This is a genomic window from Streptomyces sp. NPDC059443, from assembly GCF_042750105.1.
Lineage (GTDB): Bacteria > Actinomycetota > Actinomycetes > Streptomycetales > Streptomycetaceae > Streptomyces.
Map to the genome: position 1 here is coordinate 1 of NZ_JBHYVM010000020.1, position 57,671 is coordinate 57,671.

Annotated in this window: 31 protein-coding genes and 4 pseudogenes (1 of these 35 running past the window's edge); 10 read left to right on the plus strand and 25 right to left on the minus strand. The window is 72.7% G+C overall.

Annotation, left to right across the window (positions count from 1 at the left end):
• Positions 1-1,311 precede the first annotated feature (1,311 nt).
• Positions 1,312-2,079, minus strand: a pseudogene (locus tag ACFXDJ_RS20080) (transposase).
• A 29-nt stretch (positions 2,080-2,108) separates the two neighbouring features.
• On the minus strand, positions 2,109-2,594 hold the full coding sequence (locus ACFXDJ_RS20085) for a hypothetical protein (protein ID WP_384656657.1): 486 nt from the start codon (positions 2,592-2,594) through the stop codon (positions 2,109-2,111).
• A 158-nt stretch (positions 2,595-2,752) separates the two neighbouring features.
• Here ACFXDJ_RS20085 and ACFXDJ_RS20090 point away from each other — a divergent pair, with 158 nt between their 5' ends.
• Positions 2,753-3,058: a hypothetical protein gene (locus ACFXDJ_RS20090; RefSeq protein ID WP_384849832.1), complete on the plus strand. Its 306-nt coding sequence runs from the start codon at positions 2,753-2,755 to the stop codon at positions 3,056-3,058.
• A gap of 263 nt (positions 3,059-3,321) precedes the next feature.
• Here ACFXDJ_RS20090 and ACFXDJ_RS20095 read toward each other — a convergent pair.
• Positions 3,322-3,423: pseudogene (locus ACFXDJ_RS20095) on the minus strand (hypothetical protein); the annotation flags it as partial.
• Positions 3,424-3,502: 79 nt separating this feature from the next.
• Positions 3,503-3,703: pseudogene (locus ACFXDJ_RS20100) on the minus strand (transposase); the annotation flags it as partial.
• A gap of 308 nt (positions 3,704-4,011) precedes the next feature.
• Here ACFXDJ_RS20100 and ACFXDJ_RS20105 point away from each other — a divergent pair.
• Both ACFXDJ_RS20105 and ACFXDJ_RS20110 read left to right on the plus strand, forming a co-directional pair.
• The gene (locus tag ACFXDJ_RS20105) at positions 4,012-4,416 is read left to right on the plus strand and encodes a type II toxin-antitoxin system PemK/MazF family toxin (RefSeq protein WP_384656655.1); all 405 of its coding nucleotides are present in this window, start codon (positions 4,012-4,014) and stop codon (positions 4,414-4,416) included.
• Between the two features lie 434 nt (positions 4,417-4,850).
• Entirely contained in the window at positions 4,851-5,240 is a 390-nt protein-coding gene (locus ACFXDJ_RS20110; protein WP_384656652.1) for a hypothetical protein, read from the plus strand.
• Positions 5,241-5,774: 534 nt separating this feature from the next.
• On the opposite strand, the gene ACFXDJ_RS20115 is transcribed toward ACFXDJ_RS20110, so the two are convergent.
• The gene (locus ACFXDJ_RS20115; RefSeq protein ID WP_384656649.1) at positions 5,775-6,266 is read right to left on the minus strand and encodes a hypothetical protein; all 492 of its coding nucleotides are present in this window, start codon (positions 6,264-6,266) and stop codon (positions 5,775-5,777) included.
• 159 nt (positions 6,267-6,425) lie between these two features.
• On the opposite strand from ACFXDJ_RS20115, the gene ACFXDJ_RS20120 reads away from it, so the two are divergent.
• A complete protein-coding gene (locus ACFXDJ_RS20120; RefSeq protein WP_384656647.1) occupies positions 6,426-7,043 on the plus strand; it encodes a winged helix-turn-helix domain-containing protein in 618 nt (205 codons plus the stop codon).
• Between the two features lie 54 nt (positions 7,044-7,097).
• The gene (locus ACFXDJ_RS20125) at positions 7,098-8,402 is read left to right on the plus strand and encodes an MFS transporter (RefSeq protein ID WP_384656644.1); all 1,305 of its coding nucleotides are present in this window, start codon (positions 7,098-7,100) and stop codon (positions 8,400-8,402) included.
• A 53-nt stretch (positions 8,403-8,455) separates the two neighbouring features.
• Here the strand turns inward: ACFXDJ_RS20125 and ACFXDJ_RS20130 are convergent, their stop codons facing one another.
• The 6 genes from ACFXDJ_RS20130 to ACFXDJ_RS20155 all read right to left on the minus strand — a co-directional run bounded on the left by ACFXDJ_RS20130 (position 8,456) and on the right by ACFXDJ_RS20155 (position 12,861).
• Positions 8,456-8,782, minus strand: coding sequence for a hypothetical protein (locus ACFXDJ_RS20130; protein WP_384656641.1), 327 nt, complete (start codon positions 8,780-8,782; stop codon positions 8,456-8,458).
• A 33-nt stretch (positions 8,783-8,815) separates the two neighbouring features.
• Positions 8,816-9,007: a hypothetical protein gene (locus ACFXDJ_RS20135; RefSeq protein WP_384849834.1), complete on the minus strand. Its 192-nt coding sequence runs from the start codon at positions 9,005-9,007 to the stop codon at positions 8,816-8,818.
• A gap of 205 nt (positions 9,008-9,212) precedes the next feature.
• Positions 9,213-9,713, minus strand: coding sequence for a tetratricopeptide repeat protein (locus tag ACFXDJ_RS20140; RefSeq protein WP_384656636.1), 501 nt, complete (start codon positions 9,711-9,713; stop codon positions 9,213-9,215).
• Positions 9,697-11,070: an MFS transporter gene (locus ACFXDJ_RS20145; protein ID WP_384656634.1), complete on the minus strand. Its 1,374-nt coding sequence runs from the start codon at positions 11,068-11,070 to the stop codon at positions 9,697-9,699. The genes ACFXDJ_RS20140 and ACFXDJ_RS20145 overlap by 17 nt, the downstream gene beginning before the upstream one ends.
• An 88-nt stretch (positions 11,071-11,158) precedes the next feature.
• Positions 11,159-12,442 (minus strand): hypothetical protein, encoded by a 1,284-nt coding sequence (locus ACFXDJ_RS20150; protein ID WP_384656631.1) that lies wholly within the window; start codon positions 12,440-12,442, stop codon positions 11,159-11,161.
• A 92-nt stretch (positions 12,443-12,534) separates the two neighbouring features.
• Complete coding sequence (locus ACFXDJ_RS20155; RefSeq protein WP_384656629.1) at positions 12,535-12,861, minus strand: hypothetical protein; 327 nt, start codon at positions 12,859-12,861, stop codon at positions 12,535-12,537.
• Between the two features lie 311 nt (positions 12,862-13,172).
• Between ACFXDJ_RS20155 and ACFXDJ_RS20160 the strand changes: the two genes are divergently transcribed.
• Both ACFXDJ_RS20160 and ACFXDJ_RS20165 read left to right on the plus strand, forming a co-directional pair.
• Positions 13,173-14,162 carry a LuxR C-terminal-related transcriptional regulator gene (locus ACFXDJ_RS20160; RefSeq protein WP_384656626.1) on the plus strand — a complete coding sequence of 330 codons (990 nt, stop codon included), beginning with the start codon at positions 13,173-13,175 and terminating at the stop codon, positions 14,160-14,162.
• A 119-nt stretch (positions 14,163-14,281) separates the two neighbouring features.
• Positions 14,282-16,102 carry a BTAD domain-containing putative transcriptional regulator gene (locus tag ACFXDJ_RS20165; protein WP_384656623.1) on the plus strand — a complete coding sequence of 607 codons (1,821 nt, stop codon included), beginning with the start codon at positions 14,282-14,284 and terminating at the stop codon, positions 16,100-16,102.
• A 53-nt stretch (positions 16,103-16,155) separates the two neighbouring features.
• Here the strand turns inward: ACFXDJ_RS20165 and ACFXDJ_RS20170 are convergent, their stop codons facing one another.
• Positions 16,156-17,355, minus strand: coding sequence for an RNA-guided endonuclease InsQ/TnpB family protein (locus ACFXDJ_RS20170; protein ID WP_384656621.1), 1,200 nt, complete (start codon positions 17,353-17,355; stop codon positions 16,156-16,158).
• 50 nt (positions 17,356-17,405) lie between these two features.
• Between ACFXDJ_RS20170 and tnpA the strand changes: the two genes are divergently transcribed.
• The 3 genes from tnpA to ACFXDJ_RS20185 all read left to right on the plus strand — a co-directional run bounded on the left by tnpA (position 17,406) and on the right by ACFXDJ_RS20185 (position 20,599).
• Positions 17,406-17,834: an IS200/IS605 family transposase gene (tnpA, locus tag ACFXDJ_RS20175; protein WP_384656618.1), complete on the plus strand. Its 429-nt coding sequence runs from the start codon at positions 17,406-17,408 to the stop codon at positions 17,832-17,834.
• Between the two features lie 141 nt (positions 17,835-17,975).
• Positions 17,976-18,713: an ABC transporter ATP-binding protein gene (locus ACFXDJ_RS20180; RefSeq protein ID WP_384656615.1), complete on the plus strand. Its 738-nt coding sequence runs from the start codon at positions 17,976-17,978 to the stop codon at positions 18,711-18,713.
• Positions 18,707-20,599, plus strand: coding sequence for an FtsX-like permease family protein (locus ACFXDJ_RS20185; protein ID WP_384849838.1), 1,893 nt, complete (start codon positions 18,707-18,709; stop codon positions 20,597-20,599). Before ACFXDJ_RS20180 ends, ACFXDJ_RS20185 begins: the two co-directional genes overlap by 7 nt.
• 423 nt (positions 20,600-21,022) lie before the next feature.
• Here ACFXDJ_RS20185 and ACFXDJ_RS20190 read toward each other — a convergent pair.
• The 13 genes and pseudogenes from ACFXDJ_RS20190 to ACFXDJ_RS20250 form a co-directional block, all read right to left on the minus strand.
• Positions 21,023-21,958, minus strand: a pseudogene (locus ACFXDJ_RS20190) (hydroxyacid dehydrogenase); the annotation flags it as partial.
• A 70-nt stretch (positions 21,959-22,028) separates the two neighbouring features.
• Positions 22,029-22,430 (minus strand): hypothetical protein, encoded by a 402-nt coding sequence (locus ACFXDJ_RS20195; protein ID WP_384650576.1) that lies wholly within the window; start codon positions 22,428-22,430, stop codon positions 22,029-22,031.
• Complete coding sequence (locus tag ACFXDJ_RS20200) at positions 22,430-28,435, minus strand: amino acid adenylation domain-containing protein (protein WP_384650574.1); 6,006 nt, start codon at positions 28,433-28,435, stop codon at positions 22,430-22,432. The genes ACFXDJ_RS20195 and ACFXDJ_RS20200 overlap by 1 nt, the downstream gene beginning before the upstream one ends.
• Positions 28,428-29,207 carry a thioesterase II family protein gene (locus ACFXDJ_RS20205; protein WP_384650572.1) on the minus strand — a complete coding sequence of 260 codons (780 nt, stop codon included), beginning with the start codon at positions 29,205-29,207 and terminating at the stop codon, positions 28,428-28,430. The genes ACFXDJ_RS20200 and ACFXDJ_RS20205 overlap by 8 nt, the downstream gene beginning before the upstream one ends.
• A 4-nt stretch (positions 29,208-29,211) precedes the next feature.
• Positions 29,212-30,207, minus strand: coding sequence for a TauD/TfdA family dioxygenase (locus ACFXDJ_RS20210; RefSeq protein ID WP_384650570.1), 996 nt, complete (start codon positions 30,205-30,207; stop codon positions 29,212-29,214).
• Entirely contained in the window at positions 30,204-31,547 is a 1,344-nt protein-coding gene (locus tag ACFXDJ_RS20215) for an MFS transporter (RefSeq protein WP_384650568.1), read from the minus strand. Before ACFXDJ_RS20215 ends, ACFXDJ_RS20210 begins: the two co-directional genes overlap by 4 nt.
• Positions 31,544-32,530 carry an ornithine carbamoyltransferase gene (locus ACFXDJ_RS20220; protein WP_384650566.1) on the minus strand — a complete coding sequence of 329 codons (987 nt, stop codon included), beginning with the start codon at positions 32,528-32,530 and terminating at the stop codon, positions 31,544-31,546. Before ACFXDJ_RS20220 ends, ACFXDJ_RS20215 begins: the two co-directional genes overlap by 4 nt.
• Before the next feature lie 34 nt (positions 32,531-32,564).
• On the minus strand, positions 32,565-49,829 hold the full coding sequence (locus ACFXDJ_RS20225) for an amino acid adenylation domain-containing protein (RefSeq protein ID WP_384650565.1): 17,265 nt from the start codon (positions 49,827-49,829) through the stop codon (positions 32,565-32,567).
• The gene (locus tag ACFXDJ_RS20230) at positions 49,826-54,817 is read right to left on the minus strand and encodes an amino acid adenylation domain-containing protein (protein WP_384650562.1); all 4,992 of its coding nucleotides are present in this window, start codon (positions 54,815-54,817) and stop codon (positions 49,826-49,828) included. The genes ACFXDJ_RS20225 and ACFXDJ_RS20230 overlap by 4 nt, the downstream gene beginning before the upstream one ends.
• A gap of 207 nt (positions 54,818-55,024) precedes the next feature.
• The gene (locus tag ACFXDJ_RS20235) at positions 55,025-55,243 is read right to left on the minus strand and encodes an MbtH family protein (RefSeq protein WP_384650578.1); all 219 of its coding nucleotides are present in this window, start codon (positions 55,241-55,243) and stop codon (positions 55,025-55,027) included.
• A gap of 57 nt (positions 55,244-55,300) precedes the next feature.
• Positions 55,301-56,311 carry a 2,3-diaminopropionate biosynthesis protein SbnA gene (gene sbnA, locus ACFXDJ_RS20240; protein WP_384650560.1) on the minus strand — a complete coding sequence of 337 codons (1,011 nt, stop codon included), beginning with the start codon at positions 56,309-56,311 and terminating at the stop codon, positions 55,301-55,303.
• Complete coding sequence (gene sbnB, locus ACFXDJ_RS20245) at positions 56,308-57,318, minus strand: 2,3-diaminopropionate biosynthesis protein SbnB (protein WP_384650558.1); 1,011 nt, start codon at positions 57,316-57,318, stop codon at positions 56,308-56,310. The genes sbnA and sbnB overlap by 4 nt, the downstream gene beginning before the upstream one ends.
• On the minus strand, positions 57,312-57,671 hold the 3' end of the coding sequence (locus tag ACFXDJ_RS20250) for a pyridoxal-phosphate dependent enzyme (RefSeq protein WP_384650556.1). It continues 516 nt past the right edge of the window; only the last 360 of its 876 coding nucleotides appear in the window; its start codon lies beyond the right edge, outside the window; it ends in the stop codon at positions 57,312-57,314. Before ACFXDJ_RS20250 ends, sbnB begins: the two co-directional genes overlap by 7 nt.

Here is a 57,671-nt window from a genome sequence, read left to right on the forward strand (position 1 = left end):
GAGCGCTGCGCGCTCAGGACTGAACGGCCTCGCTGCGCTCGGCCGGGGCCCTTCGGGCCCGGCTCTCCGCTGCGCTCCGAGCCATAGCCTGCCCTTCGGGCAGGGGCCCTCCGCTTCGCTCCGGGTTCTGAGCACTGCGTGCTCAGACGGGTTCCCAAGCGCTGCGCGCTTGGGAATGGAGAACCCGGCGCTTGGCACTGAGAAGGCAGACCCCGGCCCTTCGCTTCGAGGTTTTGAATATTGAGTGCTCAGACGGGTTCCCAAGCACTACGTGCTTGGGAACGGAACTCCAGCGCTACGAGCTGGAGACCGCCTTCAGCGGTAAACCCTCCCCTTCGCTCCGAGTACCCGAGCGCTACCCGCTCAGAACTGAATATGCTCGGAGGACTCGACCAAGGGAACCGCCACGCTGTGCTCGGCGAGGCTACTTCGCAGCCGGACGCCGGCGCTCTGGGGTAGCTCTTTGCTGCGAGAGCTTCAGACTGCTACTCCAGGTACCCAAGAACTACAGGCTTGGGAGAAACCCACTGCATAGCCGTGTTCATGAGATAGGCCAGTACTTCTAGGCTCGTTCGGAAAGTGGTTGGCGGTCGCAGGATGACCGGGATGTTCACCCGTTTCGACAACACCTAATTTTGAATAGCGTTGTCGGTTACGCAAGGACACCGGTTTAGTAAGAACCTGCGACCGCAAAGGCACGCGACGTTGGGTTACGAGTAAACCTGCCACCAACGGTCCGCCTCAGCGCGAGCTACTTCAGAGTCGTACTGACTAGCGTCGAAGTGGAGCTCAGGTGGTGGGTAGGGCATGATCCTGTGGCCCTCCCATGGGACTTCCCAATCTGACCACTGAACGATCTCCCCAAACCGCTGCACGACCACGGTAAGGAAGCCACAGCAGCCACCGGTGCACTCGCGTTCGCCCAGCTCCAGGCGGCGAGCTTCGCTGGTCGCCCGAAGGGGACTGGAGTCGTCGGCCGGCAGTACATCCGTTGCATACGGTCCGCGGCCACCTTCGCCGACCACTCCTTTAACCAGGTCCTCGCCGTTAACCCAGAACCGGACTTGGACAGCAAATCGGAGTCCTGGCGGCAGTGCGGGCAGGGGCCCTCCGCTTCGCTCCGGGTTCTGAGCACTGCGTGCTCAGACAGGTACCCAAGCGCTACGCGCTTGGGAGAGGAACTCCAGCGCTTCGCGCCAGAGACCGCCTTCGGCGGTAAACCCTCCCCTTCGCTCCGGGTACCCGAGGGCTGTCCCGTAAATGATCTAGGGGCCGACGTGGACGCGGCCGTTCGCTGTGTGACCCGCTCTTCTATCCGGCGAGGTTGAGGTTGTGCAGGCGAGCGATGCCGAGCATGGCGTGGTGGACGCCGTCGCCTTTGAGGCGGCAGTCGCAGAGGATCTTCCAGGTCTTCATGCGGGCGAAGACGTGCTCGACGCGAGCCCGGACCTACTTGTGGGACTTATTGTGGGCCTGTTTCCACTCGGACAGCTCTTCGCCTTTGCGGCGACGGTGAGGCATGACGAGCCCCGTACCTGGATAGCCACCGTCGGCGATCGACATCGTCCTGCCGACAGCGGCCTCGGCGCCGGATTCACCCCATGCCTTGCAGTCATTGCGGTTGCCCGGCAGGGGCTCGCCGACCACCACGACGCGCTGGGTGTCGGCATCGATGACAACCTGACGGTTGGTGGAGTACCGATAATTCTCAGACTGTTCGGCGACCATGTGGTCGCGGGTGGCTACCAGCATGCCGTCCACGATGAGCACCGTGTCCTTTGCGAATCACCGCCTGGGCTGCAGCGCGAGGAGCGGGCCGAGCTGATCGATGAACCGGTCGGCCGCGGACTTCAAGGCGCCCAACAACAGGGCGAGCTGGCGCAGAGTCAAGTTCGTGCGCCAGTACGCCGCAACCAGCAGTACCCGGTCCTCCAAGGGCAGGCCCCACGGTCGGCCCCGCCGTACCACGTCCGCACCCTCACGGCGCAGCGCGGTCAGCAACTTCCCAAAGCAGCGCGGGCTCAGCCCGGTGAACGGGGCTATCCAGGACGGCTCAGACCCCGTGATCACACCAGCCACGGCAGGATCGTCTCACCGACTGTCCCGTCTCACTGAGGCGTGAGGGAACCTCGGGCCGCGCGTCGCCGGCCAGGCCACAGGTCGTCATAGGCAGCGTCCATGAACTGCACCTGCGACCCGCGCAGCGCCGACGCATCGGCCAACTCGCCCCAGGCCACCTCAGCGAGGCGGGCCGCATAACGATACGTAGCGCCCCGCAGGGGTTCGCTCCTGGCCGCCAGGTCGATCTCTGCTTGCGCGAGCCACAGGTCATCGACGAGCTGCCCAAGTACAGCGTCGACTGCGGCTTCCACCACTGGGCGTGTGAGCGCGGCCTTCTCCACCTGCGACGCAATGCTCAGGAACTTAAGGATCACGGTCTTCAGCTCCGCGCGGTGGGCAGCCGACTCCTGCATCTGGAACTGCCGAGTACTCACCCGCGACACCAGGTACTGGCCGAACAGCGACCCACCCGCGCCGAGCGCAACACCCCCCAGAGACAGCAACGCAGGCCCCAAAGTTCCCCAAGATCCCATGATCGGAGTATCTCAACTCGCCGATTGAGAGAGCCGGGCTTCCCATAGACCGCTTACGCAGGAGTAGTTACGGGACACGTTCGAGCAGCTTGCCGCCGGTAGTGGCTGGTCTGGGATCGGGCCTGGTGGCGGCGTCGCCAGTCGGACCAGCCGAGCCCGTGGACCGGGTCAAAGGCGGGCCGGATGACGAGCGTGATGAACAGCCGTTGGATCTCGTTGCAGGTGAGCGGTATGAGGGCGTCTGGTACGGGATCGCGGTCGTGTTCGTTCGCCCGGACGACGGCGAGGAAGGCGTGCGCAAGCATGGCCAGGGTGACCCGGCGGGACCAGGACGGGTAGCGGCGGACCTGGTGCTTCTCCAAGGCCGCCAGGCCCTTGCCGAACTGGAAAACTCCTCGACCCGCCACCTTGATCCAGCGACGCGCACCAGGGTGGTTAGCGGCACTGCGGCGGCCGGCGAGTAGCAGCGGTAGTAGGCGAGTTCGCCGGTGCTGCGGTTGCCGCGGATCAGCAACTGCCGGCTCCCGGGCCGGGGGTCTTCGGTGAGGTCGATGACGGCCCAGTCATAGAAGCGGTGGCCCTTGGCTCCGCTCCCTGCGGACAGCTTGTGCCAGGCCCTCTTGGGCACCTTCCTGGCCAGCGTGTCCGCGCGGAACTTCCCGGCGCCTGTGGTGACTTCGTGCGAGCAGGCCACCGCGAGGACGTAGCCGGTGCCGCGTTCTTCCAGCGCGGCGCGTAGCGTCGGGGTGCCGCCGTAGACCTCGTCTCCCGCGAGCCAGGCGGCCCGGTGGCCGGCGTCCAGGAATCGGGTGACCGTGCGGGCGGCAAGCTGCGGTTTGGTCGCGCATTCGGTCTCGTCGCCGAGTCCGGCGGCCCGGCAGCGGTCGGGGTCCGAGGTCCAGGAACGCGGAACGCGGAACGTACAGTTCCCGGTCTACCGCGGCGTGTCCGCGGCGGCCGATCCTGCCCGCGGTGCCGGTGTACTGGCGCTGGACACCGACGGTGTCGGTGCCCTTCTTCACGTCGCCGGTCTCGTCGACCACCAGAACCGCCTGGTCGTCCCGCAGATGCTCCACCACGTAGGCCCACACGTCGTCGCGGACCTGGTCGGCGTCCCACTTGGCCTACCCGAGCAGGTGCTGCATGCCGTCCGGGGTGCTCTCTCCGGCCCACTCTGTGATGGTCCAGCAGTTCTTGCGCGGCAGGTCCGACAGCAGCCCGAGCACCAACCGCCCGACCCGACGTCAGGGTTCGACCCGTGCGAACCGGCCCGCGATCCGGGCCATCAGGCCCTCGAACCCCTCCTGCCAGCGGGCAGGGTCTACCCTGTGACCTGCGGCCACCGCATGATCTTCGAGTCTTCACAGCACGCCAGGGTCGCCCAGCGTCTGCCTGCCGTCATGTGTCTGGAGGACTTGTGCAACGTGGCGAAGTCTGGTGGGTCCAGTTCGACGAGCGGAGGTTGGTCGTACTGCTGTCGGGAGACGAGACGTCCGGGATCCGGGTGATGCAGGTCGTCGCTCCGGCGGGCGTCGACATCAGCGGTCTGGGCATCGAAGTGACGGTCGGCGCCGGTGAAGGACTGCCGTTCGAAGGCGTGCTGCGGCTCGCGTTCCCGCGTCCAGGCTTCACCCCGTGCACGTGGCTGACCACTGTGTCCCGGGACGACCTGATAGAGCGGGCGGCCGTCCTGTCCTCCGTGAAGCTCAGCGAGATAGACGACGCCCTCCGACTCGCTGAACAAGCGCAGGAGCGGACCCCGGCCACGACCGCGAAGCTCAGCGAGATAAGGGATGCCCTCCGTCTCGGTGAACTCGGGTAGACGGAGAAGGAGCCGACGCCCGCGACGGAGTGGGCGATCTCGGGCGAGATGATCGACGCTGGCCACCTGCCACCTCGACGCCCCTCACCACCGAGATCACCATCTACGGCTGGAGTACTAGTCGCTGCTCGACGACGACCGCGCCGCCGGATGCGAGGACTAGGCGTACGACTGGGTCCGGTGAAGAACACGCAGGAGTCCAGCGGGGCGCAGAGGGGAACACCGCCTCTGGGGTAACACGTTCGAATTTTCTTTCTGGTCAAACGTTTTCCAGACTGCTGCATCAGTTATAACCCTGGGTAAGCTGGCTGGGAACTCAGAACGCCACGCTCAAAAGAACAGGGCGACACTGGCCTGCGGCCCAAAGGAGGCCCTGTCCTGACTCTGTATCGAATGCCATTTCGGATCGATCCCTTCAGCCCTTAACGGAGTCCATGATGAAATCTAGCTGGCTGCTCACCTCGGCGCTGACTATCGCAACGGTCGCTATGCCCAGCATCGCCCTGAGCACTCCCGCGCAGGCCGACGACGTAGCATCAAAAAGGGCTAAGTTTACTGCCTGTGTCAACAAGGAACTCGTAGCTGAAAATAAGGATTTTCACCTGAGTGATGACCAGCTGAAGAAGCTGACGGAAATCGTCGATGAACAGATCTCGCACTCAACGCCTGGGAAGAAGAGCGATGAGGAAAAGAAGAAGATTCTTGCGAATATTGAGAACCGGGCCAAGCAGGACCTCCCGGGAGTCCCGCTTGAAACGATTGACAAAATGATGGATACGCTCAAGGTGAAAGCTGCGCACTGCTCGAAGGACGCGCAGCACTGAACGTGTACGTGATCACTGCACCCCGACTGGCCCCACGGGCTGGGCCGCGTTGATTCCGAAGTCTGCAGCCCTTCACCCGGCGGGCGGGCCTCGGAGTGGCCCGCCCGAAGATCCCGGCTCCCGGCAGCGGGATCAGGAGATGTAGAGGGCGTCGGCTCAGCCACCCCACCCGATCTCCGCCGTGATTCATTCTGGATCCCGGATAGACACAGGAACGGATCCACTGCAGCGATCCGAGGTACAACAGTAAGGTCCGCCCACGTGCGCCCGGCAGCCCCGGCGTCCGGGGGCGGGAGCCGCCCCCGTCACCGCGTACGCCCCGCGCCCTTGGCCGGTGCGGCCTGCTGCCGGTGCGTGGGAACGGCGGCTTCGGCCGGAGCCGGCGCGGCCCATCTTGGTGGCGGACGGGCCTAGGTGTCGCTCCCGAGGCGGGCCAGGTGCGCGGCCAGGCGACGCTCAAGCCCACGAACACCTCGACCGGCGGTACGAATCCAGGCACTGCCCCGAACACCGGTAACCACCCACCGCTGCAAATCACACGTCGCGCATCAGCCACAGGCCCTCGTCCACGCGGATGTCAGATAGAGCCGGCACCGGCGCTGTCGCCGCGTAGAGCACGTAGCGGTCATCTCCCTCGTCCATCGCCGCGCGAAGGCGTTGACCATCCGCCAGGATCACCGTCCACAATCCCGGTGGCTCGGTGTCGCCGTACAGCACGTACGCATCGAAGTGGGCGGCGAACCGTTCAGCGAACTCCCGACGACCGACTCGGTCAGCCAGCCAACCCTCAATGCTGACGCTAAAGCCCATGGCGAAGTGACCGAGGACCTGCCGGTACGTGCAGAACACGGAGAACACCACGTCCTGCGGGATGTCCCGCAACTCCTCGACGACTCGGTCGTCATGCCCCACGAACAACTGACACTCGGCGGTCTCGAAACAATCCAGCAGGAACGCCCGCCACTCGCTCTCCGAAACCAGACGAGACGAAAGACAGTCATAGCCCGTGGCCTCGGTATCCGTCACAACGCCACCCTACGCACCACTGGACCGGACCAACCGGGGTCAGGGGTTGGCTTGGGGAAGGGGTTCTGATCGTGCGGAGCGGCGAGGGCCGTTGTTTTGTGCAGTCGGGTTTCCTTGAGATGCACAAATATTTTTGTGGATCTGGGTAGGGTGGTTGGTGTGGAGCGACAGACGAAGCCGGTCACGGACCCACGAGTGCTGAGGGTCATCACCCATCCCATCCGCCTCCGTCTTTACGAGGCGCTGATCGCCGACGGGCCCGCGACGGGGGCTCGGCTGTCCAAGACCGTGCCGATCGCGCCCGGCTCGCTCAGTTACCACCTGCGGCAGTTGGCTGAGTACGGCTACGTCGAGGAAGCGGAGAATCAGGGATCCGACAGCCGCGAACGGTGGTGGCGTGCGGTCCCCGGTGGAGTGCGGTTCTCCCTTGCGGACTTCAGCGACAGTCCCGGTGGCAGGGAGGCGGTCGCGGCCGCGGTGCGGGTTCAGACCGGCCGCCAGCTCTCCCGCCTCCAGCAGTGGCAGAACGGCGGCGTGGAACGGTTCGGGCCCGAATGGGCGAAGGCCTCCGTGAGTACCGACTCCCTGCTGAGCCTTACCTCCGATGAACTGAGGGAACTGAGTGCGGAGATCGACAGCGTCCTGGAGAAGTGGGGCAAGAAGTCGCGCGCCGTCAGGGAGGCCTCGGCCGAGGACATCGGGCGTGAGCACGTCTTCCTCTTTTTGCACGCCTTTCCCTTCGTCGGCAGCGGCAGCGGCAACGTGCTGGACGCCTGATCGCCGCGGCGGCGTCGCCCGCCCAGTAAGGATGGCCCTTTGTTAAGGAGTCTGATGACCACGCCTTCGGCGTCCGATGCCCCGTACGCCGGTTCCATAGGCGGGACGGCCGCTGCGACGGGCGTCGGGGGTGGGCGGCTGTTTCCGCGGTTCCTCGGCGGGTTCGGGCTGTCTCTGATCGGCGATCAGATCTGGTTCGTCGCGCTGGGGTGGGCCGCCAGTCGGCTGGGCAGTCCGCTGCAGACTTCGGCCGTCATGGCCTGTGCGTCGGTGCCCCGGGCCGTGCTTCTTCTGGTGGGGGGTAGTGTCTCCGATCGTCACGGGCCCTTGAGAGTCGCGCTCGGCAGTCAGGTGTTGCGGCTGTCCGTGATGGCGGGCGGGGCTGTCGCGCTGTTCCTGGCCGGCGAGTCCGCCTTGTGGCTGCTGATCACCATCGCGGTCCTCTTCGGCGCGCTGGACGCCGCCCACATGCCGGCCGTCGCGTCCCTGCCCGCGCACCTGCTGGCCAAGCGGGATCTGGCCAAGGGCCAAGGCGCCGTGCAGACCCTGGAGCGCACCGCCTCCGTCGTCGGCGCACCGGTCGGCGGCTTCGTCGTCGCCTACGGCGGACTGGCCGCGGCCACCGCCGTCAATGTTGTTCTTTTCGGCGGCGCGCTGCTCGTCCTGCGGACCCTCGCCCGGCACATCCCCGCTGCCCGCACGGCAACCGAGGGGAGTCGGGAGGAGGGCACCTGGGCCTCCGTGCGGTCGGGGCTGGCCTACGTCGCCCGCGATCCGGTGGTGGGGCGGATCCTGCTGGTGGTCACCATGCTCAACCTCTCCATCGCGGCGCCCGTCAACGTCGGCATCGCCCTGCTGGCAGCGGACCGGGGCTGGGAAGCCACCGGGTTCTCCACGATCGTCATGGCCTTCGCCGGCGGGGCGATCGCCGGAGCCCTCCTACAGGCGGCACGCCGGTCCATGCCGAAAGCCCCGGCGGCCGCGGGCCTGCGCTGGGTCGCCGCCTGCGCCCTGTGTACCGCGGCCCTGCCGGCCTTCGACTCCCTGTCCGTGACCGCCGCGGTGGCGGGTCTCCTCGGATTCACCACCGGCCCGGCCAGCGCGCTGCTGTTCGGCCTCGTCCAAGCACGTACGGAAGCCGCTTACCTCGGACGTGTCATGGCGCTCACCACGTTCTCCGCGCTCGGCCTGACCCCCGTCTCCTTCACCGCCTTCGGCGCTCTCACCGGCCTCGTCGGACTCAGCACCGCGTTCATCACCAGCAGCGCAGCGGTCCTGCTCACCACCGCCATCGCCTACACCAACCGCACGGTCCGCACCGCCGCCCTCGACGCGGCGCCCGAGACGGAGTCGCGATGAGCCCGCGGCCGGGGCCCGGGTTCCCGCTTCATGGGTGACGTAGTCGGTGGAATTCAAGGTCGTTGATGTCGTCGGGCAGCCTTCTCCGCGTTCGGTGGCGGTCGGGGGTGTCCTGGGACGGGTCGCCAGTGGCGAAGGAGCGGGGCGGTCCGGCACGCCCCGTCGCCGATGGACTGTGCCGCCAGATCGGCCTCCAAGCGATTGTCCGCCTGGAGGTAGAAGCCCAACTCGATGAGGTCGGGAGCGGTGGCGGCACAGATGTGCTCGATGCGGTCGGCCGGCAGGACCACGGTCCACAGCGCGTCTATGAGCACCTGTGCATCGACGGGCTCCTCGGGCGGCTCGGCGCCGGGGACCAGAGTGACAATGGCGAGGTACACCGCTCTTGCTTCCCTCCCTTGATGGGGTGAGGGTCAGCCACCCCAGGACAGGTCGTCGGGCGAGGTGGCCGGCACGGCGGAGGAACCAGCGTCGGCGACGTTCGCGTGATGGACTCCGGCCGACGGTGCGGCTGCGGTTCCGAGGCCGAGGCCGAGGCCGAGGCCGAGGCCGAGGCCGAGAGCAAGCGCCAGGGGTATGAGGAGATGACGAGCAATCTTCTGCACGGGAGGGCTCACCTTCGGTAACTGGCTCGGACAGGCAGATGTCTTATCGCGCCCGAACCATCAGGAGTTTTGAGTCCGAGAACCGGCCGCAAGGAAGAAGTTACCCATGGCAGCCCGGCCCGAGCAGGCCTGAGGATTGGACGGAAGAGGAATGTCCGGAGCCGGACACGCCGTCCGGCCAAACCCGCGCGGAGGGTACGGGAATTCAGCCCGCCAGGAACTCGTCCGCATATTGCCTGATGGGCCGCAGATACTCACCGACCGACGGGTCGGAGCTCGTGTCGGCCAGGACGTTCAACAGCACGCCGAGCGCTTTCTCCTGAAATCCCGCCGAAAAATACGAGATCGCCAGGAACGCCCGCAGGGCCGCGGTCTCGGAGAATTCCCGCACGGCCTGTTCCAGGATCGCCACGGACTCCTCGTGCCGCCCTAGGACCCGGTAGGTACTCCCGAGCCCCAGCATGGCTTCCTGGCGGTCCTCCTTGGAGAGGTCCGGGAGCTTCAGTGCCTGCTCGTAGTAGCCGCAGGCCACTTTCTGGAGACCCGCGCGGTCGTGCGACCACGCGGCCTGAAAGTTCAGTTCGGCATGGTCGGGAAAGCGACGTACCAAGTTCTGGAATTGGGTGCATGACTGCTCGAACTGTTCGGTGTCCCGGAGTTCGATCGCCGCGCGCATTTCACGATCCAGATCAATCGGACGATTCATGGCCACTTCCTGAAGCAACGAGTATTTCGCGGTCGAACGTAGCAGACGGATCATCCGGGCTGTGAGCGTTCACTGCGCCTTCCGCCCCGCTCGGTGACGACGGAAGGTCGCGCAGCCCCCTCAGCGGGGAGAAGAAGATCCACAGGCCGGCGAGGAAGCAGCCGAGCACCGCGATCGAGATTCCGGCGCGCAGTCCGGCGACGGTGCCGAGCAAACCCCCGAGCAGTGCTCCGGCCGGCATCGAGCACCAGGCGAGCCAGCGTTGGGAGGCGGTGACCCGGCTCAGGAGGTCCGGCGGGCAGATTGCCTGGCGGTAGCTCACCGCGCCGGTCCCGTACAGGACGATGGAGGCCGTGTTTCCGGCGGTTCCCAGGCCCACGAGGATGAACCCCCATCCCGGCTGTGCCAGGGGGATCAGCAGAACGAGCCAGCCGACCGCGAAGAGCGGCAGCCACGTGGCGCGTGCGGACCCGATGCGGCGTCCGAGCGGCGCTGCGGCCAGGCCGCCCAGTACGCCTCCGGTGCTGCCTATCGCTGCCGCCGCTCCGATCATCCAGGCCTGGGCGTGCAGGTCGCGGTTGAGGAACACGATCTCCAGCGAGCCGTAGGCCGCGCAGAAGAGGTTGGCCGTCACCGCGAACTGGGCCAGCTTGCGCAGGATCGGATTGCGTGCAACGTACGAGGCGCCCTCGGACACCTCGCGGATGATCTGCCGCGGCTTGGGCAGGGCACGCTTTTCGATGACCTCGTCCGGGGTCTTGATCAGTGCGAGCGACAGGCAGCTGAGCACATAGGTGGCGACGTCGAACAGGATGGCGCCGGCCCTGCCGAGCACCGTGATGAGCATGCCCGCCAGACCCGGCCCCACCGACTCGGCGACGGACTCCGTCGTGGACAGCTTCCCGTTGCCGTCGATCAGCTGTTCGTTGTCCACCAGGGTGGGCAGATAGCTGGAGTAGGCGACGTCGAAGAACACCGTCATGAGCCCCACTGTCAGTGCGACGGCCAGGAGCTGGGCGACCGTTGGGGTACCGGACAGCAGCATGGTGAAGGGGATCGAGGCGAGCGCGAGTGCTCGTACCACGTCGCACCAGAACATGAGCAGGCGCCTGGGATACCGGTCGACGACGGTTCCCGCCATCAGCCCGACGAGCATGTACGGAAGGGTTCCGGCGGCCGCCAGCAGGCTCATCTCGAACGTGGAGACGTGCAGGGCGAGCACGGCATAGACGGGGATGATGATCCCTGAGACGGTCGATCCCAGGACGCTGACCGACTGGCCTCCCCACAAGAACAGGAACGCCCGGTTTCGCCACAGGCTCGGACGCCGATCGGTGTCCGGGGGCGGTGTATCCATCTTCACTCCGCGATGACTGAGAGTTGTGGAGGCGAAAGCCCGGGTGGCGAGGGGACGTGCGCCTCGCCACCCGGGGCCCGCTGACGACCTAGGCCGCGGCCTTCTTCCGCAGCGCCACCCGGATCTCGCGGCCGTTCGCGTCCCGTGTCAGCAACACCGCGGGGGTGGAGTGGGTGACCGGGCTCCGCCTCAGTTGCTGCTGGTCGGCGACCCTGGCCTCGTAGTAGTCGCGCCCGGCGGGGACGGAGTTCGGGTGCAGGGTCGGGATCGGACGCTTCTCGACGGGCCAGTCGACCACGTCATTGCCCGGGCGGTACTCCGTGCCATCAGCGGGCAGGAGGGTCCGGGGGCGGTTGATGGTGTAGACCTTCTCGATGTGCTCGAAGGCGTGCCCGACCCCCGGGGGCAGCAGCAGGTAACGCTCGGGGTCCGGGGAGAAGGTGAAGCTGGTGTCCGCCCCGTAGGTGGGTGATTCGGGCCTGCTGTCGACCAGCCGGAGCGTCACGATCTGCTCTTTGGGGCCGACGAAGGTCAGCCGGTCTTCCTGCCCGAGGTGAATCCCGTAGGCGTCGTTGCTGTACCCGGTCTCGCCGTGGTCGATGAAGTAGAGCGGGTACCGGTCCACCAGGACGGAGAATCCTGACTCCTCCCCGCTGGGGATCACGGGATGGCGCACCCAGCCGACCCCGAACACCCCGGGGAAGGGATCCCAGTTCGGCTTCGTCGAACGCCGCAGCCGCCGTCGCAGCTCGACCCGCCGAACGGAGCCGTCGGACAGTCGCATGTCCCTGGTCATCGGAAACTCAAGGGACATCTGGGGGATGGCCGCGCGTTGCTGAGCGGCGACGATGTCGTACCAGGCCTCGCCGGCCGGGTGGCTGTTGGGGACGAAGTACGGCAGGTCCCGGTCCGCGACGTCCAGCGGAAGATTGATGATGTCCGCGTCGGGCTGCCAGTCCAGATCGCCGTGGACCCAGTCCCGCGGCGACGGAAGGAACAGTTCGTAGGTGTTGATGGTGTTCACGCGCTCAAGTCCGTCGAACGTGTGCGCCACGCCATTGGGGATGTACAGCGCCCGGGCCGACGTGGGCGACCAGACCCGGCTCTCCCGCATCCCGGCGGTCGGCGAACCCGCACGGCAGTCGATGAAGTGGCCGGTGATCGTGGTGCCTTCACTGGGGCCCATGAAGGTCAGGACATCGGCCTGCCCCAGGTGGATCCCGTAGTGACCGTAGGTGAACTCGCTCTCCCCGTGGAACACCAGGCTGGCCGGACGCAGGGTCGGGAACGGCACGACGTAGGAGTCGTTCCCATTCTCAATCCGCCAGTTCTCCCGCCATTCGAGCCCCTGGATCGCAAAAGCATCATTCATGAGTCCCACTCCTCCTTCTCGACGTATCGCACCCGATCCGGTTCCCCGGGCCAGGACGGCCCGGGGTACCGGATTGATCAAGTGCATCCTGCTCAGACCAGAACCTCGACCTCGAAGCCCGCAGCCTCGGCAGCGGCGCGCAGGTCCTCGATCGAGGTGGTCGGCAGCTCGTCGAAGATGCTGGCGACGAGCGCCTGCTTGATGCCCCCGAGGGACGCGGCGAGCCGGGTGGCCTGGTCCGGGCTCGAGAACTTCGAGAAGGCCAGGTTGGTCAGAACGGACTGCAGCGCCGCGTCACCCGACTCGTACGCCTCACGCAGACGCGTCAGCGTCTCCTCGCCGACACCGCTCCAGTCGGCGTCGAACTCCGCGCCCTTGGCATAAAGGGCCGCCATCATCTGCTTCGCGTCGTTGGTCATGGAATTTCCTCCAGAAGTCCTTTTCCCGACCGGTCCACCGCAAGTTCCGGAACCTGAATTCCGGAGCGGTGAGCCGCTGACAGGAATGACTCTGCCCCGCGACGCCGAGGGCCGGCCAGCGCTTCGACCTGTACTAAAGCGGACTGTCCGGACCCGGACGCGGTCCCCTGTTCCCCGGCGTCGCGGTTTATCGGCGGGTTTGGCCCAACTGCCGCGAAGCACGTCATCCACAGGAAACGGGACAGCACTTGTCGGTACCGCAGAGTTCCTGAACAATCCCGGAGCAGGGCAACGGGGGGAGTGCTTCACACGTGCTGAGCGCATTGGGCCTGGACAGCACCGCCGAGGCCGTCTACCGGACGCTGCTCGCCGAACAGACCTACGGGGTGGACGAGCTCTGCCTGGCCCTCGGCTTGACCGAGGACCAGGTCCGGCAGGCCCTGGACCAGATGTTCGCCCTCGCCCTGGTACGCCGTTCCTCCGACCGCACGGGTGGCTGGCGAGCGGTCGATCCGCAGACCGGCCTGCAGACACTGCTGGCCCGGCAGAACGCGGAACTCGAACAGAAGCGGGCGCGGATCGCCGTCTCCCAGGCGGAGATCGCCGCGATGATCGCCGAACGGACCGCGGCGCAGCCCAGCGACGCCACTGGCAGCGAACGCCTGATCGGCATCGACGCGGTGATATCCCGCATCGAACAGCATGTGGAGACCGCCCGTCGCGAAGTGCTCGGCATCACCCCCGGTGCGGCGCGCAAACCGGCGGATCTGGAGGCGGCGCGACGCAACGACGCCAGGGCGCTGGAACGCGGACTGATGATCCGGGAGATCATGCAGGACTCCTGCCGCAACGACCCCGCGACCGCTGCTCACGCCCACTGGCTCACCGAGTCGGGCAGCGAGGTCCGCACCGCTCCCACGCTGCCCCACCGCCTGGTCATCATCGACCGGACCATCGCTTTCGTTCCCCTCGACACCCGCGCCCCGGGCAGAGGCGCCCTCCAGGTGACCGACCCCGGGCTCGTGCACGCTCTGGCAGCGCTGTTCGAGAGCATCTGGAACACCGCCACCCCCATCGGCGCCAGCGCAGCGCCCGGGCGTCACGGCCTGACCCAGCGGGAACGCGAGGTCCTCAGGCTGCTCGCCTCTGGCATGACCGACGAGGGCGCAGCCGCCCGCCTGGCGGTCAGCGACCGCACGGTCCGCCGGGTCATGAACGATCTGTGCGAACGGCTCAACGCGAGCAGCCGTTTCGAGGCAGGCATCAAGGCCGCTCAAGCCGGCTGGCTGGATACGCAGTAGACCGGGGTCGGCGCGACCCCGGCCGCCGGCGAAATCGAATTGAAAGCGGGGGGACAGCGGGGGGCGGCAGGGTGGGGTGACACCACACGACTGCCAGCGGGGGAACCATGGAATTCTGCTTGCTCGGCCCTGTCGAAGCCAGACGCGACGGGCAGCCCGTGGGGCTCTCCGGGGCGAAGATGCGTACGCTGCTGGCGGCGCTGCTGCTCGCCCGGGGGAGGGTGGTGCCCGACTCCCGGCTGAGCTGGCTGTTGTGGGGCATGTGCCCGCCGGTGACGATGAGCGCGCAGATCTATACGTACGTCTCGCGGCTGCGCAAGCTGCTGGAGCCCGAGGTCACGATCGTCCGGCGGGCTCCCGGGTACGCGATCCAGGCCGAGGGCAGCCGGATCGACATCGTGGACTTCGAGCGGCTGGAGCGGCAGGGGCGCGCGGCGCTCCAGGAGGGCCGGTTCGAGGAGGCGGGGGCGCTGCTGGGCCGGGCGCTGGACCTGTGGCGCGGGCCCGCGTTGGGGCACACCACGGAGTTCCTGGTCGAGCACGAGGAACCGCAGTGGGAGGAGGGGCGGGCCGCCGCTCTGGAGAACCGGATGGAGGCCGACCTCGCGCTGGGCCGGTACCAGCAGGTCACCGCCGAACTCACGCGGCTGGTCGTGGAGTTCCCGCTGCGGGAGCGGATGCGGGCGCAGCTGATGACCGCCCTGTACCGGTCCGGGCGGCAGGCGGACGCGCTGCGCTCCTTCCACGAGGGCCGCAAGGCGCTCGCCGAGGAGCTCGGTGTGGAGCCGGGTGCCGAACTCTCCGACGCCTACCGGTCGGTGCTCGACGGCTCGCTCGCCGCCGCGCCCGCTCCGACGGCCGCCGGGGTGGTGGTCTTCAGGTCGGGTCCGGCGCCGGCGATGCTGCCGGCGGAGCCGGGTCCCTTCGTCGGCCGCGAGCGGGAGCTCGCCGCGGTGCGGCGGCTGCTGGCGCCGGCCGGGCGGGCCCGCCGGGGGTTGATCACCGGGATGGCCGGGGTCGGCAAGACGGCGCTGGCGCTGCGGGCCGCGCACGGCTGCGCGGACGACTTCCCCGACGGGCAGCTGTACGCGGATCTCGCGAACGGAGCGGAGGGTGGATCGGTTGATACCCGGAGTGTTCTGGTGCGGCTGCTGCGGGCCCTTGGGCACGAGGCGGCGGGTGTTTCGAGCACTTCGAGCACTTCGAGTACTGCGAGTCACGACCTCGATGAGCTGGTGCGGCTTTATCACGCCCGTACCGACGGGCTGCGGCTGCTGGTCGTGCTGGACAACGTGACGGACGGGGCGCAGTTGTCGGCCCTGCTGCCGGCGGGCACCGCGGCGGCGGCGCTGGTGACCGGCCACGCGCACCTGGCGCTGGCGACCGGTCCGCACACCGTGGTCGTCGGGCCGATGGGCGAGGACGAGAGCCTCGGGGTGCTCGCGGCGGCGGCCGGAACGGAACGCGTGGCGGCCGATCTGCCTGCCGCCCGGCGGATCGTGGAGCTGTGCGACGGGCTGCCGCTGGCGCTGCGGATCGCGGGTGCCCGGCTGGCTTCGCGGCCCCACTGGCCGGTGGGGCTGCTGGCCGGGCGGCTGGCGGATCCCGGCAACCGGCTGCGCGAACTGCGCTTCGGTGAGCTGGACATGGGCCGGTCGCTGCGGCAGTGGGCGCGCCGGAGCACGGTCGCCTCGGACATGCTGCGGCGGCTGGCACCGCTGGGCGAGCGGTCGTTCACCGCGGCGGCCGCCGCCACCCTGCTCGGGTTCTCCCACACGACCGCCGAGGATCTGCTGGAGCAGCTGGCGGACGCCTCACTGCTCGAACCGGCCGATCCGGCCGGCGGTGTGCTCAAGTACCGCTTCCACCGGCTCGTGCTGCTCTACGCCCGGTCCCTGCCCGTACGGATGGCCGATGCGGCACTTCCGGCGGCGAGCTGATGCCAGGCACCGAAGATGTGACTACTCCCCCACCTAAAGGTGGGGGCTTCTCGCTAAGCCAGTTGGGCTTCGCGACGGGCCAGCCCGGCCCGCAGAACGTTCGTAGCCCCCACCACGTCGGCGTGCGCCTGGTGGCCGCAGGCGACGCAGTGGAACTTCTCCTGTGTGGGCCGGCTCTCCTTGGCGACGTGCCCGCATTCCGGACACGTTCGGGAAGTGTTGCGGGGGTCCACGGCGATCACGTCTCGTCCGGCACTCTCAGCCTTGGCGTGCAGGATCGTCAGGAACACCCCCCATCCGGCATCGGCAATGCTGCGGTTGAGCCCGGCCTTCGCGGCGGTCCCGTTAGGCAGAAAGCCGCCCGGCTTCTCAGGGTCGGGTTTCGGCGCGGGGGCCTTGGTCATGTTGCGGATCTTGAGGTCTTCGTGCGCGATGAAATCGTGCCCGCGGACCAGGACGTGGGCGGTCTTGTGTGCGTGGTCGAGGCGCTGGCGTCGGATCTTGCGGTGCAGCTCTCCGACCCTGGCCACGGCCTTCTTCCGCCGGTTGCTGCGGCGCTCGCACCGGGCGAGTGCCCGCTGTGCGGCTTCGATCTTCGCGGCGGCCTGCCGGCCGTGGCGCGGATTGACGATGCGCTCACCGTTGGACGTGGTGAGGAAGGAGGCGATGCCCATGTCGATGCCGACCACGGAGCCGGTAGCCGGACGCGGCTCAGGCTGGGCCTGCTCGGCGGTGAGCACCACGTACCAGCGGTTGCCCTCGCGCTTGACCGAGACAGTCTTGACCTTGCCGACCACCGGCCGGTGCTGCTTGACCTTGACATGCCCAACGCCTTGGAAGCGGACACGGGTCTGCGGGTCGTTCGGGGTGGAGTTCCAGCGGCAGCCGTCACCGTCCTTGGGGAAGTCCACCGTGTCGAACCAGCTCACCCCACGAAAGCGCGGGTAGCCGGGTGTATCCCCGGACTTAACGCGGCGGAAGAACGCCGCGAAGGCCTTGTCAAGACGCCGAAGTGTCGCCTGCTGGGAGGAGAACGACCAGCGTCCCTGACGCTCAGGGTCGAACGCTCGGATCTCTTTGAGCTGCGCCGACTGCATCCCGTACTTGACGGACGTCTTGGAGACGTGCCGGTAGGCATCACGGCGTTCCTGCAACGCCCCGTTGTAGAGCGAGCAGTGATCGCGCAGCATCTCGCCCAGCGCGATCGCCTGACCTGTTGTGGGCCGCATGAGGAACTTGTACGCACGGATCACCCGGCCCACCCCCTTTCATTGCTGAAGCTTGATCCTACTACGCTTGGTGTATGTCACCACGCTGGGAACCAGATGCCGAAATTCGAAGGGGACGACACGTCTCTTACAACCTCCACGCACATTTGGTGTTCGTCACCAAGGACCGGCGGGGCGTCTTCGATGACGACATGCTCAAGCGGTGCGAGGAGATCATGCGGGAGGTCTGCGAAAGCTTCGAAGTGGAGCTGCGCAGGTTCAACGGCGAGCCGGACCACGTGCACCTTCTGGTGCACTACCCGGCCAAGCTTGCGATCTCAAAGCTGGTCAACAGCCTCAAGGGGGTCAGCTCGCGGTACCTGCGGGCCGAATACACCGGCCGCATCAACCACAGCGGCATGGGCTCGGCGCTCTGGTCCCGCTCATACTTCGCGGGCTCGTGTGGCGGTGCGCCGCTCAGCATCATCCGTCAGTACATCGAGGGCCAGCAGCGCCCTGTCTGACCGTCACCCCGAGGCCCAGCGAGCTCCAGCGCTCCGCGCCTCCGGACCAAGAATCGCTTTCGCCCCCCGGCTAAAGCCGGGGTACCCAGCAAGGGAGTCTCCGATGGATGAATCACGCTTACCGACAACGAAGGAGACCCGATGAGCGACGAGGCGGTTGTTCTGACGTCCGTGACCAAGACCTACGGTGCGGGCGACCGGGCGGTCACGGCTCTGGGCGGGGTCTCGCTGGCCCTGCCCGCCGGTTCGTTCACCGCGATCATGGGCCCTTCGGGATCGGGGAAGTCCACGCTCTTGCAGTGTGCGGCGGGGCTCGACCGGCCCGATTCGGGGTCGGTCGTGCTCGGCGGCACGGAGCTGACCGGTCTTTCGGAGCGGGCGCTGACCCTGCTCCGCCGGGACCGGATCGGTTTCGTCTTCCAGCAGTTCAACCTGTTGCCGATGCTGACGGCGGAGCAGAACGTGGTGCTGCCGCTGCGGCTGGCCGGTCGCAAGCCGGGGAAGGAGGCGGTGCGCGAGGCGCTGGGCCGGGTGGGTCTCGCCGACCGGGCGCACCACCGGCCTTCGGAGATGTCCGGCGGCCAGCAGCAGCGGGTGGCTCTCGCCCGCGCCCTGATCACCCGCCCCGACGTGCTGTTCGGCGACGAACCGACCGGCGCGCTGGACTCCACGACGGGCCGTGAGGTCTTGACGCTGCTGCGCTCCCTGGTGGACCAGGGAGCGCAGACGGTCGTGATGGTGACGCACGACCCGGTGGCCGCCTCCTACGCGGACCGGGTGGTCTTCCTCGCCGACGGGCAGCTCAGCGGTGAACTGCTGCGGCCGACCGCCCACGAGGTCGCCGAGCGGATGACCAAGCTGGAGGAGGTTCCGTGCTGAGCGTCGTCCTGGCGACGGTCCGGGCCCGCTGGACGCATTTCGCCGGAGTCTTCCTCGCCGTCGCGCTCGGTGTGGGTCTGACGGCTTCGATGGGGCTCGCCCTCGCGGCGACCCTGGACGCGCCCGCGGAGCTGAAGGACCGCGACCAGGAAGCCGTGTTCACCGTCAACGCGATGCTCGGCACGGCGGCGGCGGTGACCACCTTCACCTCCGTGTTCGTCGTGGCGTCGGCGTTCGCCTTCGCGGTGGCCCAGCGGCAGCGCGAGTTCGGCCTGCTGCGCACCGCCGGGGCCACCCCGCGGCAGCTGCGGGTCGCGGTGGTCGCCGAGGCCGCGGTGGTCGCCGTACCGTCCGCGGTGGTGGGCTGCCTGATCGGCAGCGCCGGGGGGCCCGCCCTGGTGGAGTGGATGGCCCGGGAGAAGCTCGCACCGTCCTGGCTGGCGGTGGGCGGGCAGGTGTGGCCGTACGCCGTGGCCTTCGGCACGGGTCTGGTGGTCGCGCTGACCGGGGCCTTCGCCGCGTCCGGGCGGGCGGCCAAGACCAGTGCGGTCGAGGTGTTGCGGGAGGCCGCGGTCGACAAACGGGTGATGACCGTGGGGCGGTGGGTGTTCGGCGGTCTGCTGCTGGTGCTGGGGGTGGGGCTGCTGGTCCAGAAGCTGGCGTCCGATCCGGCCGATCTGCTCAAGCGCAAGACGTACACCACGCAGCCGATGGTGCTCATCGGTGCGTTCGCGCTGCTGACCCCGCTGGCCGCGGGGCCGCTGGTGCGGCTGGTCGCCTGGCCGGCGACGCGGATGCGGGGGGCGGTGGGCATGCTGGTGCGCGAGAGCGCGGCGGCGGGTGTCCGGCGTACGTCTGCGCTGGCCGCGCCGGTGCTGGTGAGCGTGGCGCTCGCCGGTTCGCTGCTGGGGTCCACGGACACGGTCGGCGCGGGCCGGGCGGACGAGGTCCGCAGCCGGACGGTCGCCGACTTCGTGGTCACTTCGGACCACGGGCTGTCGGACGCGGCCGTGGCCGCGGCGGCCGTGCCGGGGACGCGGTCGGCCGTCTCGGCGGCCACCACCGTCGAGTACCTGTACGAGGGTCTGGTGCGTACGCCGGAGCCGGCGCGCGTGGTGGATCCGGCGGCCTTCGCCGAGCTGTCGCGGCTGCCGCTGCTCGACGGCTCGGTGAAGAACCTGAACGACACCTCGATCGTCGTGAACGACGAGTGGCCGGTGACGGCCGTGGGCCAGCCGGTCGAGGTGTGGCGGGCGGACGGCAGCAAGGTCACGCTGACGGTGGCCGCCGTGATGCGCCGGGGCACCGGCGGCAACGGGGCCTACGTCACCGCCGCCAACGGGGCGAAGGCCAGGCCCGACCGGGTCGAGGTGCGGCTGGAGCCGGGCGCCGACCGGGCCGCGGTGGCGGCTTCGCTGGGCGCGGCGGTTCATTCGCAGGGGGCGCGGGTGGCGACCGTAGAGGAGTGGATCGCCGCTTCGCAGCCGGAGACCAAGCGGGAGAGCCGGCTGGCGGTCTTCGTGGTGCTGGGGCTGGCGCTGCTGTACTCGCTGATCGCGCTGGCGGGGACGATGGTCGCGGCGACCTCCGACCGGGGGCGCGATCTGGCGGTGCTGCGGTTGAGCGGGGCCACCGGCGGGCAGGTGCTGCGGCTGGTGGCGGTCGAGGCCGCGGTGGTCGTGGTGGCGGGGGCGCTGCTGGGCGTCCTGGCTACGGCGTTCAACGTGCTGGGGACTTGGTCGGCGCTGTCGGTGCTGGTCGGGTCGGCGGCGCCGCTGTCGCTGCCGTGGGGTGCGATGGCGGCGGTGGCCGCGTCCTGCGCCGTCGTCGCGGTGCCGGCCGCGGTGCTCTCGGCCGCGGTGCTGCTGCGCGGGCGGGCGGCGTGAGCGCCGCGGCGGGCCGGGCTCTGCGGGCCGGGGATCCGGGCCGTGGGAGCGGGCCGGGCCGGGCCGGCTGAGGGAACGGGCCGTGCGGCCGTGCCGTGCCTGTAGGACGGGCCGGGCGGCCGTCCGGGCGGGGCGGGGCCGGCTGAGGGAACGGGCCGGGCGGGCCCGGGGATCCGGGGCGCACGGCCCGCTCCGTCAGGCGGCCATGGCCGCGGGCCGGGCGGGCCCGGAGATCCGGGAGATCCGGGCCCGCTCGGTCAGGCCGCCATGGACGCGGGCCGGGCGGGCCCGGAGATCGGGGAGATCCGGGCCCGCTCCGTCAGGCCGCCATGGACGCGGGCCGGGCGGGCCCGGAGATCGGGGAGATCCGGGCCCGCTCCGTCAGGCCGCCATGGACGTGGGACGGGCCGGTGCGGCCGGGCGGTTCACGGCTTCTACGGGTTCCCCCGCGAGGACCCGGCGTACGGCGTCGGCCGCGTCGGCTCCCGCGCGGTCCTGGGCCTCGGCGGTGGAGGCTCCTAGGTGGGGCGTGACCACGACGTTGTCCAGGGTGAACAGCGGGTGGTCGGTGCAGGGTTCGACGGCGAACACGTCGAGGCCCGCGCCGGCGACCCGGCCTTCCTTGAGGGCGGCGAACAGTTCGTTCTCGTCGACGATCCCGCCACGGGCGGCGTTGACGATCCGCACCTCCGGTTTCATCCGGCGGAACGCCTCGAACCCGAGCAGGCCGACGGTCTGCGGGGTGCGCGGCAGGTGGACGGTGATGAAGTCGGCGCTGTCTAGAAGCTCTTCGAGGGTGACCAGGTCGATGCCTTCCGCGGCGGCCCGCTCCGGGTCGGCGTAGGGGTCGTGGGCCACCACCCGCATGTCGAAGGCGGCCAGCCGGCGGGCGACGAGGGTGCCGATGCGGCCGAGGCCGATGACGCCGAGCACCTTGCCGGACAGCTCGACTCCGCCGAACGCGGAGCGCTGCCACGAGCCGCCGCGCAGCGAGGCGTCGGCGCGCGGGACGTGGCGGGCCACGGCGAGCAGCAGGGCGATGGTGAGTTCGGCGGCGCTGACGCTGTTGGCGTCCGGGGCGTTGACGACGCTCACCCCGGCCTCGGTGGCGGCCGCGAGGTCGACGTTGTCCACTCCTACGCCGGCCCGGCCGATGGCTTTGAGGCGCGGGGCGGCGGCGATGGCCTCGGCGTCCATCCGGGTGGCGCTGCGGATGAGTACGGCGTCGGCGTCGGCGAGCGCGGCCAGCAGCGCCGTGCGGTCGGTTCCGTCGACGCGGCGGATCTCGGTACCGGGGCCCAGGGCCCGGGCGGCGGAGGCGGCGAGCGGTTCGGTGATGAGGACGACGGGTGTGGGCATGGGGTGCTTGGGGTGCACGGGGTGTATGGGGTGCATGGGGTGTCCTTCCGGGAGGGCGGGGGCAGATGGCCTAGGCGGAGCAGGCTCGGTCGAGGCGGTCGCCGGCCGCTTCGAGCTTGGTGAAGGTCTTCTCCAGGTCGCCGACCCTGCCCTGGGCGGGGTCGGAGGTGCGGATGCGGCCCGCGAACTCGTCGTAGACGTCGGCGAACTCGCCGAGTGCGGTGCGCACCTTGGGGTCGGTGGTCTTCTGCCCCGCGGCGCGCAGCTCCCCGGCGAGGTCGTTGGCGCTGCGGGCGACTCCTTCGGGGTCCTTCTCGATGTCGTCGGCGGAGTTGGCGAACCGGTCGGCGGAGGCGATGGTCCGCCCGCACGGGTAGGGCGCGGAGCCCGCGTCGGTGGTCGGCCCGCAGCCGGTGGCCGCGGCGGCCAGCAGGGCGAGGGTGACGAGAGCGGTGAGCCGGTCGGTGCGCATCAGTAGCCACCCCACTGGATGAGGACCTGGTCCCGCTCGGCTTGCGAGAGCAGTTCGATGGAGCCCACGGGCTGTTCCGGGGCGTCTGCCATGGCTTCGAGGGCGCGTGCCATGCGCTCCAGGAACACCCGCGCCTCGTCGGCGCCGTACACGTCGGGGCGGTGGCCCAGGCGTAGTTCGAGTCCGCCCGGGACGGGGACGGCTATGAGCCTCAGGGGGTAGTGCGTGGCGTCGTGGACGGCCAGTGCGGCCAGCCGGGGGCCGGTGACGGCGGCGGCCAGCGCCTCGGTGTCGAGGGGGTAGTTGACCAGCATGGTGGTGGTGTCGAAGAGTTCCCGGCCGGTGGTGAGGCGCTGGACGCGGGAGAGTCCGAGGTGGTGGTGGGCCATCAGGCGGACCTGTTCGGCCTGGAGCCGGGTCAGGAGCGCGTGGAGGGGTTCGCGGGGGTCGGTGCGCACCCGTACGGGCAGGGTGTTGCAGAGCATGCCGATCATGCGTTCGATGCCGGGTACTTCGGCCGGCCGGCCGGAGACGGTGGCGCCGAAGACCACGTCCTGCGATCCGGTGGCCTGGGCGAGGACCAGGCCCCACGCGGTCTGGTACTGGGTGTTGAGGGTGACCCCGTGGGCGCGGCCGCGCTCGGCGAGGCGGGCCAGGAGCTCGTCGGGGATCAGGTGGGTGACCTGCTGCTGGGCCACGGCGGGCCGGGCCGCTGCGTCGGGTGCGATGAGGGTGGGCTCTTCGATCCCGTCGAGGTAGGCGGTCCAGGCCTCTTCGGCGCCGGCCTGGTCCTGGGTGACGAGCCAGCCGAGGTAGTCGCGGTAGGGGGCGACCGGGGGCAGGGTGTCGCCGCGGCCCGCCCACAGGGCGAAGAGCTCTTGGGCGGCGACGGGCAGGGACCAGCCGTCCCAGACGATGTGGTGGGTGCTCAGGAGCAGCCTGTGGTGGTCGGGGGCCAGTCGCACCAGGGTGAGGCGCAGCAGGGGCGGGCCGGAGAGGTCGAAGCCGCGGAGGCGTTCGTGTTCGGCGAGCCGGGCGGCGGCCTCTTCGCGGGCGGCGGCGGGCAGGGCGCTCAGGTCGCGTTCGGCCCAGGGCAGGACGGCCGTGTCGCTGACGGCCTGGACGGGTTCGCCGAGCCCTTCGTGGTGGAAGCCGGCCCGCAGGTTGGGGTGGCGGTCCAGGAGGGCCTGGCCGGCCGCGCGCAGGGCGGCCGCGTCGAACGGTCCCTCGAAGTCGAAGGCGACCTGGGTGTTGTAGGTGTCGCCGGCACCGTCGGCTTCGAGGGCCTCGGCTTCGAGGGCGTGGAAGAGGAATCCCTCCTGGAGCGGGGTCAGCGGCAGGACGTCGGCCAGCTCCGGGACGGCCCGTTCCAGTGTGTCCACGTCCTGCTGGGTGAGGGTGGTGAGCGGGAAGTCGGAGGGGGTGCGGCCGCCGCCGCCGGGGCGGGCCGCGTGGGCGGCGATGCCGGACAGGGCCTCGGTCCACAGGGCGGCGAGTTCGCTCAGGGCCTCCTCGGTGAGGACTCCGGCGGGGGCGCCCCAGTCGGCGTACAGCTCGGGGCCCGAAGCGCCCTCGCGGGCCAGCACGTTGACCTCCAGCGCGTGGGCGGCGGGCAGGCCCGGGTCCGCGCCGTCGGGCAGGGCGTCGCCGGGCAGCGGCTGCCAGGGCAGGGCCTCGTCGGTAGCGCTGCCCAGGCGTCCCAGGTAGTTGAACAGGACGCGTGGTGCGGGCAGGGCGGCGAGCCGGTCGCGGGAGAGCGGGTCGAGGTGGCGCAGCGGCCCGTGGCCCAGGCCGTCACCGGGGACGGCGCGCAGCTGTTCCTTGACGGCCTTGACGGCGCGGCCGGCGGCGGGGCCGCCGGAGGTGATCTCGGCCCAGTCGGGGCTGCCGGTCTCCAGGCGGACGGGGTGGACGGCGGTGAACCAGCCGACGGTGCGGGAGAGGTCGAGGGCGCCCTCCCCGGCGCGGCCGTGGCGTTCCCGGTCGACGAGGAGCGGGGTGCCGGGGGCGGCGGTGACGTGGCGTCCGCGCCATTCGGCGACGGCCAGGGCGAGGCCGGTGAGCAGGACGTCGTCGATCTGGCCGTGGAAGGCGGCGGTGACGGGGCCCAGCAGTGCGGCGGTGACGGCCGCGGGGAGCGCGGTCCTGACGTGGCGGGCGGTGGCGGCCGTGTCGGTGGCCGGGTCGACGGGTCGGGCGCCGATGCCGGGCTGGGGGATGTCGGTCATGGCCTCCCAGGCGGGGAGTTCGGCGCGCCGGGCGCCGGCTTCGGCGGTGCGCAGCTGGTGGTTGGCCCAGGTGCGGTAGGAGGTGGCCACGGGCGGCAGGGTGGGGGTGCGGCCGGCCGCGAGGGCCTCGTAGGCCGTCTTGAGGTCGGGCAGCAGGATCCGCCAGGAGACTCCGTCGACGACGAGGTGGTGGACGGCGAGGAGCAGCCGGCCGGGTAGTCCGGGGCCGGCGTCGAAGCGTACGGCGCCGACCATCCGGCCGGCCGCCGGGTCGAGGGTGTCGCGGGTGGCCTCGGCGGCCGCGCGGACGGCGGCGTCGAGGGCGGCGCCGGTGAGTCCGGTCGTGTCGGTGCGGGTGAGCAGGCCGGGGTAGCGCAGGCCCTTGCGGGGGACGATCAGGACCTGGTGCTCGCGGTCCAGCCGGGCGCGCAGGGCGTCGTGGTGGTCGAGGAGGGTGTGCAGGGCCTCGGCGAGCACGTCGTCGTCGGTGTCGGCGGGCAGGGCGATGAGCATCGCCTGGTGGAAGCCGTCCACGGAGCCGCCGCGGCCGAGTACGTCGCGGGCCACGGGCGGGAGCGGTACGGGGCCCAGGGCGGCGGTGGCGGGCTCCGCGGGGGTGGTGGCCGTGTCGTCGGTGCGGGCGGCGACGGCCAGGGCTTCGACGGTGCGCAGCTTGAAGATGTCGGAGGGGGTCAGGCGCAGTCCGTGTTCGCGGACCCGGGCGACGAGCTGGATGGCCATGATGCTGTCGCCGCCGAGTTCGAAGAAGGAGGCGTCGGCGCCGGCCCGTTCCACCCCGAGGACCTCCTGGAAGAGGCGGGCGAGGATCTCCTCCCGTTCGGTGACGGGGGTGCGGCCGGGTCCGGTGTCGGTGAGAGCGGGTACGGGCAGGGCGGCCCGGTCGATCTTGCCGTTGGGGGTGAGGGGCAGCGCGTCGAGGACGACGACGGCGGCGGGGACCATGAAGGACGGCAGGACGTCGCCGACGTGGGCGCGCAGGGCGGCGGGGTCGAGCGGTCCGGCGCCGGGGGCGGGGGCGGCGTAGGCGATGAGGCGGCGGCTGCCGGGGCGGTCCTCGCGGGCGACGACCACGGCCTGGGCGACCGCCGGGTGGCGGGCCAGGACGCTCTCGATCTCGCCGGGTTCGATCCGGTAGCCGCGGATCTTGACCTGGTGGTCGCCGCGGCCGATGTAGTCGAGGTGGCCGTCGGGGTGCCAGCGTACGAGGTCGCCGGTGCGGTACATGCGTTCGCCGGGCGGGCCGAAGGGGCAGGGCTGGAAGCGGTCGGCGGTGAGGCCGGGGCGGCCGGCGTAGCCGCGGGCGAGTGCGGGGCCGGCGGCGTACAGCTCGCCGGGGACGCCGGGCGGTACGGGGCGCAGCCGCTCGTCCAGTACGTAGACGCGCATGTGGGTGATGGGGCGGCCGATGGGCGGGGCGAGGCTGCCGGAGAGCGGGGCGCTCATGGTGGTGCAGACGGTGGTCTCGGTGGGTCCGTAGCCGTTGAGCATCCGCACGCGGGGGGCCCAGCGGGCGACGAGCGAGGGCGGGCAGGCCTCGCCGGCGACGACCAGGGTGCGCACGGTGGGCAGGGCGTCGGTGGGCAGGACGGACAGGGCGGCGGGCGGCAGGGTGATGTGGGTGACGCCCTGCCGGGCGACGAGTTCGACGAGTCCTTCGCCGGGGAGCAGCTGGTCGGCGGGGGCGAGGACGAGGCGGGCGCCGGCGAGGACGGAGACGACCACTTCGAAGGTGGCCGCGTCGAAGCTGGGCGAGGCGAACTGCAGGACGCGGCTGTCCGCGTCGAGGCGCATGGCCTCGGTCTGGGCGGTGAGCAGGGGGGCGAGGCCGGTGTGGGTGACGGCGACGCCCTTGGGGCGGCCGGTGGAGCCGGAGGTGTAGATGACGTAGGCGGTGTTGTGCGGGGAGAGCGGCGCGGCGCGGTCGGCGTCGATGGGGTCGGTGGCGGGGCGGGCGTCGACGGCGGCCGCGGTGGCGGGGTCGTCGAGGACCAGGCGGGGGCATCCGCCGGCGATGACTTCGGCGGTCTCGGTGGTGGTGACGGCGCAGACCGGCCGGGCGTCCTCGATCATGTACGCGATGCGTTCGGCCGGGTAGTTCGCGTCTACGGAGAGGTAGGCGCCGCCCGCCTTGGAGACGGCCAGCAGGGCGGTCAGCCAGGCGGCGGAGCGGGGCAGGGCCAGGGCGACGGTGGTCTCGGGGCCGGCGCCGGCGGCGATGAGGTGGTGGGCGAGCCGGTTGGCCCCGGCGTTGAGCTCGGCGTAGGTCAGCTCGCCGGTGTCGTCGGCGACGGCGATGCGGTCGGGTGCCTCGTGGGCGCGGGCCTCGAAGAGGGCGGCGAGGGTGGCCGGTTCGACGGGGGCGGCGGGGTCGGCGGTCTCGTTCCACGTCTCGGTGATCGTGCGGCGTTCGGCGGCGTCGAGGAGCGGGACGGTGTCGAGGGGGCGCTCGGGTTCGGCGACCACGGCGTCGAGGAAGGCGACGAAGCGGTCCTGGTACGAGGCCACTTCGGACCGGGAGTACTGGGTGGGGTCGGCGTCGAAGTCGAAGCGCAGGCCGTTGCCGTCGGCGCGGTCGTACACGGCGAGGGCGAGGCCTTCTACGGGGCCGAGGGAGAGGTTGTGGGCGGTGGCCCCGTGGCCGCCGAAGGAGATCTGGTAGTCGAAGGCCATGATGTTGACCACGGGGCCGATGAGGCCCATGTCGGTTCCGGTCAGGCCGAGTTCGCGGCGCAGGTCCTCGTAGCGGCAGCCCTGGTGGCGGACCAGGGTGCGGACCTGCTCGGAGACACGGGGGGTGAGCTGCGCGAGGCTCTCGCCGGGCCGGACGTCGATGTGCAGGGGCATGACGGTGGAGGCGAAGCAGGGGGTGCGGCGCACGGCCTTGCCGGTGCGGCCGGTGACGGGCAGGCCGAGGACCACGTCGCTCTGGCCGGTCATCCGGGACAGGTAGGCGGCCATGGCCGCGATCAGGAGGATCGGACGGCGGGTGCGGGCGGCGCGCGCGGCCTCCGCGAACTGGTCGGCGCGGTCCTGTCCGACGGTGCGGGTGCGGCGGATGAAGGAGGGCGCCCCGGCGGCGAGCTCCTGGGCGGTGGGCGCGCCCTGGGGGGTGCCGGGCAGGCTCACGGGGGCGGGCAGGGAGGCGAGGCGCCCGGCCCAGTGGGCGCGGTCGGCGGCGGCCTGGTCGGAGGCCCGGTACGCGGCGTCCTCCGCGAGGACTTCGGTCAGCGGGAGGAATTCGCAGGGCTCGGCCTCGCGGCCCTCGACGAGGGCGGTGTACAGCTCGGCGAGGCGGCGTCCGACCATGGCCCCGGCGACCCCGTCGATGACGAGGTGGTGGTAGCGGTGGAAGTAGAGGAACCGCCGCTCGGCGAGCTTGATGAGGGCGTAGGTGGCGAGGCCTCCGGCGGCGAGGTCGACGGGACGGTTGAGGTCGGCGCGCATCCAGGCCTCGGCGGCGGCGAGCGGGTCGGTCTCGGCGCTGAAGTCCGGGGCGGGCAGGGGCGGCAGGGTGTCGTCGAGGTACTGCCACAGGCCCTCGTCGTCCTCGGCGATGGTGCGCACCCGCAGGACGTCGGCCTCCAGCAGCAGGGCGTGCCAGGCCCGCTCCATCAGGGCGTGGTCCACGGGGCCGTCGATGGCGAAGTACTCGGCCACGTTGTAGCCGCGCCCGGTGCTGTCGAGCTGGTGGGCGAACCAGAGTCCGGTCTGGGCGGCCGACAGGGGCAGCCGCTGGTGCGGGAACATCTCAGGCATGACGGTCTCCAGCAGGGTCGAGGCCGAGCCGGCCGGTGAGGAGGTCCATGAGTTCGCCGGCCCGCCCTTCGAGGTAGAAGTGGCCGCCGGGGAAGGTGTGCACCTCGTGTCCGGCGACGGTGTGGCGGGCCCAGGCGGCGGCGTCCTCCACGGTGCAGGAGGCGTCCTCGGTCCCGGTGACCACGGTGAGCGGGCAGGTGAGGGGGGCTCCGGGGGCGTACCGGTGGCCGGTGAGGAGCCGGAAGTCCCCGCGCAGGGTGGGCAGGGTCAGTTCGCGCAGTTCGGGGATCTCCAGCAGCTCGGCGCCGGTCCCGCCGAGGCGGCGTACGTAGGCCAGGACGGCCTCGTCGTCGGGGAGCGGCAGCCGGTCCCGGGTGTCGATGTGGGGGGCCTTGCGGGCGGAGGCGAACAGCCGGACCACGGCGGACGGGTGGCGGGGGCGCAGCAGGCGGGCGGTCTCGAAGGCGAGGGTGGCGCCCATGCTGTGGCCGAAGAAGGCGGCCGGCAGGTCGAGCCAGGGCTCGATGGCGCGGACGAGTTCGCGGAGCATGACGGCCATGTCGGTGACCGGCGGTTCGTCGAACCGGTCCTGGCGCCCCGGGTACTGGACGGCGACGACCTCCAGCTCCGGCGGCGCGGCCTCGGCCAGTTCGCGGAAGGTGCTGGCTCCGCCGCCCGCGTGCGGGAAGCAGAACAGCCGGGTGCGGGCGGCGGGCCGGGGGGCGAACACGCGCAGCCAGGCGGTGGCGGCCGGGGACTTGAGAACCGGCATCGCGTCAGCCTTCCGTGCCGGAGGGGGCGGGGACCTCGGTCGGAGCCGGGGTGTGGGGCTCGGCCATGGCCACGGCGATCTTGCGGGGGCCGGTGAAGGGCTCGCGGCCGTGGCTGGAGAGCATGTTGTCCACGACGAGTACGTCGTCGCGCCGCCAGTCGAAGCGGACGCTGGCCTGCCGGTAGCAGGAGCGCAGGTGGTCCAGTACCTCGTCGGGGATCCTGCCGCCGTCGCCGTAGTAGGTGTTGCTCGGCAGTTCCTCCTCGCCGAAGAGCTCCAGCAGCCCCTCGCGCACCTCGGCGGGCAGGGTGGTGTGGTGGAAGAAGGTGACGTGGTTGAACCAGACCTCCTCGCCGGTCCCGGGGTGGCGGTGCACCGCGTCGCGTACGGCCCGGGTGCGCATCCCGCCGCCCGGCAGCCACTCCAGGCCGAGGTCCTTGGCGGCGGCCAGGCGCTCGACCTCGGCGCGGTCGCCGGTGTTGAACACGGACTCCCACGGGATGCCGAAGCCGGGGTGGAAGGTGCGGGTGGCCATCCAGCGGCGGCGGGTGAACTCCTCGCGCACGTCGGGGTGGACGAGCTCCAGGATGCGGCGGGTGTCGGCGAGCGGGGTGGCCCCGAGGGAGTCCGGCTCGGCGATGCAGCAGAAGTAGAGCAGGCGCGGCCAGGAGGACTGGTAGGAGTTCTCGTTGTGGAGGAAGATCTCCTCGTCCGGCGGGTAGTCCGTCGAGGTGTAGACGTTGCCCTTGATGGTGGAGCGCGGCGAGGACCGCTCGGAGTACGCCAGCGGGGCGCCGGACAGGGCCCGTACGGCGGCGTCGAAGCCGTCGACCCCGTCGAGGGGGAAACCGCGCAGCAGGACGGCTCCGTGCTCGTGCAGGGCGGCGCGGATGCGGGTCCGTTCGGCGTCGATGTACGCGGTGATGCCGGGGTGGGTGCCGTCGTGCTCCAGGACGAGCGGCAGGGTGCGGGTCGTCTGTTCGGGCTGGGTCGTCGTCATGACTGGTCGGCCTTCTCGTCGCTCGTGTCGGAGCCGGATGTGTCGGAGCCGGATGTGGTGGAGCCCTTGGCGGGTCCGGTGGCGGGGCTCTCGCGCCCGGCCTCGCGGATCGCGGGGTTCACCGCGGCGAGTACGGTCATCAGCGCCATGGCGGCGGAGATGCCGAGCACCGTGGTGGAGGTGGGGAAGGCGGCCAGCAGCAGGCCGCCGACGAGGGCGCCCGCGGAGTTCATCCCGGAGGCCATGAGCATGAACACGCTGCTGACGCGGCCCTGCATCCCGTCGGGGGTGATCCTCATCTGGTGGACTCCGGCGCCCACGTTCATCAGGGAGCCGGCGAAGGCCATGCCGCCGCACAGGGCGCCGAGGGCGAACGGGTCGGTGAGGAGGGCCACCGGGGCCATCAGCGCGGCCCACAGGGCGAAGGCGCCGATCACCAGGGTGGAGGGGGCCAGCCGCTTGAGCCACCAGGAGGCGCTCAGCGCGCCGAGCGCGCCGCCCGCGCCTTCCATCAGCCCGAGGACGCCGAGCAGCGCGGGCGAGTGGCCGGCCTCCTTGAAGATCAGTACCAGGGAGAGGTTGAGGATCTGGAAGAGCATGTTGCTGCCGGCGACCAGGGCCACGGCGGCGCGCATGAACTTCTGCCTCCACACCCAGGCCACGCCTTCGGACACCTCGGCCCTGAGGCTGCGCGGCGCCGCGGTGCGCTCCTCCTGGAGTTCCTTGCGGACGAAGAGGAGGCAGCCCAGGGCCAGCAGGTGGGCGAGGGCGGTGACGCCGAACGGCAGCCACCGGGTGAGGGCGAACAGGGCCACTCCGGCCGGCTGTCCGAGCAGGCCGGCGACCTGGCTGCGGGCCTCGTTCTGGGAGAGGGCGGCCGGCAGGTGGTCGGGGTGCACCACGTTGCGCACCGCCGCGCGTTCGGCGAGCCGGTAGAAGACGAACGCGGAGCCCTCCAGGAAGGCGGCGGCCATCACGTGCGGTAGCCACAGCCGGCCGGTGGCCAGGGCGGCGGCGACGCTTCCCATGGCGAGCAGGCCCACGAGGTCGCAGACGATCATCAGCTTGCGCCGGTCCCAGCGGTCGACGAGGGCGCCGGCGGGGAGCTGGACCAGCAGGTGCGGCAGCAGGGCGGCGAAGCCGACCAGTCCGGCCCCGGCGAGCGAACCCTGCCAGATCATCAGCAGCGGGTACGCGGCCTGCGCGGCCTGCACGCCGAGCAGTGAGAATCCGGCGCCGGTCCACAGCAGCAGGAACTCGCGGTTGCGGCGCAGCGGGGTGGCCGGGGCGGCCGGGCTCCCGGGCCCGGCGGGGGCGGGGCGTTCTTCGAGGAGGGTCATGCCGCCCAGGCCTCCCGATCGTGCTCGTGGCGGACGCCTTCGGCGGCTCCGGAGGCGGCGACGCCCGCGGCGCACCATTCCAGGACGGCCATGGCGCTGTGCATCTTGTTCTCGGCCTGCTGGAAGGCGATGCTGTGCGGTCCGTCGAGCACCTCGGCGGTGACCTCCTCGCCCCGGTGGGCGGGCAGGTCGTGCAGGAAGGCCGCGCCCGGGCTGGTCCTCCACAGTGCGCCGGTGACCTGGAACGGGGCGAAGCGCTCGCGCCAGTCGGCGTTTGCCTTGCTGCTGCCGGTGGTCTGCCAGCGGGAGGTGTAGACGGCGTCGAAGCCGCCGGGCAGGTCCCGCATGTGGTGGTGCTCGGTCAGGGTGGCGCCGTGGCTTCGGGCGTGGGCCAGGGACCGCTCCCGGACGGCGGGGGCGAGGCCGTAGCCGGGCGGGGTGCGCAGTTCGAGCGCGGTGCCCGGGTAGCGGGTCAGGCCGAGGGCCAGCGCGGCGGCGGTGTTGTTGCCCTCGCCGACGTACAGGACGCGCAGGTCCCGGATCCGGCCGAAGCGGCCGAGGAGGGTGGTGAGGTCGGTGAGGCCCTGGGTGGGGTGCTCCTCGGCGCTCATCGCGTTGACCACGGACATCCGGGACTGGGAGGCCCAGCCGCGCATCTCCGCGGGGTCGCCGGCCGTACGGGCGACCAGCAGGTCGAGCATCCGGGAGAAGACCCGGCCGGTGTCCTCGGTGGTCTCCCCGGTGTTCAGCTGGAGGTCGTCGGCGCCGTAGGTGACGATCGTGCCGCCCAGGCGCAGCACCCCGGTGGAGAAGGCGGTGCGGGTACGGGTGGACGTCTTGCGGAAGTACACGCCGGTGACCAGTCCGGCGAGCGGGTCCCCGGGCGCGGCGGCGCCGGCCGAGAAGGCGGCGCCCCGCTCGACCACGGCGTACAGCTCGGCGTCGGTGAGGTCGTCGAGGGAGATGAGGTGTCGGGCTGACACGGTGTCCTCCAACAGTGGTTGGGTTGACGGGGGTTCAGGCCTGTCGGCCGGGTTCGGCCAGGAGGGCCTTGACGACCTGCGGTCCGGTGTCGGCGTTGGTCAGTGCGACCAGTCCGCTGCCGTGCGCGAGGCGGGCCGTGGCGACCGCGTGGTAGCCGGCGACGGTGCCCGCGTGGCCGTACTCCGTGTCGGAGCCGGTGGTGTCGACGAGGGTGCCGAGCCCGTAGAGGGTGTCGGGGTGCGCGGTGAGCATGAGGCGGGCGGTGTCGGGGCTCAGCAGGGCCCCGGGCAGGCCCCGGTGGGAATCGCGCAGGGCCAGCAGGGCCCGGGCGAGGTCGGTGGCGGTGGTCCACATGCCGGCGGCCGCGGTGTCGGTGCGCGTACGGCCGGCGGCCGCGGGCCGTCCGCCGTCGTGGTGACCTGCGGCGGCGCTCCCGGGGAGCCGGCCGTAGCCGGTTCCCGCCATGGCGAGCGGCTCCAGGACGAGGGCGCGCATCACCTCGGCGAACGGTGCCCCGGTGGTGTCCTGCACCAGCTGTTGCAGGACGGCGTAGTTGGCGTTGGCGGCGCGGAAGACCTCGCCGGGTACGGACTCCCGGCGGACGGAGGTCCGCAGCAGCCGGGAGAGCGGTACGTGGGGCTCGCCGGTGTACGCCGTCAGTCCGGAGCGGTGACCGAGGAGCAGGCGGGCGGTGACCGGCAGGTCCGCCCCGGATCCGGGGACCCGCCAGGTCGTGAGGCGGGTGTTGACGTCCTCGTCGAGGTCGAGGAGCCCGTCCTCCACGAGGCGCAGGACGCCCAGGGCGGTGACGAACTTGGTCGCCGAGCCGACCCGGAAGGCCGTGTCGGGGGTGACCGGGCGCGATCCGCCGGCCCGCAGGGTGCCGTGGGCCTCGGCGGTGGCGATCCGGCCGTCCTCGATGACGGCCAGCGAGACGCCGGGGACGGCGTGCTCGGCCATCAGGCGGGCCGGGCCGCCGGGGCGGTGTACGTCCGCCGCGGAGTTGGCGGTCGCGGACTCCCCTGCGGCGGCGGCCGCCAGGGCGGCGAGCGTGGTGTGCCGGTAGAGCATGACGGCGCTCACGGCGAGTCCGTGCTCCCGGGCGCCGACGATCACCTGGGGCACCAGGACGGAGTGCCCGCCGAGGGCGAAGAACCCGTCGTCCCGGCCTACCCGTTCGGTCCCCAGGACCTGGCGCCAGACGGCCGCGAGGACCTTCTCCGCCGGGGTGCGCGGGGCCTCGTACGCCACGGCGCGCGCGGTGGCGGCCGCGTCGGGGACGGGCAGTGCCCGCTGGTCCAGCTTGCCGTTGGGGGTCAGCGGGAGGGCGTCGAGGGCGGTGAAGGAGGCGGGGACCATGTACTCCGGCAGCCGGGCCGTGCAGTGCGCGGCCAGCGCCGGGGCGGAGTCCGTGGCCCCTCCCCCGGTCTCCGGGACCCAGTAGGCCGCCAGGCGGACGTCGCCCGGGCGGTCCTCGCGGGCCACCACCACCGCCTGGCGGACCAGGGGGTGTTCCTGGAGTGCGGACTGGATCTCGCCGAGCTCCACGCGGTAGCCGCGGATCTTGACCTGGTGGTCGATGCGGCCGAGGAACTCCAGGCTGCCGTCCGGCCTGCGGCGGGCCAGGTCCCCGCTGCGGTAGAGCCGGGATCCGGCCGGGCCGTAGGGGTCGGGCACGAAGCGGTCGGCGGTCAGCGCGGGGCGTCCGAGGTAGCCCCGGGCGACGCCGGGGCCCGCCACGTGGATCTCGCCGGGGACGCCGATCGGGACCAGGTCGCCGGCCGGGTCCAGCAGGTGGATCGCCAGGTCGCTCAGCGGGCGGCCGATGGCGTTGCCGGCGCCCTCGTCGAAGTCCCGCCGGGTGAGCCGGTGGTAGGTGGAGTGCACGGTGGTCTCGGTGATCCCGTACATGTTGACCAGGGCGGTGCGGCCGAGGCCGCAGCGCTCCACCCACGGGCGCAGTTCCGGGATCTCCAGCTTCTCGCCCGCGAGGACCACGGCCCGCAGGGCGAGCCGGCCGATGCGGGGGTCGCCGTCCGCGGCGGCGGACACCAGGGACCGGAAGGCCGTGGGGGTCTGGCTGAGGACGGTGACCTCCTCCCGGGCCAGGAGGTCCAGGAACTCCTCGGGCGAGCGGGTGGTCTCGCGGTCCACGACGACCAGCGTGCCGCCGTGCAGCAGGGCTCCCCACATCTCGAAGACGGACACGTCGAAGGCGTAGGAGTGGGACATGCTCCAGACGTCCGACCGGTCGAATGCGTAGTGCTCCTGGGCCGTCGTCAGCAGGCGGACCACGTTGGCGTGGGTCAGCGCGACGCCCTTGGGGCGGCCCGTCGAGCCGGAGGTGTAGATCGCGTAGACGAGGTTCTCCGGAACGGACACCGGCGCCGGGTCGTGCGCGGGCTCGCCGTCGGCGTCCCCGGGGAGGATCCGTACGCCGTCGTACACGTCGTCGAGCAGCGGGGCGAGCTCCCGGCTGGTGACCAGCAGCCGTGCCCCGGCATCCGCGACGATGTGGCCGAGCCGCTCCACCGGGTTGGCCGGGTCCAGCGGCAGGTAGGCCGCGCCGGACTTGAGGATGCCCAGCAGGGTGGGGATCAGGTCGCGGCCGCGCTCCAGGCAGACGCCGACCAGCTGTTCGGGTCCGGCGCCCAGCGCCCGGAGCCGGTGGGCGAGCCGGTTGGCCCGCTCGTTCAGGTCGCGGTAGGTGAGGGAGCCGTCGTGGGCCCGGACGGCGACGGCGTCGGGGGTCGCCGCCGCCTGGGCCTCGAACAGCTCGTGGAGGGTGCGGTCGACGGGTTCGGCGGCCGGGCCGCTCGCGGCGGAGCCGAGCAGCCGCTCGCGCTCCCCGGCGGGCAGGTGGACCGTACGGGCGTTCCCGCCGAGGCCGCCGGCCATGGCTTCCAGTACGGCGCGGTACATCCCGGCCAGCCGGTCCGCGTCGGCGCGGCCGAGGAGGTGGGTGTCGGAGTGCAGGCCGATCCGGCTGTCGCCGTGGACCTGTACGGAGAGGCCGAACTCGGTGGGGGCCTCGCTGACTCCGGCCGCGCCGTCCACCCGGGCGGCGTCGACCTGGTGGAAGTCCACGTAGTTGAAGTGGACGTCCAGCATCCGGCGGCCGCCGCCCCACTCCCGCTGCACGGCGGGCAGCGGGTAGCGCCGGTGGCCCCAGATCTCGGTCTCCCGGGCGAAGACCTGGCGCAGCAGCTCGCCCCAGGTGCGGGCGGTGCGGTCGTGCGGGAACGGCAGGGTGTTGAGGAGCATGCCGACCAGCCGCTCGGCGCCCGGTGCCTCGGGCCGGGTGTGGAAGACCACCCCGGTGTGGAAGGCGGCGGCGTCGGTGAGCTGGCTCATCACCTTCAGGTGGGCGGCGAGGACCACCGTCTTGAAGGGGACGCCGGCCTCCAGTGCGCGGGCGCGGAGGGCCTCGGCGAGGTCGTCGATCGGGATCCGCACTCCGTACTGCTCGCGGGGGCGGGCGGGGTCGCCGGCCCATTCCGCGGGCGGCACCAGCGGGGAGTGGCCGGTGGCGACCCGCTCCCAGAAGGCGCGGTCGGCCGGCGAGTCCAGGGATTCCAGCTCGCCCGCGATCACGTCGGCGAAGCGCACGGGCGGCGCGGTGTACGGGGCGGGGTCCCCGGTGTCGCGGATCTCCCGGTAGGCATCGAGGAGTTCCATCTGGAGGGTGTGCTGGCTCCAGCCCTCCAGGATGACGTGGGACTGGGTGAAGGTGAGCCACCAGGTCCGCTCGTCCTCGCGGTGCGCGGCGACGCGCAGCAGCGGGGCGTCGCCGAGCTCGAAGAGGTGGGTGCGTTCGGCGGCGACGAAGGCGCGGAACCGCGTCTCCAGCGTGGGGCGGTCCTCTCCGCGCAGGTCGTGCACGGTGAACGGGACTTCGGCTTCGGCGTGGACGATCTGGAGCGGCACCGAGTGGCCGGTGATGCGGACCGAGGTGCGCAGGACGTCGTGGCGGGCGGTGACGGTCCGGACGGCCCGTGCCAGCGCCTCGGCTTCGAACGGCCCGTCGTCGTGGATCCGCAGCGAGACGACGGTGTGGTAGGCGCCGCGGCCGGTGTCGTCACCGAGCTGTTCGGCGACCATGGCGAGCTGGACCTGGGACAGCGGGTACGCGTCGGCCGCGTCGGCGGGCAGCGCGGCCCGGTCGGCGGCGGTGACGAGCGCGAACGGCGCGGTCCCGGCGACGTCCCGCGGCCCGGCCGGCCCGGCGTGGGCGGCGAGCGCGGCGATGGTCCGGTGCGTGAACACCTCGCGTACGGAGGCGCGGTAGCCGGCGGCGCGCAGGGCGCCGACGAGGGCCACGGCCCGGATGGAGTCGCCGCCGAGCTCGAAGAAGTCCTCGTCCGTGCCCGGGGTGTCCACGCCCAGGACGCGGGCCCAGACCTCGGCGAACACGGTCTCGGCCGGGGTGCTCGGGGCCGCCTTGGGGCCGGCGGTGTCAGGGCCCGCGGCCGGAGCCGGCAGGCCCTTGCGGTCGATCTTGCCGTTGGCGGTGAGCGGCAGGGCGTCGAGGACCACGAGGGCGGTGGGCACCATCGCGGCGGGCAGGAAGGTGCCGAGTTCGGCGCGCAGGGCGGCCGGGTGCAGCTCGGCTCCGGCGGCGGGCACGAGGTAGGCCACCAGGCGCTGGACGCCCGGGGTGTCCTCGCGGACCACGGCGGCGGCCGCGGAGACCTCGGCCCGCTCGGTGAGCACGGCCTCGATCTCGCCGAGTTCCATGCGTACGCCGCGGATCTTGACCTGGTGGTCGACGCGGCCGAGGAACTCCAGGCTGCCGTCGGCGTTCCAGGCGGCCACGTCCCCGGTGCGGTAGAGCCGGGTGCCGGGCGGGCCGTAGGGGTCGGGCACGAACCGCTCGGCGGTCAGGGCGGGGCGGCCGCCGTAGCCGCGGGTGACTCCGTCGCCGGCCACCCAGAGCTCGCCGGGCGCGCCCACCGGGACCTTCCGCAGGTCGGCGTCGAGGACGTGCAGGCGGGTGTTGCGGACCGGGCGGCCGATGGTGACGCGCAGGTCTCCGATGGGGTCGCGGGCGCCGATGAGGGCGTGCGTGACGTCGTCGGAGCATTCGGTGGGCCCGTAGGCGTTGACCATCGGGATGCCGGGGAAGCGGTCGAACCAGCGGCGGGCGAGGTCCGGCGGCAGGGCCTCGCCGGTGACGACCATCCAGCGCAGGTAGGGCAGTTCGAGGGTGAGTACGCCCGCGTCCCAGGCGTCGAGCGCGGCCCGCAGCAGGGAGGGGACGACCTCCAGGACGGTGGCCCGTTCGGCGGCGGTGCGCGGGAAGAGCTCCAGGGGGTCCGCCGCCGTGTCGCGGTCCTCCACGTGGACGCGGCCGCCCGAGGCGAGCGCGGCCAGCATCTGCCACACGGAGATGTCGAAGGCGAGCGGGGCGTTGTGGACCACGGTGTCCTGTGCGGTGAGCGCGAGGTCCTCGATCTTGGCGAGGAGGTGGTTGCCCATGCCCCGGCGGTGCACCAGGACTCCCTTGGGGCGGCCGGTGGAACCGGAGGTGTAGATGACGTACGCCAGGTTGTCGCCGTCGGCGAGCGGCTCCGGATCGGTCTCGGGCAGCCCGGCCCAGGGGGCGGCCGGCTCCTCGTCCAGGATGCCGTCGAGGGAGACGGCCGTCGGGAAGTCCCCGTGGGCGGCGGCGGGCTCCCCGTCGGTGAGCAGGAGCCGTACTCCGGCGTCCGCGACGAGGAAGGCGAGCCGCTCGGCGGGGTACGCGGGGTCGAGCGGCAGGTAGCCGCCGCCCGCCTTGAGGACGGCCAGGACGGCCAGGACGGTGCGCGGGGAGCGCTCGGCCAGGATGCCGACGACCGTGTCGGGGCCGACACCGAGGCCGCGCAGCCGGTGGGCGAGGCGGTTGGCGCGGGCATTGAGCCGCTCGTAGGTGAACTGCGCGCCCTCGTCGGTGCTGAGCGCGATCCGGCCGGGGCGGAAGGCCGCGTACTCCTGGAAGAGGAGTTCCGGGGCCGACCACACGGGGTCGGCGGAGGTGCGGTTCCACTCGGCGAGGCGGTGTTCGTCGCCGTGCGGCAGCAGGGCGGCCCGTGCGTCGCCGTCGGGGTCGGCGGCCATGTGTTCCAGGGCCGTGCGGTACATCTCGGCGAGGGCCGCGCCGCGGTCGCGGGAGAGGACGGCGGTGCTGGTCTTGAGGGTGAGGCCCTGGCCCGAGGTGTTGACCTCCAGCGCGAACTCGGTGGCGCCGGAGCCCTTGGTGGTGGCGAGGTCCACGGTGGCCCCGTCGACCACGTGGAAGTTCTGGTAGTTGAAGATCACGTCGATGACGCGCTCCCCGCCGGCCTCCCGCTGGATCTCCGGGAGGGGGAAGCGCCGGTGGGGCCACATCCGCGCCTCGCGGGCGAAGACCTCCCGGATCAGTTCGCGCCAGGTGGCCGCGGTGCGCCGGTGCGGGAACGGCAGGGTGTTGACGTACATGCCGTAGACCCGGTCGGCGCCGACGACCTCGGGGCGGGTGTCGCAGACCAGCCCGGTGTGGAAGGACTCCTCGTCGGTGAGGCGGGCGAGGACGGTGAGGTGGGCGGCGAGCAGGACGCTCTTGAGGGAGGCGCCGCAGGCCGAGGCCAGGGTGCGCAGGCGCGGTTCCAGGTCGCGCAGCGGTACGGACAGGTCGTAGTCCTCGTCGGGTGCGTCGGCGGCGGCCCGCCAGGCGGCCGGCAGGGCCAGGGGTGCCTGGCCGGTCACGGTCTCCCGCCAGAAGGCGCGGTCCTCCTCCGAGGCCAGCGAGGCCAGTTCGGCGGCGACGGTGTCGGCGAAGCGGACGCCGTCCGCCGGCCGGGTGTCGGGCCGGGAGCCTTCGCACAGCTCCTGGTAGACGCCGATGAGCTCCATCAGCATCGAGTGCTGGCTCCAGCCCTCGGTGATGGCGTGGGACTGGGTCAGGACCAGCCACCAGCCGTCGTCCCCGGTGTGGGCGGCGGCCCGCCACAGCGGCCGGCCGGCGTCGACGTCGAAGACGGCGGCGCGTTCGGCGGCGAGGAACTCCCCGAGCGCCCGCTCGCGCTCCGGCTCCGCGAGTCCGCGCAGGTCGTGCAGGGCGACCTCGACCGGGGCCTCGGTGTGCACCAGTTGGACGGGGACGGAGCAGCGGGTCAGGTCGAAGGAGGTGCGCAGGACCTCGTGCCGGGCAGCGACGGTGGCGACGGCGCGGCGCAGGGCCGGTCCGTCGAAGGGGGCCCGGTCCCTGACCCGGTAGGCGGCCGCGTGGTGGTAGGCCGCGCCGCTCCGGCCGGGGACTTCGCCGGCCAGCATCTCGACGAGCATGCCGGTCTGTACCTGGGTGAGCGGGTAGGCGTCGTCGAGGCCGGCGGGCAGGGCGTCCCGGTCGGCCGGGGACAGCAGTGCGAAGGGGGCGACGTGGCCGTCGGGGGCGGCGGGGGCGGAACGGCCGGTGATCAGCTCGGCGAGGCCGGCGACGGTGCGCCGCTCGAAGAGGTCCCGTACGGACACGTCGAACCCGGCGGCGCGGACGGCGCCGACCAGGGCGACGGCGCGGATGGAGTCGCCGCCCACGTCGAAGAAGCTGTCCTCGACGCCGGCGAGTTCGGGGTCGAGGGCCAGGACCTGGGCCCATATCTCGGTGAGCCGGGCCTCTACGGGGGTGCGCGCGGCGGTGGCGCCCGCGCCGCCGGCGGCCCGGTCGGACGCGGCCGGGGCGGGCAGCGCCCGGTGGTCGAGCTTGCCGTTTGCGGTGAGCGGGATGCGCTCCAGGGCCACGAAGGCCGCCGGGATCATGTGGTCGGGCAGTTCGCGGGCGAGGTGGGCGCGCAGTTCGGCCGGGCGGGGCAGCCGGTCCGCCGCCGGTACCGCGTACGCGACCAGTCGCCGCTCCCCCGGGGTGTCCTCGCGCAGGACGACGCGGGCCCGGGCGACGCCCTCGTGGGCGGCGAGGCGGGTCTCGATCTCGCCGAGCTCGATGCGGTAGCCCCGGAGCTTGATCTGGCCGTCGGCGCGGCCCAGGTACTCCAGGGTGCCGTCGGGGAGTCTTCGGACCATGTCGCCGGTGCGGTAGAGCCGCGATCCGGGCGGGCCGAAGGGGTCGGGCAGGAAGCGGTCGGCGGTCAGGGCCGGGCGGCCCAGGTAGCCGTGGGCCAGGCCCGCGCCGCCGACGAGCAGTTCGCCCGGGACGCCGCGGCCCACGGGCCGCAGCCAGGCGTCGGCCACGTGGGCGGTGCTGCGCGGGATCGGTCTGCCGATCGGCACCGACACGGTGTGCGGGGCGAGTTCCGCGATGTGGTGGGTGGTGGAGAAGGTGGTGTTCTCGGTGGGGCCGTAGCCGTTGAGGAGGCGGCCCGGTGCGCCGTGCGCGAGGACGGTGCGGACGGTGACCGGGTCGAGGGCCTCGCCGCCGATCAGGACCGTGCCGACGCCGGCGACGGCGTCCGGCACGGTGGCGACGGTGTGGTTGAACAGCGAGGCGGTCTGCCACAGGTGGGTGACGCCGTGGGCGCGCAGGGCGCCGGCCAGGGCCCGCGGTTCCAGCACGGTCTCGCGGGCGAGGACGACGGTGCGGCCGCCGTTGAGCAGCGGACCCCACAGTTCGAGGGTGGCCGCGTCGAAGGAGATGGAGCCGGCGTGCGCGAACCGGGTGGCCGCGTCGAGCTCCAGGCCGGGGGCCTCGCGGACGAGGCGGACGACCGCGCGGTGCGGGACGGCGACGCCCTTGGGCGTGCCGGTCGAGCCGGAGGTGTACATCACGTACGCCAGGTGCTCGGGGCTCGCGGGGGCGCCGGGGCGGCCGGCCGCGGCGGCGGGCAGGGTGTCCGCGTACAGGTCGTCCGCGTACAGGGTGGGTCCGGACCAGCCGGGCAGCGGGCCGGCCTGGTCCCCGGTGGTCACCAGTGCGGCGGCCCGGGCGTCCTGGGCCATGAAGGCCAGCCGTTCGGCCGGGTACCCGGGGTCCAGGGGCAGGTAGGCGGCGCCCGCCTTGAGGACGCCGAGGAGTACGCAGACCAGCGCGGCGGAGCGTTCCAGGCGGACGCCGACGACCGCGCCGGGCTCGACCCCGGCGGCGGTGAGCGCCTGGGCGACCGCGGTGGCCCGGGCGTCGAGTTCGGCGTAGCTGAGGTCGGCGCCGTCCGCGGTGACGGCGACGGCGTCCGGGGTCTCGGCCGCGCGCGCCTCGAACTCTCCGTGGACGGTGGTGAGCGGGGCGGGCGCCTCGGGGGCGCTCCCGGATGCGGAGACGGCGAGCCGGTGCTCGGCGGGCGGCAGGTGGTGGCCTTCCAGGGCGGGGCCGCCGGCTCCGGTGGTGGCCATCGTCTCCAGGACGGAGCGGTACATGGCGGCCAGCAGGTCCGCGTGGTCCTGGGTCAGGGTGCGGGTGTCCGAGCGCAGGCTGACGACCCCGTCGAGGGTGGTGACCCAGAGGGAGAACTCGGTGGAGCTGCTGTTGATGCCGTTGCCCTCGTCCTCGGCGCTGTCGTGGCCGGCCGCCCCGAAGTCGAGGTGGCTGAAGAGCACGTCGACGAGGCGGCGGCCGCCGCCCCACTCGCTCTGGAGCGCGGGCATCGGGTACGTGCGGTGCGGCCAGGCCTCGGTCTCCCGGGCGAACACCAGCCGTACGAGGTCGCCCCAGGTGGCGGCGGTGCGCTGGGCGGTGTCGTGGGGGAAGGGCAGGGTGTTGAGGTACATGCCGAGCAGCCGGTCGGCGCCGGGGGTCTCGGGGCGGGTGTGGCCGACCAGGCCGGTGAAGAACTCGGCCTCGTCGGTGACGCGGGCGAGCACCGTCAGGTGGGCGGCGAGCAGCACGCTCTTGAGGGGGACGCCGGCCTCGGCGGCGAGGGCGCGCAGCCGCGGGGTGAGGTCGGCGTAGGAGCAGCCGGCGGCGACCGGGGCTGGGTCCGTGCCGTCGGTGCCGTCCGCGGCGTCGGTGGCGGACCAGGCCGCGGGCAGGGTGAAGGGGGCTCGGCCCTGGATGACGGAGGCCCAGTAGGCGCGGTCCTCGGCCGAGTCCAGCGCGGCGAGTTCGGCGGCGACGGCGTCGGCGTAGCGCAGGGCGGGCGGGGTGGCGGGCGGCTGCTCGCCGGCGCACAGGGCGCGGTAGGACTCGACGAGTTCGCCGAGCAGGGTGTGGTAGCTCCAGCCCTCCAGCACGGCGTGGTGCTTGGTGAAGGAGCAGCGCCAGGTGTCCGGGCCCTGGACGTGGACGTGGACGCGCAGCAGGGGCGCGGCGGAGGCCAGGTCGAAGGGGAGGGACCGTTCGGCGGCGGTGAAGGCCGCGAGGGCGGCGCGGCGTCCGTCCCCGTCGAGGGCGGACAGGTCGGTGTGGGCGAAGGGGACGGCGGGCTCGGCGTGGACCAGCTGGAGGGGCGCCGTGTACGAGGTGAGGTCGAAGGAGGTGCGCAGGATGTCGTGGCGGGCGGTGACGGCCCGCAGGGCCTGCGCGAAGAGGGCGGCGTCGAAGGGCCGTTCGTCCTTCAGCAGGAAGGAGGTGAGGTCGTGGTAGGGGTTGCGGCCGTCGCCGGCGATGCTCTCGACGATCATGCCGAGCTGGTTCTGGGAGAGCGGGTAGGCGTCGGTGAGCCCGGTGGGCAGGGCGGCCGCGTCGGCGGCACTGATCAGGGCGAACGGTGCGACGGCCGGCGCCGGTCCGGCGGGCGCCGGGCGGCCGGTGATGCGCTCGCACAGGGCGGCCACGGTACGGCTCTCGAAGACGTCCCGCACGGTGACGTCGTACCCGGCGGTGCGCAGGGCGCCGACCAGGCCGACGGCGCGGATGGAGTCGCCGCCGAGCTCGAAGAAGCTGTCCAGGACGCCGACGCGGTCGGCGCCGAGGGCGGTGCGCCACACGGCGGCGACGCGCTCCTCGGTCTCGGTGCGCGGGGCGGTCCAGGCGGCGCGGCCGGCCCGGGCGGGGGCGGGCAGGGCGCGCTGGTCGAGCTTGCCGTTGGCGGTGAGGGGCAGCCGGTCGAGGGTGACGAATGCGGCCGGGACCATGTAGTCGGGCAGCAGGGCGGCGCAGTGCGCGGCCAGCTCCTCGGTGGCCACGGCCTCGGTGGCCACGGCCTCGGTGGCCACGGCCTCCGGGGCGAGGTCGTCGGAGGAGGCGGCGGTGGCAACGAGGTAGGCGACCAGGCGGCGGTCGCCCGGGGTGTCCTCGCGGACCACCGTACGGGCCTCCGCGACGGCCGGGTGGCCGCTCAGCACGGTGTCGATCTCGGCGGGTTCGATGCGGTAGCCGCGGACCTTGACCTGGTCGTCGCCGCGGCCGAGGAACTCGACGTCGCCGCCCGGGAGTACCCGGGCCAGGTCGCCGGTGCGGTAGAGGCGGGCGCCGGCGGGCCCGTACGGGTCGGGCACGAAGCGGTCGGCGGTGGCCCCGGGCCGCCCGGCGTAGCCGCGGGCCAGGCCGGGGCCGCCGACGTAGAGCTCGCCGGTGACGCCGGTGGGTACGGGCTGCATCCGGGCGTCCAGGACGTACTGGGCGGTTCCCGGGACGGGGCGGCCGATCGGTACGACCTCGCCGACGGGGGTGCGTGCGGCGGTGACGTCGAAGACGCTGTTGCCGACGGTGATCTCGGTGGGGCCGTACTCGTTGACCACGCGGCCGCCGCCGAGCAGGTCGCACCAGTGGGCGGCGGTGCGGGTCAGGAGCGCCTCGCCGCCGACGACGAGCACCGGGGCGAGGCCTTCGGCGCGGCCGTCGCCCAGCTGATGGCCCAGCTGGTGGCCGAGCATCTCCAGGTGGCCGGGGGTGAGTTTGACGAAGCCGTACGGGCCGTGGGCGACGAGCCAGTCGCCCAGTTCGGACAGGTCCCGGCCGGGGCCGAACAGGTGCACCGCGCCGCCGGCCAGCAGGGGGGCGTAGAGGGTGGGGACCACGAGGTCGAAGGCGACGGAGGAGAACAGCGGGGCGTCCCGGGAGGTCCCGGTGGCGAGGTAGTCCTCCACGGCCCAGGCTAGGTATCCCGCGAGGCTGCGGTGGGAGATCTGGACGCCCTTGGGGCGGCCGGTCGATCCGGAGGTGTAGATGACGTAGGCGAGCTCGTCGGGGTCCGGGTCGAGGCGGGCGGATCCGGCGGGGCCCGGGGGCAGTTCGCCGTCGGCCAGGAGGACGGGGACGGCTCCCCCGGTCACTTCGGCGGCGAGCCGGGCGTGGGCCGCGTCGGTGACCAGGACCGGGGATCCGGCGTCGGAGAGGACGGCGCGCAGCCGCTCGGCGGGCCAGGAGGTGTCCATCGGGACGTAGGCGGCGCCGGCCTGCCAGGCGCCGGTCAGCGCGGGCAGCAGGTCGGGGGTGCGGTCGAGGAGCACGGCGACGACGCTCCCGGGTCCGGCGCCCAGGCCGCGCAGGGCGTGCGCGACGCGGCCCGCCCGGTCGTGCAGTTCGCCGTGGCGCAGGGTGGCCCCGTCGGCGACGACGGCGGGGGCGCCGGGGGTGCGGGCGGCCTGCTCCGCGAGGAGCCGGGGCACGGTGGTGGTGACCGGGTCGCCGGGGGTGTGGGCCCAGTCGCCGAGCAGCAGGGCGCGTTCGGCGGCGGGCAGGAGCGCGGCGCGGGCGTCGCCGTCGGGGTCGTCGGCCATGGACTCCAGCACGGCGCGGTACAGGGCGGTGAGCCGGTGCACGGCGGCCCGGTCCAGGGCCTGCCGGGAGGCGGTCACGAAGATGTGCCCGGCCCGGGAGGAGACGGTGAGGGGGAACTCGGTGGGGCTGTCGTCCAGGCCTTCCGCGTGGTCGATCGTCGCGGCGTCGACCTGCCGGAAGTCCTGGTAGTTGAAGTACACGTCGAGCAGCCGGCCGCCACCTCCCCAGGCGCTCTGGATCGCCGGGAGCGGGAAGCGGCGGTGGGCCCACAGTGCGGCCTCGCGGTCGAAGACCTGGCGGACCAGCTCGCGCCAGGTGGCCGCGGTGCGGTCCATCGCGAAGGGCAGGGTGTTGAGGTACATGCCGTACACCCGGTCGGCTCCGACGGCCTCGGGGCGGGCGTCGCAGACCAGGCCGGAGTGGAAGGACTCCTCGTCGGTGAGGCGGGCGAGGACGCTGAGGTGGGCGGCGAGCAGCACGCTCTTGAGGGAGGCGCCGGCCTTGACGGCCAGGGCGCGCAGGGCCGGTTCCAGGTCGCGCCAGTCGGCGGCGTCCTGGAGGGTGCCGGCGGGTTCGCCGGGCGCCGGGCGCCAGGTGGCCGGGAGGGTGAACGGGGCGTGGGAGGTGACGACTTCTTCCCAGTGGGCGCGGTCCTCGGCCGATTCCAGGGAGCGCAGTTCCCCGGCGATGAAGTCGGCGAACCGCAGGCCGGGCGCCTCGAAAGGCTCGGGTTCGGGCTCGCGCCCGTCGCGCACCGCCCGGTAGACGCCGAGGAGTTCCATCAGGAGCGAGTGGTGGCTCCAGCCCTCCAGCAGCGGGTGGCATTCGGTGACCGAGAGCCACCAGCCGCCGTCCTCGGTGGCGTGGGCGAAGAAGCGCATCAGGGACGGGGTGGCCAGGTCGAAGAGACGGGCCCGCTCGCGCTCGGTGTGGGCCAGCAGCGCGGCCCTGACCTCGTCGGCGCCGAGGCCGGAGAGGTCCTGGTGGCCTACGGGGAGTTCGGCCGCGGCGTGCACGATCTGGAGCGGGACCCCGTAGCCGGAGAGGTCCATGGAGGTGCGCAGCACCTCGTGGCGCGCGGTGACGATCCGGGCGGCCTCGGCCATCGCGGCCGGGGCGTACGGGTGCTCGTCGCGGATCCGGAAGCTGGAGACGTTGTGGTAGAGGTTGCGTCCGCCGTCGCCGGTCAGCATCTCGATGAGCATGCCGAGCTGGTTCTGGGAGAGCGGGTAGGCGTCGGTGGCGCCGGCGGGCAGCAGGGCCCGGTCCTCGACGGAGATCAGCGCGAAGGGCGGTACGCGGGTCTCGGCGGGGGCGGCGGGGCGGCCGGTGATGAGCTCGGCGACGCGGGCGACGGTGCGGTGGCCGAAGACGTCGCGGACGGCGATGTCGAAGCCGGCCGCGCGCAGGGCGCCGACGAGGGCGACGGCCCGGATGGAGTCTCCGCCGAGCTCGAAGAAGTCGGCGTGGACGCCGAGCCGGGCGGTGCCGAGGACTTGCGTCCAGACGGCGGCGACCTGCTCCTCCACGGGCGTGCGGGGGGCGGTGGCGTCCAGGCCGGGGGCGGCGGCCGCGTCGGCCGGGGCGGGCAGGGCGCGCTGGTCGAGCTTGCCGTTGGTGGTCAGCGGGATCGCGTCGAGGGGGACGAGGACGGCGGGGACCATGTACTCGGGCAGGGAGCGGGCCAGTTCGGCGCGCAGGGCGCGGGTGTCGGTCGTACGGGCGTCGGTCGCGCGGGCGGCGTCGGTCGCGCGGGCGGTGTCGGTCGCGCGGGCGGCGTCGGTCGCGCGGGCGGCGTCGGTCGCGCGGGCGGCGTCGGTCGCGCGGGCGGCGTCCGCGACGAAGTACCCGGTGAGGCGGCGGTCGCCGGGGGTGTCCTCGCGGACGACGACCACGGCCTGGCGGACGCCGTCCAGGGCGGCCAGTGCCGATTCGATCTCGCCGAGCTCGATGCGGTAGCCCCGGATCTTGACCTGGTGGTCGATGCGGCCGAGGAACTCCAGGCTGCCGTCCGGCCTGCGGCGGGCCAGGTCCCCGGAGCGGTACATGCGGGATCCGGCCGGACCGTACGGGTCGGGTACGAAGCGTTCGGCGGTCAGCGCGGGGCGGCCCAGGTAGCCGCGGGCGACGCCAGGTCCGGCCACGTGGATCTCGCCGGGCACGCCCAGCGGCACGAGGCGGCCGCCGCGGTCGAGGAGGCGGATGCGGAGGTCGGAGAGGGGGTGGCCGACGCGGTTGGGCGCGTGGCGGTCGAGGTCCTCGGCGCCGACGCGGTGGAAGGTGGAGTGCACGGTGGTCTCGGTGATCCCGTACATGTTGACCAGCGCGGGGGCGTCCAGGCCCATGCGGTCGGTCCAGGCGCGCAGTTCGGCGGTCTCCAGCTTCTCCCCGGCGAAGACGACGTGCCGCAGGGCGAGGCGGTCGAGGCGCGGGTCGCCGTCGGCGGCGGCGGTGACCAGGGCCCGGAAGGCGGTGGGGGTCTGGCTGAGGACGGTGACCCCGCGGTCGGCGAGCAGGGTGAGGAACTCGTCCGGGGAGCGGGTGACGTCCTGGGGGACGACGACGAGGGCGCCGCCGTGGAGCAGCGCGCCCCACATCTCGAAGACGGAGACGTCGAAGGCGTAGCTGTGGAACATGCTCCAGACGTCGGTCGCGTCGAAGCCGTAGTGCTCCTGGGCGGTGCTCATCAGGCGCGCGACGTTGGCGTGGCTGAGCGCGACGCCCTTGGGGCGGCCGGTCGAACCGGAGGTGTAGATGGTGTAGATGAGGTTGTCCGGGGTCGCGGCGGGCGCCGGGTTCTCTGCGGGGGCGGCGGCGACGGCCGGGGCGTCGGCGCCGTCGAGGACCACCAGGGGGCCGTCGTGCACGCCGTCGAGTACGGGGGCCAGCGCGGTGCTGGTGAGGACCAGGCGGGCGCCCGCGTCGCGGACCACGTAGGAGAGCCGGTCGGCGGGGTTGGCCGGGTCCAGGGGCAGGTAGCCGGCGCCGGACTTGAGGATGCCGAGGAGGGCGGGGAGCAGCAGCGGGCCGCGCTCCAGGCAGAGGCCGACCAGCTGTTCGGGTCCGGCGCCCAGGCCGCGGAGGTGGTGGGCGATGCGGTTCGCCCGTTCGTTGAGCTCGCGGTAGGTGAGGGTGTCCGGGCCGGCGACGACCGCGGTGGCGTCCGGGGTCCGGGCGGCCTGCCGCTCGAACAGCTCGTGCGGGCAGGCGGTGACGGGCTCCTCGGGGCGGTGTCCGGCCGGGGCTCCGGTGGCTATTGCCCGCTCGGCCCCGTCCAGGATCCGCAGGCTCTCCACGGGGGCGTCCGGCCGGTCGACGGCGTCTTCGAGCAGGAGGGCGAGGTGGCGGGCCATGCGGCGGACGGTGTCCTGGTCGAACAGGGCGGTGGCGTACTGGAGCTGGGCCTCGAAGCCGCCGTCGGGGCGCTCCAGGACGCGCAGCGAGAGTTCGTTCTTGGAGACGCCGTCGCTGTCCAGGAAGGGCTCGACGCGCAGGCCGGGCAGGTCGAAGGCCTCGTAGCGCTGCTCGTGGAGGGTGAAGCCGACCTGGTAGAGCGGGGTGCGGGACATGTCGCGCCGCGGCTGGAGCTCGTCGACCAGGCGGGCGAAGGGGACGTCCTGGTGGTCGAAGGCGTCGAGCACGGTGGTGCGGGCCCGGCCGAGGAGTTCCGCGAAGGTGTCTCCGTCACTCCAACGGGCGCGCAGGACGAGGCTGTTGATGCCGTAGCCGATGAGCTGCTGGAGTTCGGGCCGGGTGCGCCCGGAGACCACGGTGCCCACGGGGACGTCGGTGCGCCCGGTCCAGCGGGACACCAGGAGCTGGAAGGCGGTGAGGAACACCGAGAACGGGGTGGTGTCGTGGGCGAGGGCCAGGGCGCGCACCCGCCCGTCGAGGCCGTCCGGGAGGGGGCACGGCACCTCGGCGCCCCGGTGGTCGCGCACGGCGGGCCGGGGCCGGTCGGTGGGGAGTTCCACGGGCTCGATGCCGGCGAGGGCGCCGCGCCAGTAGTCGAGCTGGCGCTCCAGGCGGGCGCCGGTGAGTTCGGCGCGCTGCCATGCGGCGAAGTCCGCGTACTGGAGGGCGGGGACGGGCAGCCGGGTTTCGCGGCCCTGGGCGTGGGCGGCGTAGAGGGTGGAGAGTTCCCCGGCGAAGACCTGGGTGGACCAGGCGTCGCAGGCGATGTGGTGGAAGACGAGGGCCAGGACGTGGTCGTCCTCGGCGAGGCGCAGCAGGGTGGCGCGCACCGGCAGGTCGTGGGTGAGGTCGAAGGGCGTGGCCAGTTCGCGGGCGAGGGCTTCGCGGGCGGCCCGCTCGCGGCCCTCGGGGCCGCCGTCGGCGGGGTGGCGCAGGTCGGTGAGGGCGAGGCCGGCGGGGCGGGCGGCCTCGACGATCTGGACGGGCTCGGCGCCGTCCATGGCGTAGCGGGTGCGCAGGATCTCGTGGCGGGCGCACACCTCGTCGAAGGCGCGTTCCAGGGCGCCGGTGTCCAGGGCGCCGCGCAGGCGCAGGACGAGCGGGACGAGGTACTCGGTGCTCTCGGGCTCCAGCCGGCCCAGGAACCACATCTGCTGCTGGCCGTGGGAGAGCCGCAGGGGCGCCGAGCGGTCGGCGGCGGGGATGGCGGGGCGGCGCCGGCCGGCGCCGGTGCGTCCGGCGAGCCGGCGGCGCAGCAGCTCTTCACGGGCGTCGGCGGCCGGGAGGGCCGGCTGTGCGCTGTGGTCGATGCTCATGCGTGCTGCTCCTCGTCGGAAAGCTGGTCGGCGAGCGCGTCGATCTCGGCGCGTATGGCGTCCTCGACCGCGCGGGCCTGGCCCGCGACGGTCGGCTGCTCGAAGACCGTGCGGACGGGCAGGTGGATGTCGAACTCGTCCTGGAGTTCGGCGATCAGGCGGATGGCGAGGATGGAGTTGCCGCCGCTGCGGAAGAAGTGGTCGTGCGCCGTGACCTCCCGGCCCAGGACCCCGTGCCAGATCTCGGCGATGCGCTGCTCGGCGAGGGTCAGGGGGGCGGCCGGGCCCGCCGGGCCGGCCTCGGGGGCGGCCGCCGGGTCGGGCAGGGCCGCCCGGTCGAGCTTGCCGTTCGCGTTCAGCGGGAGCGCAGGTACGGGTACGAGGACCGGCGGGATCATGTAGTCCGGGAGCCAGCGGGCGCAGTGGGCCCGGAGCTCCTCCTCGGTCGGTGCCGGGCCGCCCGCGGCGACCGTGTAGCCGGCCAGGGCGAGTTCGCCGGAGGCCGTGCGGTGGGTGACGACGACCGCGTCGCGCAGCCCGGGGTGTCCGGCGAGGACGGTGCGGATCTCGCCGAGCTCGATGCGGTGGCCGCGGATCTTGACCTGGTCGTCGCCGCGGCCGAGGAAGTCGACGGCGCCGCCGGGCAGTCGGCGCACCAGGTCGCCGGTGCGGTAGAGGCGGGCGCCGGCGGGCCCGTACGGGTCGGGCAGGAACCGGTCGGCGGTGAGTCCGGGGCGGCCGAGGTAGCCGCGGGCCACGCCGGTGCCGCCGACGTGCAGTTCACCGGTGGCGCCGAGCGGGACCTCGCGCAGGTTCGGGTCGAGGACCCGCATCACCATGCCGGGCAGCGGGGAGCCGATCGGGACGACGCCTTCGGCGACCGGGGCGGTCAGCGGGTGGACGCAGGTGCCGACGGAGGCCTCGGTCGGCCCGTACTCGTTGACGAGTCCGCCGGGGCCCAGCAGGCGCGCCCAGTGGTCGGCGAGGGAGCCCTGGAGGGCCTCGCCCGCGACGACGACGACCGCGGCGAGGGCGGCGGCCTGTTCGTCGCCGAGCTGGTGGCCGAGGATCTCCAGGTGACCGGGGGTCAGCTTGAGGAAGCTGTACGGTCCGCCGTCGGCGAGGCGCTTGCCCAGTTCGGACAGGTCGAGGTCCGGGGGCAGCAGGTGCACGCTCTGCCCGCGGGTCAGCGGGGCCCACAGGTTGGGTACGACCAGGTCGAAGGCGACCGAGGAGAAGACGGCGCTGCCGCCTTCGCCGGCCCCGGCCAGTGCGTCGGCGGCCCAGGCGAGGTGGTGGGCCAGGCCCCGGTGCGGGACGCCGACGCCCTTGGGGGTGCCGGTCGAGCCGGAGGTGAAGATGACGTACGCCAGCCGGTCCTGGTCGGCGGGGACGGCCGGGTCCGCGGCGGGGGCGCCGGCGATGCGGCCGTCGGGGTCTTCGAGGTCGACTACGGTGCGGCCGCCGTCCGCGAAGCGCTCGGTGTACCCGCCGCGGGTCAGGACCGTACGGGCACCCGCCGCGTCGAGCATCGCCTCGACGCGTCCGGCGGGGAACGCCGGGTCGAGCGGGACGTACGCGGCTCCGGCCCGCCAGACGCCCAGCATCGCGGCGTGCAGGTCGGGGCCGCGGTCGAGCAGGACCCCGACGACCGTCTCGGGGCGGATGCCCAGCGACCGCAGGTGGTGGGCGATCCGGTTGGCGCGGGCGTCCAGTTCGGCGTAGGTGAGGCTGAAGCCGTCGCCGCGTACGGCGGTCGCGCCGGGGGTGCGGGCGGCCTGGGCGGCGACCAGCTCGGGAACGGCCGGGCCGGCGGGCAGGGCGGGGGCGGCGCTCCGGGCGGCGACCTCGGCGCGCTCCTCGGGGCCGGCGAGCTCCAGCGCGTCCAGGCGGACTCCGGGGTCGGCGGCCACGGCGGCGAGGACCCGGGTGAAGTGTCCGGCCAGGCGTTCGGCGGTGGCGGCGTCGAAGAGGGAGGTGGCGTACTCGAAGGCGCCGAAGAAGGAGCCGTCGGGGCCCGGGCGCATCATCAGAGTGAGGTCGGTGTGGGCGGTCCGCCAGGCGTCCCGCAGGTCGGCGCGGTCCTGCTCGTCCTCGACGCGGCCGTTGAACTCGGCCCCGTGCAGGTCGAAGGCGACCTGGTAGAGCGGGGTTCGCGAGAGGTCGCGGTCGGGTACGAGCTCCTCCACGAGGCGTTCGAAGGGCAGCTCGGGCTGGGCGAAGGCGTCCTTGGCGGTGGCGACCACGGTGTCCAGGGCCTCGGCGAAGGTCCGGGAGCCGTCGAGCCGGCAGCGGAGCACGAGGCTGTTGAGGAAGAAGCCGACGACCCCTTCGAGTTCGGGCAGGCCGCGGCCGGCCACCGGGGTGCCGATGGAGAGGTCCCACTGGCCGCTGTGGCGGGCGAGTACGGTCGCGTACGCGGTCAGCAGGGTCATGAACGGGGTGGCGCCGTGGCGCTTGCCCAGGGCGGTGAGCCCGTCGACGACCTCGGCCGGAACACCGAAGAGGGCGGCCGCGCCCTTGCCGTCGCGGACCGCGGGGCGGGGCCGGTCGGCGGGCAGGGCCAGTTCCGGCGCTCCGGCCAGCTCGGTGCGCCAGTGCGCCAGTGCCGGGGCGAGGACGGCCTCGGTGAGGCGGCCGCGCTGCCAGACCGCGTAGTCGGCGTACTGGACGGGGAGGGCGGGCAGGACGGAGTCGAGCGGGCCGGCGCCGCGCAGCGCGGCCTCGGTCAGCAGGGCGAACTCGCGCTCCAGGATGCCGCTGGACCAGCCGTCGGTGGTGATGTGGTGCATGGCCAGGCCGAGGACCTGGCTGCCGTCGTCGGCGCGGACCAGCAGGGCGCGCAGCAGCGGGCCGTGTTCCAGGTCGAAGCCGTGGGCGCGGTCGGCGGTGAGCAGGGCTCCGGTTTCGCCGGGGGCCGCGCAGGCGGTACGGACCTCGACGCGGACGGCCGGGTCGGTGATCTGGAGGGGTTCGCCGCCGGTCTCGACGTAGCGGGTCCGCAGGGACTCGTGACGGGCGGTCAGGGCGTCGACGACCCGCTGGACGGTGTCCCGGCCGGCCTCGGCGGGCACGTCGAGCTGGACCCAGGAGACCCAGTCGGGGCCCTGGGGGGCGATGCGGTCGAGGAACCACATGCCGCGCTGGCCGTAGGAGAGCGGCAGGGGCGCGGTGCGCGGGACGGGGCGCGGGCCGGGCTCGTCCGCGGGGTCGAGCAGCGCGGCCTGTCCGGCGAGGGTGGTCTCCACGAAGAGCCTGCGGAGTTGGATCTCGCGGCCGGAGGCGGCGCGCAGCCGGGAGGCGAGGCGGGTCAGCTGGAGGGAGGTGCCGCCGAGCCAGAAGAAGTCGTCGTCCAGGCTCACCGAGTCGACCTTCAGGATCTCCTGCCAGACGCCGGCGACGAGCCGTTCGGCGGCGGTGGCGGGCGGGCGGTGGCGGGTGGCGCCGGTGTCGGCCGTGGTGCCGGGAGCGGGCAGCGCGCGCCGGTCGACCTTGCCGCTGGTGGTGAGCGGGAAGGAGGCGAGCTCGACGAACACGCCGGGGACGTGGGTGGCGGGCAGTCGCTCCTGGAGGAAGCCGCGCAGGTCCGGAAGGGTCTGGCCGTCGCGCAGGCGGACGTAGCCGGCGAGCCGCTTCGCGCCGTCGGGCAGGGCGTACGCGGTGACCACGGCGCCGGCCACGGCCGGGTGCGCGGCAAGGTGGGCCTCGATCTCGCCCGGCTCGATGCGCACACCGTTGATCTTGACCTGGTCGTCGAGGCGGCCGAGGAACTCCAAGACGCCGTCGGCCCGCCAGCGCACCCGGTCGCCGGTGCGGTAGACGCGGGAGCCGTCCTTGGCGTAGGGGTCGGGGACGAAGCGGTCGCCGGTCAGGCCGGGCCGTCCGGCGTAGCCGCGGGCGACGCCGGTGCCGCCGATGTGCAGCTCGCCGGGGGTGCCCGCGCCGACGGGGGCGCCGGCGGGGTCGGTGACGAGCAGCCGGATGCCGTCGATGGGGCGGCCGATGGGGACGAGGCCGGAGGTCTGTGCCGGGTCGAAGCGGTGGGCGGCGACGTCGATGGAGGCCTCGGTGGGACCGTAGGTGTTCCACAGTTCGGCGCGGGACAGCTCCCGCAGCCGCTGGGCGAGTTCGGCGTGCAGCGGCTCGCCGGCGCAGGTGACGGCGCGCAGGGAGGCGCAGCGCTCCCAGCCGCTCTCCTCGACCAGCATCCGCAGGACGGAGGGGACGACCTGGAGGACGGTCGCCGCGCTGTCGCCGAGGGCGCGGACCAGGGCGGCCGGGTCGCGCTCGGCGCCCGCGGGGGCGATGAAGACGGAGGCGCCGCAGGTCAGGGGGGCGAAGATCTCCCAGCAGTGCGCGTCGAACGTCGGCGCGGTCTTCTGTAGGACGCGGTCGGCGGGGGTGAGGGCGAGGCTGCGCACCGCCCAGGCGACGCGGTTGGCGATGCCGGCGTGGGGGACGACCACGCCCTTGGGGCGGCCGGTGGAGCCGGAGGTGTGCAGGACGTAGGCGGCGTTGGCGGGGTCCGGGCCGGCCTCGGGCGCGTCGGCGGGCAGGGCCGCCAGGGTCTCGCCGAGTTCGGCGGGGACCACGGGGCGGGCTCCGGCGGCGAGGACGGCGTCGGCCGCGTCCGCCGAGGTGACGGCCACGGCGGCGCCCGTGTCCTTGACCAGCCAGGCCAGTCGGGCCGGGGGCTGCTCCGGGTCGAGGGGTACGTACGCGGCCCCGGCCTTCCAGACCGCGAGCAGGGCGGTGACCAGCTCGTGGCCGCGCGGGAGGCAGACGGCGACGGGCACGTCGGGGCCGGCGCCCAGGGCGCGCAGGTGGTGGGCGAGCTGGTTGGCCGAGCGGTCGAGTTCCGCGTAGCCGATGCTGCGCCGGCCGTCGACGACGGCGACCGCTCCCGGGGTCCTGTGCGCCTGACGGGCGACGAGGTGGTGGGTGAGGGGGATCTCGTCGGGCGAGCATCCCGTCCGCGGTTCGGACATAGCGTGGCACTCCTAGTGAGATCGTCGGGCGAACCCCGGAAGCGGTGGGTGCGGGCGGGCCGTGCGCGCGGGTGCCGGGGTGCCGGGACCGTGTGCGCACGACCCGCCGTGGCGCGGCGGAGCGGGTGGGACGGCGGAGCGGTGGTGCCGTGGCGCGGCGGTGCGGTGGGACGGATCAGCGGTGGGGCGGATCCGCGGTCGGGCGGATCAGCTCGCGGCCTGCTCCGCCATGCGGCGGCGCAGGCTGGCCGGGCGCATGTCCGTCCAGATCTCGTCGATGTGCGCGAGGCACTCCTCGCGGCTGCCTTCGGTGCCCTCGGCGTGCCAGCCGGCCGGGAGGTCACGGTCGGCCCACCAGACCGAGTACTGCTCCTCGTCGTTGTGGACGACGCGGAAGGCGGCCGGGGCGGACTGCTGTTCGGACATGGATGACATGGATGTCTCCTGGAGAGGCCAGATGGCTGGATAGGTGGTCGTCGGACGTCACACGGAGGTGGTGAGGGGGGTCTCCCAGAGGTGGGAGACGGATCCGAAGTGCCGGGTGACCCAGGCGTCGGAGTAGACGGTGTCGAGGTAGCGGTCCCCGCCGTCGGGGAAGACGAGCACGCAGTGCGAGCCCGCCGGGACCCGGTCGGCGAGTTGTTCCAGGGCCGCGACGACGGCTCCGGAGGAGGCCCCCGCGAGGACGGCCTCGCGCCGCACCAGCCGGCGGCAGGCGGCGACGCTGTCGAGGTCGGACACGTGGACCACCTCGTCGGCCAGGGTCAGGTCGGCGAGCGGCGGCCGGATGGCCGCGCCGTGGCCGGGGAGCAGCCGGGGGCCGGGCGGGTTGCCGAAGATGGCGCTGCCTTCGGCGTCCACGCCCACGACGGTGGTGTCCAGTTCGTGCGCGCGGATGTACTCGGCGCAGCCGCGCAGGGTTCCGAAGGTGCTCACGGCGGAGAAGAGGTAGTCGACGCGGCCGCCGAGGGCGCGGTCGATCTCCTCCATCGTGCGGTGGTGCGCGATCGGGTTGAGCGGGTTGGTGTACTGGTTGGGCCAGTAGGCGCCGGGGAGCAGCTCGGTCAGCTCCCGGACCCGGCGCAGCCGGGCGGGCAGGAACTCGCCGGTCTGCGGGTCGGGTTCGGTGACGATCTCCACCTCGGCCCGGTACGCCCGCAGGAGCGCGATGTTGCGTGCGGTGGTGCGGGCGTCGACGACGCAGACGAAGCGCAGGCCGAAGCTGCGGCACAGTTGGGCCAGTCCCACTCCGAGGTTGCCGGAGCTGGACTCGACGACCACCGACCGGGCGGGTTCGAGTTCGCCGGCGGCGACCTTGTCCGCGAGCAGGCGCAGGGCGGTGCGGTCCTTGATGCTGCCGCCGGGGTTGAAGCGTTCCATCTTCGCGTAGATCCGGGACCGGAAGTCCGGCAGGAGCCGGTCCAGTGCCACCAGCGGGGTGGAGCCGATGGTCTCGCGCAGCCCTTGGGCGAGGGCGCGTCGTCCAGGCCTCATGAGTGGCGGCTCTCCCCGGGGAGGAAGCCCTCGACCTCGACGCCCAGCCCCTTGGCGGCGGCCTCGGCGTGGACCCGGGAGGCCAGGGCGATGTCGAGGGCGCCGAGTCCGAACGGGGAGTAGACGAGGGTGCGGGACGGGTCGCGGCGGAAGGAGGACGGGTCGCGCAGGATCCGGCCGATCTCGGCGTCCACGAAGTCCCGGTTTCCGGTGGCCTGTTCCGCGAGGTGGATCGAGGTCTGCTCGCGGCTGACGTGGTCGGTGTCGTCGGTGACGTTCTGCGCGGCGAGGATGTCCTCGACCTCGATGTCGCGCAGCGAGACGTGCAGGACGGTGGATCCGGGGGCGAGCGGCGCGAGGTCCAGGTGGGGCGCGGCGGCGGTGGTGGCGAGGGAGACCAGCCGGTGGGCGGCGAGGGCCTCGCCGACCGTGTCCGCGACGGTCACCGCGAGGCCGGGTCCGTGGAACTCGGCGGCTCGGCGGGCGAAGAGCGCGGCGCGGGCCGGGTCCTGGTCGTATACGGTGACCCGGCGCAGGAGGGGGAGTTCCGAGCGCAGGAAGCGCAGTACTTCCCGGTTGATGACCCCGCAGCCGATGAGTGCGGCGCCGTGGGTGTCCGCCTCGGCGGTGAGCAGCCGCGCGGCGACGGCCGCGCTGGCGGCGGTCCGCTTGGCGGAGATCACCGAGCCCTCGACCAGGGCGGCCGGACGGCCGGTGCCGGCCTCGTTGAGGATGATCGCCGCACTGGCGCGTTCCAGCCCCAGTTCGAGATTTCCGGGAAAGGACGATATCCATTTCATCCCGGCCGCGGGCTCGTCGCCCCCGACGAACGCGGGAAGTCCGATGATGCGATCACGCGGGGCGTCCGGAAAACGCAGGAATATCGAGTGCGGCAGTGTGGTGCGGCCTTCGTCATGGGTTCTGTACGTCGTTTCCACGACGTCGACCACGAGGCGTTCCTGCCCGTCCAGTATCTGCCGGACGTCGGCGTGACGCAGAATCAGCATGGTGTCGCATCCTTATGCTCGAAGTTCTCCGGGCAGCGGTCCCCGCCGGCCGGAGCGACGATGACGCAGTTCGATCCGGCGGGAATCCGGTGGGCCAGCTGGAGGAGTGCCGCGGCGGCGGCGCCCGCCGTGGAATCGGCCAGCAGTCCCTCGGCGCTCAGCAGCCGTTCCCGCATGAGGGCCGCGTCCTTCTGGTCGACCCGCACCACGTCGTCGACGCCGAAGGGGATCGACAACGGGCCGGTGGGCACCGGCCCGGGCCCCCGGCTGACCCCGACGACGGTGGTGCCCAGTCCCTGGATCCGGGCGAACTCGGCGCAGCCGCCGAGGGTGCGCGGGTAGGTGAGATCGCA

Excerpts from the sequence above, each read along its gene's own strand:
- ACFXDJ_RS20085 (WP_384656657.1), bottom strand. The coding sequence starts at position 2,594 with ATGGGATCTTGGGGAACTTTGGGGCCTGCGTTGCTGTCTCTGGGGGGT.
- ACFXDJ_RS20110 (WP_384656652.1), top strand. The coding sequence starts at position 4,851 with ATGATGAAATCTAGCTGGCTGCTCACCTCGGCGCTGACTATCGCAACG.
- ACFXDJ_RS20125 (WP_384656644.1), top strand. The coding sequence starts at position 7,098 with ATGACCACGCCTTCGGCGTCCGATGCCCCGTACGCCGGTTCCATAGGC.
- ACFXDJ_RS20140 (WP_384656636.1), bottom strand. The coding sequence starts at position 9,713 with ATGAATCGTCCGATTGATCTGGATCGTGAAATGCGCGCGGCGATCGAA.
- ACFXDJ_RS20145 (WP_384656634.1), bottom strand. The coding sequence starts at position 11,070 with ATGGATACACCGCCCCCGGACACCGATCGGCGTCCGAGCCTGTGGCGA.
- ACFXDJ_RS20150 (WP_384656631.1), bottom strand. The coding sequence starts at position 12,442 with ATGAATGATGCTTTTGCGATCCAGGGGCTCGAATGGCGGGAGAACTGG.
- ACFXDJ_RS20155 (WP_384656629.1), bottom strand. The coding sequence starts at position 12,861 with ATGACCAACGACGCGAAGCAGATGATGGCGGCCCTTTATGCCAAGGGC.
- tnpA (WP_384656618.1), top strand. The coding sequence starts at position 17,406 with ATGTCACCACGCTGGGAACCAGATGCCGAAATTCGAAGGGGACGACAC.
- ACFXDJ_RS20180 (WP_384656615.1), top strand. The coding sequence starts at position 17,976 with ATGAGCGACGAGGCGGTTGTTCTGACGTCCGTGACCAAGACCTACGGT.
- ACFXDJ_RS20195 (WP_384650576.1), bottom strand. The coding sequence starts at position 22,430 with ATGCGCACCGACCGGCTCACCGCTCTCGTCACCCTCGCCCTGCTGGCC.
- ACFXDJ_RS20200 (WP_384650574.1), bottom strand. The coding sequence starts at position 28,435 with ATGCCTGAGATGTTCCCGCACCAGCGGCTGCCCCTGTCGGCCGCCCAG.
- ACFXDJ_RS20205 (WP_384650572.1), bottom strand. The coding sequence starts at position 29,207 with ATGCCGGTTCTCAAGTCCCCGGCCGCCACCGCCTGGCTGCGCGTGTTC.
- ACFXDJ_RS20210 (WP_384650570.1), bottom strand. The coding sequence starts at position 30,207 with ATGACGACGACCCAGCCCGAACAGACGACCCGCACCCTGCCGCTCGTC.
- ACFXDJ_RS20215 (WP_384650568.1), bottom strand. The coding sequence starts at position 31,547 with ATGACCCTCCTCGAAGAACGCCCCGCCCCCGCCGGGCCCGGGAGCCCG.
- ACFXDJ_RS20225 (WP_384650565.1), bottom strand. The coding sequence starts at position 49,829 with ATGAGCATCGACCACAGCGCACAGCCGGCCCTCCCGGCCGCCGACGCC.
- ACFXDJ_RS20230 (WP_384650562.1), bottom strand. The coding sequence starts at position 54,817 with ATGTCCGAACCGCGGACGGGATGCTCGCCCGACGAGATCCCCCTCACC.
- ACFXDJ_RS20235 (WP_384650578.1), bottom strand. The coding sequence starts at position 55,243 with ATGTCCGAACAGCAGTCCGCCCCGGCCGCCTTCCGCGTCGTCCACAAC.
- sbnA (WP_384650560.1), bottom strand. The coding sequence starts at position 56,311 with ATGAGGCCTGGACGACGCGCCCTCGCCCAAGGGCTGCGCGAGACCATC.
- sbnB (WP_384650558.1), bottom strand. The coding sequence starts at position 57,318 with ATGCTGATTCTGCGTCACGCCGACGTCCGGCAGATACTGGACGGGCAG.